Source organism: Pseudomonas sp. LAMO17WK12:I5 (assembly GCF_900215165.1).
Lineage (GTDB): Bacteria > Pseudomonadota > Gammaproteobacteria > Pseudomonadales > Pseudomonadaceae > Aquipseudomonas > Aquipseudomonas putida_A.
This window is the reverse complement of record NZ_OBDS01000005.1, coordinates 115,343-173,013: the sequence shown is the minus strand read 5'-3', so window position 1 is coordinate 173,013 and position 57,671 is coordinate 115,343. Positions and strand designations below refer to the sequence as shown.

The 57,671-nt window shown below is 62.4% G+C and carries 46 protein-coding genes and 1 pseudogene (2 of these 47 running past the window's edge); 18 read left to right on the top strand and 29 right to left on the bottom strand.

All coding sequences use genetic code 11. The annotated features are described in order from the left end of the window. The 3 genes from CRO59_RS10415 to CRO59_RS10405 form a co-directional block, all read right to left on the bottom strand. Positions 1-440, bottom strand: the beginning of a protein-coding gene (locus CRO59_RS10415) for a TonB-dependent receptor (protein WP_097087262.1). It extends 2,482 nt beyond the left edge of the window; the window shows 440 of its 2,922 coding nt (coding positions 1-440); it begins with the start codon at positions 438-440; the stop codon falls past the left edge of the window. Between the two features lie 90 nt (positions 441-530). Then, positions 531-1,478 (bottom strand): FecR domain-containing protein, encoded by a 948-nt coding sequence (locus CRO59_RS10410; RefSeq protein ID WP_097087260.1) that lies wholly within the window; start codon positions 1,476-1,478, stop codon positions 531-533. Further along, complete coding sequence (locus CRO59_RS10405) at positions 1,475-1,984, bottom strand: sigma-70 family RNA polymerase sigma factor (RefSeq protein ID WP_027613691.1); 510 nt, start codon at positions 1,982-1,984, stop codon at positions 1,475-1,477. The genes CRO59_RS10410 and CRO59_RS10405 overlap by 4 nt, the downstream gene beginning before the upstream one ends. A gap of 295 nt (positions 1,985-2,279) precedes the next feature. Between CRO59_RS10405 and CRO59_RS10400 the strand changes: the two genes are divergently transcribed. The 4 genes from CRO59_RS10400 to CRO59_RS10385 all read left to right on the top strand — a co-directional run bounded on the left by CRO59_RS10400 (position 2,280) and on the right by CRO59_RS10385 (position 7,495). Continuing rightward, positions 2,280-3,998: a hydrogenase maturation protein gene (locus CRO59_RS10400; protein ID WP_097087259.1), complete on the top strand. Its 1,719-nt coding sequence runs from the start codon at positions 2,280-2,282 to the stop codon at positions 3,996-3,998. A 308-nt stretch (positions 3,999-4,306) separates the two neighbouring features. Then, positions 4,307-5,170, top strand: a complete 864-nt coding sequence (locus tag CRO59_RS10395; RefSeq protein ID WP_045122483.1) for a LysR family transcriptional regulator — start codon at positions 4,307-4,309, stop codon at positions 5,168-5,170. 112 nt (positions 5,171-5,282) lie between these two features. Next, entirely contained in the window at positions 5,283-6,428 is a 1,146-nt protein-coding gene (locus tag CRO59_RS10390; RefSeq protein ID WP_097087258.1) for an SRPBCC family protein, read from the top strand. Continuing rightward, complete coding sequence (locus tag CRO59_RS10385; protein WP_097087257.1) at positions 6,425-7,495, top strand: SMP-30/gluconolactonase/LRE family protein; 1,071 nt, start codon at positions 6,425-6,427, stop codon at positions 7,493-7,495. The genes CRO59_RS10390 and CRO59_RS10385 overlap by 4 nt, the downstream gene beginning before the upstream one ends. A 107-nt stretch (positions 7,496-7,602) precedes the next feature. Here the strand turns inward: CRO59_RS10385 and CRO59_RS28735 are convergent, their stop codons facing one another. Together CRO59_RS28735 and CRO59_RS10375 are read right to left on the bottom strand one after the other, a co-directional pair. Then, entirely contained in the window at positions 7,603-7,767 is a 165-nt protein-coding gene (locus tag CRO59_RS28735) for a hypothetical protein (RefSeq protein ID WP_166495921.1), read from the bottom strand. A gap of 108 nt (positions 7,768-7,875) precedes the next feature. Beyond that, positions 7,876-8,118 (bottom strand): DUF465 domain-containing protein, encoded by a 243-nt coding sequence (locus tag CRO59_RS10375; protein WP_027613686.1) that lies wholly within the window; start codon positions 8,116-8,118, stop codon positions 7,876-7,878. A 204-nt stretch (positions 8,119-8,322) separates the two neighbouring features. Between CRO59_RS10375 and CRO59_RS10370 the strand changes: the two genes are divergently transcribed. Next, positions 8,323-8,844, top strand: a complete 522-nt coding sequence (locus CRO59_RS10370; protein ID WP_097087254.1) for a DUF4142 domain-containing protein — start codon at positions 8,323-8,325, stop codon at positions 8,842-8,844. 62 nt (positions 8,845-8,906) lie between these two features. Here CRO59_RS10370 and CRO59_RS10365 read toward each other — a convergent pair whose 3' ends face one another. Then, complete coding sequence (locus tag CRO59_RS10365; RefSeq protein ID WP_097087252.1) at positions 8,907-9,176, bottom strand: hypothetical protein; 270 nt, start codon at positions 9,174-9,176, stop codon at positions 8,907-8,909. 304 nt (positions 9,177-9,480) lie between these two features. On the opposite strand from CRO59_RS10365, the gene CRO59_RS10360 reads away from it, so the two are divergent. The 6 genes from CRO59_RS10360 to CRO59_RS10335 are packed head-to-tail and all read left to right on the top strand — an operon-like array spanning position 9,481 to position 14,854. Next, a complete protein-coding gene (locus CRO59_RS10360; RefSeq protein ID WP_256578402.1) occupies positions 9,481-10,278 on the top strand; it encodes an STAS domain-containing protein in 798 nt (265 codons plus the stop codon). 4 nt (positions 10,279-10,282) lie between these two features. Next, positions 10,283-10,645 (top strand): STAS domain-containing protein, encoded by a 363-nt coding sequence (locus CRO59_RS10355; protein ID WP_027613682.1) that lies wholly within the window; start codon positions 10,283-10,285, stop codon positions 10,643-10,645. Continuing rightward, positions 10,642-11,046: an anti-sigma regulatory factor gene (locus CRO59_RS10350; protein ID WP_027613681.1), complete on the top strand. Its 405-nt coding sequence runs from the start codon at positions 10,642-10,644 to the stop codon at positions 11,044-11,046. The genes CRO59_RS10355 and CRO59_RS10350 overlap by 4 nt, the downstream gene beginning before the upstream one ends. Further along, positions 11,043-12,053: an ATP-binding protein gene (locus CRO59_RS10345; RefSeq protein ID WP_097087483.1), complete on the top strand. Its 1,011-nt coding sequence runs from the start codon at positions 11,043-11,045 to the stop codon at positions 12,051-12,053. The genes CRO59_RS10350 and CRO59_RS10345 overlap by 4 nt, the downstream gene beginning before the upstream one ends. Further along, positions 12,046-12,921 carry a sensor histidine kinase KdpD gene (locus CRO59_RS10340; protein ID WP_097087250.1) on the top strand — a complete coding sequence of 292 codons (876 nt, stop codon included), beginning with the start codon at positions 12,046-12,048 and terminating at the stop codon, positions 12,919-12,921. The genes CRO59_RS10345 and CRO59_RS10340 overlap by 8 nt, the downstream gene beginning before the upstream one ends. Then, a complete protein-coding gene (locus CRO59_RS10335) occupies positions 12,911-14,854 on the top strand; it encodes a response regulator (RefSeq protein WP_097087248.1) in 1,944 nt (647 codons plus the stop codon). The genes CRO59_RS10340 and CRO59_RS10335 overlap by 11 nt, the downstream gene beginning before the upstream one ends. A 195-nt stretch (positions 14,855-15,049) precedes the next feature. On the opposite strand, the gene CRO59_RS10330 is transcribed toward CRO59_RS10335, so the two are convergent. From CRO59_RS10330 to CRO59_RS10320, 3 genes are all read right to left on the bottom strand, one after another. Next, on the bottom strand, positions 15,050-17,683 hold the full coding sequence (locus tag CRO59_RS10330; RefSeq protein ID WP_097087246.1) for an excinuclease ABC subunit UvrA: 2,634 nt from the start codon (positions 17,681-17,683) through the stop codon (positions 15,050-15,052). 177 nt (positions 17,684-17,860) lie between these two features. Continuing rightward, positions 17,861-19,972, bottom strand: coding sequence for a hybrid sensor histidine kinase/response regulator (locus CRO59_RS10325; RefSeq protein ID WP_097087245.1), 2,112 nt, complete (start codon positions 19,970-19,972; stop codon positions 17,861-17,863). Between the two features lie 133 nt (positions 19,973-20,105). After that, positions 20,106-20,795: a GntR family transcriptional regulator gene (locus tag CRO59_RS10320; protein ID WP_027613675.1), complete on the bottom strand. Its 690-nt coding sequence runs from the start codon at positions 20,793-20,795 to the stop codon at positions 20,106-20,108. Between the two features lie 91 nt (positions 20,796-20,886). Here CRO59_RS10320 and CRO59_RS28935 point away from each other — a divergent pair. Then, positions 20,887-20,994, top strand: a pseudogene (locus tag CRO59_RS28935) (flavin reductase family protein); the annotation flags it as partial. Between the two features lie 166 nt (positions 20,995-21,160). Here CRO59_RS28935 and CRO59_RS10315 read toward each other — a convergent pair. The 8 genes from CRO59_RS10315 to CRO59_RS10280 form a co-directional block, all read right to left on the bottom strand. After that, positions 21,161-21,820, bottom strand: coding sequence for a DUF799 domain-containing protein (locus tag CRO59_RS10315; RefSeq protein ID WP_027613674.1), 660 nt, complete (start codon positions 21,818-21,820; stop codon positions 21,161-21,163). Next, on the bottom strand, positions 21,817-22,185 hold the full coding sequence (locus tag CRO59_RS10310; RefSeq protein WP_003225593.1) for a DUF4810 domain-containing protein: 369 nt from the start codon (positions 22,183-22,185) through the stop codon (positions 21,817-21,819). Before CRO59_RS10310 ends, CRO59_RS10315 begins: the two co-directional genes overlap by 4 nt. A gap of 28 nt (positions 22,186-22,213) precedes the next feature. After that, complete coding sequence (locus CRO59_RS10305; RefSeq protein ID WP_177325722.1) at positions 22,214-22,900, bottom strand: CsgG/HfaB family protein; 687 nt, start codon at positions 22,898-22,900, stop codon at positions 22,214-22,216. Positions 22,901-23,188: 288 nt separating this feature from the next. After that, positions 23,189-26,287 carry an error-prone DNA polymerase gene (locus tag CRO59_RS10300; protein ID WP_218274155.1) on the bottom strand — a complete coding sequence of 1,033 codons (3,099 nt, stop codon included), beginning with the start codon at positions 26,285-26,287 and terminating at the stop codon, positions 23,189-23,191. Next, a complete protein-coding gene (locus CRO59_RS10295) occupies positions 26,263-27,678 on the bottom strand; it encodes a DNA polymerase Y family protein (RefSeq protein ID WP_097087242.1) in 1,416 nt (471 codons plus the stop codon). Before CRO59_RS10295 ends, CRO59_RS10300 begins: the two co-directional genes overlap by 25 nt. A 7-nt stretch (positions 27,679-27,685) precedes the next feature. Beyond that, a complete protein-coding gene (gene imuA, locus CRO59_RS10290) occupies positions 27,686-28,303 on the bottom strand; it encodes a translesion DNA synthesis-associated protein ImuA (RefSeq protein WP_097087240.1) in 618 nt (205 codons plus the stop codon). Further along, complete coding sequence (lexA, locus tag CRO59_RS10285; RefSeq protein ID WP_027613669.1) at positions 28,303-28,920, bottom strand: transcriptional repressor LexA; 618 nt, start codon at positions 28,918-28,920, stop codon at positions 28,303-28,305. The genes imuA and lexA overlap by 1 nt, the downstream gene beginning before the upstream one ends. Positions 28,921-29,030: 110 nt before the next feature. Continuing rightward, positions 29,031-29,948, bottom strand: coding sequence for a LysR family transcriptional regulator (locus CRO59_RS10280; protein ID WP_097087238.1), 918 nt, complete (start codon positions 29,946-29,948; stop codon positions 29,031-29,033). Positions 29,949-30,051: 103 nt separating this feature from the next. Between CRO59_RS10280 and CRO59_RS10275 the strand changes: the two genes are divergently transcribed. The 3 genes from CRO59_RS10275 to CRO59_RS10265 all read left to right on the top strand — a co-directional run bounded on the left by CRO59_RS10275 (position 30,052) and on the right by CRO59_RS10265 (position 34,600). Then, complete coding sequence (locus CRO59_RS10275; RefSeq protein ID WP_097087236.1) at positions 30,052-31,794, top strand: amidohydrolase; 1,743 nt, start codon at positions 30,052-30,054, stop codon at positions 31,792-31,794. A gap of 187 nt (positions 31,795-31,981) precedes the next feature. Beyond that, entirely contained in the window at positions 31,982-32,719 is a 738-nt protein-coding gene (locus tag CRO59_RS10270; RefSeq protein WP_097087234.1) for a TorF family putative porin, read from the top strand. A gap of 222 nt (positions 32,720-32,941) precedes the next feature. After that, positions 32,942-34,600 carry a phosphoethanolamine transferase gene (locus CRO59_RS10265; RefSeq protein ID WP_097087233.1) on the top strand — a complete coding sequence of 553 codons (1,659 nt, stop codon included), beginning with the start codon at positions 32,942-32,944 and terminating at the stop codon, positions 34,598-34,600. Positions 34,601-34,728: 128 nt separating this feature from the next. Here the strand turns inward: CRO59_RS10265 and CRO59_RS10260 are convergent, their stop codons facing one another. The 11 genes from CRO59_RS10260 to CRO59_RS10210 form a co-directional block, all read right to left on the bottom strand. Further along, a complete protein-coding gene (locus CRO59_RS10260; RefSeq protein ID WP_097087231.1) occupies positions 34,729-35,007 on the bottom strand; it encodes a DUF971 domain-containing protein in 279 nt (92 codons plus the stop codon). Next, positions 35,004-35,966, bottom strand: a complete 963-nt coding sequence (locus CRO59_RS10255; RefSeq protein WP_097087230.1) for a HEAT repeat domain-containing protein — start codon at positions 35,964-35,966, stop codon at positions 35,004-35,006. The genes CRO59_RS10260 and CRO59_RS10255 overlap by 4 nt, the downstream gene beginning before the upstream one ends. Then, the gene (locus tag CRO59_RS10250) at positions 35,963-36,811 is read right to left on the bottom strand and encodes an ABC transporter ATP-binding protein (protein WP_097087228.1); all 849 of its coding nucleotides are present in this window, start codon (positions 36,809-36,811) and stop codon (positions 35,963-35,965) included. The genes CRO59_RS10255 and CRO59_RS10250 overlap by 4 nt, the downstream gene beginning before the upstream one ends. Next, positions 36,811-37,593, bottom strand: coding sequence for an ABC transporter permease (locus CRO59_RS10245; protein ID WP_097087227.1), 783 nt, complete (start codon positions 37,591-37,593; stop codon positions 36,811-36,813). The genes CRO59_RS10250 and CRO59_RS10245 overlap by 1 nt, the downstream gene beginning before the upstream one ends. Before the next feature lie 136 nt (positions 37,594-37,729). Next, positions 37,730-39,133, bottom strand: a complete 1,404-nt coding sequence (locus CRO59_RS10240) for an ABC transporter substrate-binding protein (RefSeq protein ID WP_097087225.1) — start codon at positions 39,131-39,133, stop codon at positions 37,730-37,732. 231 nt (positions 39,134-39,364) lie between these two features. After that, positions 39,365-39,610 carry a ferredoxin family protein gene (locus CRO59_RS10235; protein WP_097087223.1) on the bottom strand — a complete coding sequence of 82 codons (246 nt, stop codon included), beginning with the start codon at positions 39,608-39,610 and terminating at the stop codon, positions 39,365-39,367. A 26-nt stretch (positions 39,611-39,636) separates the two neighbouring features. Then, complete coding sequence (locus tag CRO59_RS10230; protein ID WP_097087222.1) at positions 39,637-41,367, bottom strand: fumarate reductase/succinate dehydrogenase flavoprotein subunit; 1,731 nt, start codon at positions 41,365-41,367, stop codon at positions 39,637-39,639. Beyond that, positions 41,364-42,116: a GntR family transcriptional regulator gene (locus tag CRO59_RS10225; protein WP_097087220.1), complete on the bottom strand. Its 753-nt coding sequence runs from the start codon at positions 42,114-42,116 to the stop codon at positions 41,364-41,366. The genes CRO59_RS10230 and CRO59_RS10225 overlap by 4 nt, the downstream gene beginning before the upstream one ends. 263 nt (positions 42,117-42,379) lie before the next feature. Continuing rightward, positions 42,380-43,348, bottom strand: a complete 969-nt coding sequence (locus CRO59_RS10220) for a Gfo/Idh/MocA family protein (RefSeq protein WP_097087218.1) — start codon at positions 43,346-43,348, stop codon at positions 42,380-42,382. A gap of 25 nt (positions 43,349-43,373) precedes the next feature. Then, positions 43,374-44,261 carry a Dyp-type peroxidase gene (locus CRO59_RS10215; RefSeq protein ID WP_097087217.1) on the bottom strand — a complete coding sequence of 296 codons (888 nt, stop codon included), beginning with the start codon at positions 44,259-44,261 and terminating at the stop codon, positions 43,374-43,376. Between the two features lie 229 nt (positions 44,262-44,490). Next, complete coding sequence (locus CRO59_RS10210) at positions 44,491-45,528, bottom strand: AraC family transcriptional regulator (protein WP_097087215.1); 1,038 nt, start codon at positions 45,526-45,528, stop codon at positions 44,491-44,493. A 210-nt stretch (positions 45,529-45,738) separates the two neighbouring features. Here CRO59_RS10210 and CRO59_RS10205 point away from each other — a divergent pair, with 210 nt between their 5' ends. The 3 genes from CRO59_RS10205 to CRO59_RS10195 all read left to right on the top strand — a co-directional run bounded on the left by CRO59_RS10205 (position 45,739) and on the right by CRO59_RS10195 (position 47,408). After that, positions 45,739-46,686 (top strand): transporter, encoded by a 948-nt coding sequence (locus tag CRO59_RS10205; RefSeq protein ID WP_097087213.1) that lies wholly within the window; start codon positions 45,739-45,741, stop codon positions 46,684-46,686. 253 nt (positions 46,687-46,939) lie between these two features. Continuing rightward, the gene (locus CRO59_RS10200; RefSeq protein WP_095136765.1) at positions 46,940-47,134 is read left to right on the top strand and encodes a stability determinant; all 195 of its coding nucleotides are present in this window, start codon (positions 46,940-46,942) and stop codon (positions 47,132-47,134) included. Continuing rightward, positions 47,040-47,408: a type II toxin-antitoxin system RelE/ParE family toxin gene (locus tag CRO59_RS10195; protein WP_371917815.1), complete on the top strand. Its 369-nt coding sequence runs from the start codon at positions 47,040-47,042 to the stop codon at positions 47,406-47,408. The genes CRO59_RS10200 and CRO59_RS10195 overlap by 95 nt, the downstream gene beginning before the upstream one ends. A 48-nt stretch (positions 47,409-47,456) precedes the next feature. Here CRO59_RS10195 and CRO59_RS10190 read toward each other — a convergent pair whose 3' ends face one another. After that, a protein-coding gene (locus CRO59_RS10190) for a filamentous haemagglutinin family protein (protein WP_097087210.1) crosses the window boundary here: on the bottom strand, positions 47,457-57,671 show its 3' portion. Its footprint extends 2,283 nt past the window's final position; only the last 10,215 of its 12,498 coding nucleotides appear in the window; the start codon falls outside the window, past its right edge; its stop codon occupies positions 47,457-47,459.

The following is a 57,671-nucleotide window of genomic DNA, read 5'->3' as shown; positions in this document are numbered from 1 at the left end:
TCACTCTGCGCACGGGCGATTCGCGAGCCAGTGACGGTGACTTTTTCCATGCGGTAATCGGCGCTGGTGGCTGGGGCCACAGCGCTGACTTTGGCCGCCACCGGCGTACTCGCCTCGCCTTCGCGCACGCTCAGGCCCTGGGCACTTTGCTCGACGTGCAAGCCGCTGCCGCGCAAGGCCTTCTCGACGGCCTGACGCCCGCCCAACGCACCGCGCACCGCACTGCTGCGCTTGCCTTGCACCAGATTCTGACTGAAGGAAATCGGCACGCCGGTCTGGCGTGAGATATCCAGCAAGACCTCATCCAGCGGGCCGCTGGCGATGTCGAAGGTGTAGACCTGGGCCGCAGAATCCTGCGCATACACCGCGATCGGCCCCAGCCCCATCGCCAATGCGGCGGCGAGGGTCAGGCGCGGTAATTGTTGTTTGAATGAAATCATCAAGGGCTTCCCTGTTGAAGGCGTCTGCAGGGAATGAGCAGCGGGCCGGCGCTTTTTATAGGGCGGCGATTAGGCCAAGAAGTTATGACGCTATAACCGCGCGCCGATGCTGACCCAATAGGGGTTGTGCCAAGTGACGCGGATCGGCAGCGAGCGCTCCAGCAGTTGCAGGGTGCGGTCACTGTCATCGAGCGGATAGAGGCCGCTCAGGCGCAGATCGGCCACTTCGGGACTCAGGTGCAGAATGCCCCGGCGGTAGCGGCGCAGGCTGTCGATCACTTCACTCAGCGGCCGGTCGCGCACTTCCAGACGACCTTGCACCCATGCGCTTTCCTGACCGGTGCTGCGCTCCAAAGCGAGAATGTCCTGAGCGTTGAACAGCAGGCTCTCCCCCGCCTCCACCACTTGCCGCGCACCACCAGCGGTGACCACTTCGACCTGCGAATGCAGCATCACCAGCCGCGTAGAATCGTCGCCCTGTTGCACCAGAAATTTCGTCCCTAGCGCCCGCATCCGCCCATGTTCGGTCTCGACCACGAACGGCCGCGCGGGATCCCTGGCCACATCCACCAACAACTCACCCGAGCGCAACGCCAGCAAGCGTTGAGTCGCATCGAATTGCGCCACCACCCGCGTCCGCGCATTCAGGCTCAGCGCACTGCCATCCTCGAGAGTGAAATCGCGCCGCTCGCCGGTGCCGGTCGCCAACTCCCCCGCTTCCGGCAGCCAGCCATAGCGGCGCCCGAGCAACCCGGCCAGCACCGCGATGCCGAGCACGCTCAAGCTGCCACTGACAAAGCGCCGCCGGCTCGACGGCGCATTCAGGCTGTGCAGCAGACTGTTGCGCGGCAGCCCGCGCAAGGTCGGATTACGCAGCAGGTTAAGGCCGCCGCCCATTTGCTCGATGATCCGCTGGTGCCTCGGGTCGGCCGCGCGCCACGCTTCGAACGCCGCACGCTCGCCAGCGCTGGCCTCGCCGGACTGCAACAGCGCCATCCACTGCGCCGCCTCGTCGATCACCGCTTCGTCCGGCCTCATGCCTGCATCGCCTGATAGCAGCGTTTGAATGCCTCGACCATGTATTGCTGCACCCGACTGGTGGAAACCCCGAGCCGTTCGCCGATTTCGCTGTAGGTCAAACCGTCGAGCTGATGGTAGAGAAAAGCGGCTTTGGCCTTGGCCGACAAGCCATTGAGCAAGCGATCGACCGCCAGTAACGCCTCGATCACCAACGCGCGTTCTTCCGGTGATGGATGCACCGGTTCCGGCGCCAGCGCCAGGCTTTCCAGATAAGCGCGCTCCAGATCCTGGCGGCGCCAGCCTTCATAGACCAGCCGCCGGGCGATGGTGGTCAGCAGCGCCCGCGGCTCGCGAATGGCGCTCGGGTCCGGCAGGGCCAGCACCCGTAAAAAAGTTTCCGAGGCGATGTCCTGTGCGCTGTGCGGGCAACCCAGCGTGCGGCCAACGGCAGCGCACAGCCAGCGATAGTCCTTTTGGAACATGTGCCCAATCATCCGGTAATGCGGGTTCTGAACATCACCCATGCCTTGCTCCCTGAAACGGGTCCCACCCGCTGCGAAAAACCATCGTTCTGCCGGGATCGTCCGGCTCTTGATCAGGCGCGACTGTGCAATAGCGTTGCGGACATTTGAAGTAATTAAAAATCAGGATAAGCAAACCTTTGAGAATAAGGCGCTCCGTCGCCGCAGAAATATTGACTGACACAACGTTGACCCTGATCAGTTGCCAGCGCGCAGCCACTCTCTAATCTGCGCGCTTCATCGAACGCCAAGGACGGCTCACCGGGAGCCCGCGGCTATCCCTTCAAGGAAGAAAACCATGCGATCACTGAAGATTATTCTGCTGTCATCGGCCTTCAACGGCCTGACTCAACGCGCCTGGCTGGAACTGCGTCAGGCCGGGCACTCGCCCAGCGTCGTGGTGTTTACCGACGAGGCGTCGGTGTGCGAACAGATCGAACACAGCGGCGCCGATCTGGTGATCTGCCCGTTCCTCAAGGATCGCGTACCGCAGGCGCTGTGGAGCAATGCGCGGCGCCCGGTGGTGATCATTCACCCGGGCATCGTCGGCGATCGTGGCGCCAGCGCACTGGACTGGGCGATCACCAACGAACTGACGCGCTGGGGCGTGACCGCCCTGCAAGCGGTGGAAGAAATGGACGCCGGCCCAGTGTGGGCCACCTGCGAATTCAATCTGCCGTCGGGCTTGCGCAAGTCCGAGCTGTACAACGGGCGGGTCAGCGATGCGGCGATTCGCTGCATTCGCGAAGTGGTCGAGAAGTTCATCGACGGCTTCGTTCCGGTCGCACTGGATTACACCGACCCAAAAGTCCGGGGGCGCTTGCAGCCAAACATGAAGCAGGACGACCGCACCTTCAGCTGGCACGACTGCTCGCGCTTCATCAAACGCTGCATCGACGCCGCTGACGGCCAGCCCGGGGTCTTGGCAAGCCTGGCCGGCGGGCAGTATTACGTGTACGACGCGCACCTCGATCAGCGCACCGGCATTCCCGGCAAGATCCTCGCGGTGCATGACGACGCGGTGCTGGTCGCCACCGGCGATCACAGCCTGTGGATCGGCTCGTTGCGACGCAAACCACTGCCCGGCGAAGAGACCTTCAAGCAACCGGCGCGGCATGTGCTGGCCGGGCAACTGGACGGCGTGCCGACCCTCGACTGGTCGATCGCCAGCGAGCCGTTCAACGACGAGGCCTATCAGCCGATCCGCTACCGCGAATCCGGGCATGTCGGCGAGCTGACTTTCGAGTTCTACAACGGCGCGATGAGCACCGAACAGTGCCAGCGCATGGTTGAAGCGCTGCGCTGGGCCAAGTCTCGGGACACTCGCGTGCTGTTGATCAAGGGCGGGCGCGGCAGCTTCTCCAACGGCGTGCACCTGAACGTGATCCAGGCGGCGCAGGACCCGGGCGCTGAAGCCTGGGCGAATATTCAGGCAATCGACGATGTCTGCGCCGAACTGCTCAGCGCGCGGCAACTGGTGGTCAGCGGCGTGACCGGCAATGCCGGGGCCGGCGGCGTGATGCTCGCACTGGCTGCCGACATCGTATTTGCCCGCGCCGACATCGTGCTCAATCCGCACTACAAGAGCATGGGCCTGTATGGCTCGGAATACTGGACCTACAGCCTGCCGCGCGCCGTCGGCCCGGCGATGGCCGAGCAACTGACCCAGGCCTGCCTGCCGGTCAGTGCCACGCAGGCGCTGCAACTGGGCATGGTCCAGGAAATCGGCCCGCGCTGCCCGGATGAGTTTTCCTTGTGGTTGCTGCAACGGGCCAACGCGGCACTGACCGACCCGACCTACGCTGCCGTGCGCGAGCGCAAGTTGCGCGTGGATCAGGTGCTGATCGAGCAATGTCGGGAAAGCGAACTGCAAGAGATGCAGGAAGACATGCTCTACAACCGCAACCAGTTTGCCGAGAAGTGCAGCCACTTCGTCTACAAGCGCAAGGCCTGCGGCACGCCGGCGCGATTGGTCGAGGAATGGGCGCGGGTGCGCAAGGTTGAGTTGGCGGGTTGAGCTTCACCGCCACTACGGCCTCATCGCTGGCAAGCCAGACTCCCACAGGTTACTGCGGCGCTCACAGAACTTGTGAGCGACATAAAACCTGTGGGAGCTGGCTTGCCAGCGATGGCGGTGGGTCAGGCAATGCTGGTTTGGCAGCCAGACACCATTCGCGAGCAGGCTCGCTCCCACAGGATTTCGGGTCGTTCGCGAAATCGATGGGCCAGCGCAGGACCCTGTGGGAGTGAGCCCGCTCGCGATGAACGATGACGCGGTGGCGAGCCGGCACTTACAATGCCCGCACCTCAGACACCGGCCCGCCCATGGACATCGACCTCGCCCGCACCTTTCTGGAAATCGTCCGTCACGGCAGCCTCGCGGCGGCGGCGCAGAAGCTGTTCGTCACGCAGACGGCGATCACCGCCCGGGTGCAGAAACTCGAAAGTCAGCTGGGCAGTACGCTGTTCGTGCGCAACCGCGCCGGGGCGAAACTGACTGCCAACGGCGAGGCCTTCGTGGTCTACGCCAATCAACTGGTGCAGACCTGGGAAGCCGCACGGCGCGACCTGCCGCTGCTGGACGGCTATCACAACGTGCTGCACATCGGCGGCGAAGTCAGCCTGTGCAACCCGTTGATGCTCAGCTGGGCCGCCGAACTGCGCGAGAAGATTCCCGGCCACGCTCTGCGCATGGAAATCCGCGACGGCGAAAACCTGCTGCGCCAACTTGAACTCGGCGTGCTCGATGCCGCGCTGGTCTATCAGCCGGAGTACTGGCCCGGCCTGCAGGTCGAGCAGGTGCTGGAAGAAAAACTGATTCTGGTGCGTGCGCCGAACCGCCCGGATCCCTACGTCTACATCGACTGGGGGCCGGATTTTCGGCGCCAGCACGACGCTGCCCTGCCGGACAAGGCCAAAGCCGCGCTGAGTTTCAACCTCGGCCCGTTGGCCCTGCAATACATCCTCGAACATGGCGGCAGTGGCTACTTCCGTACCCGTGTGGTGCGCAGCTATCTGGAAACCGGCGCACTGGAAGCGGTCACCAAAGCCCCGGAATTCGGCTATCCAACCTATCTGGTGTATGCCCGCGAGCGCGACTCGGCGACGCTGCAACAGGCGTTCGATCTGCTGCGCCAGGTAATCGCCACCGATGACGACTGGTCGCAACGCTGGAACCCGCTGAGCTGAGTCGGCCGCTTTACACCGGAGCATGGCGCAACTGACCTCAAGGTGCGGCCTGCACAAACGGCCGGATCGGCTAATCTGCCGGGTATAACAACAATACCCACAGGTGAACGCAGTGAGGCAGACCACCGAGGCATTTCGCAGCCGCTATCGTGCGGCCATTCATCCGTTGTACAACCCGTGGCTGCACGGCGCCTTCGTGCTTCTGTTCGGCGTGCTGGCGATCGGCGCTTTCTGGAGCAGCGCGCATCAGGTGCAGCCGCTGGAATGGCTGAGCGTGCCGCTGACCCTGCTGCTGTTCAACTTTGGCGTGTACATGGTTCATCGCCATCTCGGTCACCACAAAAAGACCTTCGCCAAGCTGTTCTATGCGCGGCATGCCGGCGACCATCACAGCTTTTTCACCCCCGGCCACATGACGTATGACGGCGCCCGCGACTGGCGGGTGATTCTGTTTCCAGCCTGGCTGATCGTCGTGCATACACTGGTTTTTACCCTGCCGCTGTGGTGGCTGCTCGCGCAGTTCAACGCCAATGTTGCCGGACTGTTCGGCGGCTGCATGGTCCTGGGTTATCTGGCCTACGAGGTGTTTCACGCCTGCGAGCATCTACCGCCGAATAATCCGCTGACCCGCCTGCCGTGGATCCGCCAGATGCGGCATCTGCACGAACTGCATCACCGCCGCGAGTGCATGCAGGAGCGTAATTTCAATATCGTTTTTCCGCTGATGGATTACCTGTTCGGCACCCTGTACTGGGAACCGCCACCCGCCCCGTTGCGCTATTCGAGATCGCCCATGACCCGCATGCAGCACCAGATCGATATCGCCGGCGAACCGATCGCCGTGCTCCGCTACGCCGCCAGCGTCAACCACTGGCCCGAGTGGCACCCGTCGTCGCTGAAAATCGACGGCCCGCAAGGCCCGCTGCATGCCGGCGCGCGTTTCGAAGAAGACATTCATGCCGGCGGGCGCGCCGGCCATTTGCGCTGGGAGGTCACCGAGTATCTGCCCGGTCGCCGCTGGTGCGCCAAGGCGCGGGGCGATCATGGCTTGTCGCTGTTGCTGACCTACGAGTGCGCGGCGCAAGGCGACGGCACGCGGTTCGTGCGCACTCTGGATTACCGGTTCGATGGCCTTGGCATGCGCCTGGCCAATCTGCTGCTACTCAAGCGCCGCATCGAACGTGAATCGGCGACCTCGATGCAGGCCCTGCGCGACATGGCGCTCAGGCACCTGACGCTGACGGGGCACCTTTCATGAAGCGTCTGCTGTTATTGCTGGTGATCCTCGTCATCGCGTTTCTGCTGCTGATGCCGACCAAGGTGCAGCCGGTGGCGTGGAAACCGCCAGCGGCGCCGTCACTGAACGAAGGGGTCTACGCGGAAAACCAGCGGCTCAAGGCCGTCGAACAGGTTGGCCCGAGCGACATCGACGGCCCCGAAGCACTGCTGCTGGAGGGCGATTACCTGATCACTGGCCTGCATGACGGGCGACTGGTCCGCACCAGCCTCGATGGCAAAACGCGCAAAGTGCTGAGCGACACTGGCGGCCGGCCGCTGGGCTTGGCGCGGCATCCCAATGGTTTGCTGGTGATTGCCGACGGGGTCAAGGGTCTGCTGTCGCTCGACGCCCAGGGTCAGTTGATTCCTCTGACCACCGAGGCCAATGGCCTGCCTTTCGGTTTTACTGACGACGTGGCGATCGACAAGTCCGGGCACTACGCCTATTTCAGCGATGCCAGCAGCCGCTGGGGTTACGGGCATGACGGTGAGGCGATCATTGAACATGGCGGTGACGGGCGCCTGCTGCGCTATGACTTTCAGACCGGCAAGACCAGTGTGCTGCTGGACAAACTGCAGTTCGCCAACGGCGTGACCCTCGGCCCGGATGACGCTTATGTGCTGGTCAACGAAACCGGCGCCTATCGCATCAGCCGTTACTGGCTGACGGGACCCAAGGCCGACACCCATGACCTGTTCATCGACAACCTGCCCGGCCTGCCGGACAACCTCGCGTTCAATGGCAGCAACCGCTTCTGGGTCGCGCTGTACGCACCGCGCAGTGCCTTGCTCGATCGGACCGCCGGGCATCCGCTGCTGCGCAAGATGATAGTGCGCGCGCTGACGGTGCTGCCAAAACCGGTGGAGAAACGCGGGTTCGTCCTGGGGCTGGATCTTGAGGGCAAGGTGATCGCCAATCTGCAGGACGCCAGCAGCGGCAATTACTCTCCGATCACCACAGCGCGCGAGTATGGGGACTGGTTGTATCTGGGGTCGCTGAAGGCTACGCACATGGCGCGATTGCCGTTGGCGGACGCGTTGAAGTGAGCCTGCTGGTTTTGTGTTAGATCAACTGACGTCATCGCGAGCAGGCTCACTCCTACAGTTGACCGCATTCCAACTGTAGGAGTGAGCCTGCTCGCGATAGCGGACTGTCAGTTACCGGATCTGTCGAACTTGTCCGGATCTTCGTCTTCAGGAAGATCTTCGTCCGGCTCTTCGGGAAAAGTGGTGGTGTGTGCCGGGCTGTTGGGCTCAGGGTGAGTAGGAACCGGGTCGAAACCGCCCTGCTCTTCACTGGGGAATCTGGGTGTGTTCATGTGGCACCTCGCAAAGAGTCGCTGAGTGAAGACTCTGTACATTCGAGGTGCCGGTCAGGGGCTGCGTTCAGTCATTTCACCATTTTGAAGCGGTGAAGCGACTGACGGTCAGGATCGAGCCTGTAACTGCGCGACGATCTTGTCTTTGACCTGCAAGCGTTTCTCTTTGAGTTTCTTCAGGGTGTCATCGCTGGGCGCATCCGAGGTCGCCGTCTCGGCCTTGACTACTTCGGCGTCCGCCTGGGAATACTTGTTGATCAGTGCATCCAGAAATGGATCCTCGGTGCGTTTTTGCTGGACCTCTTCCTTCGTTAGCTTCAAGTCCTGATACAGGTCATGAGTCACCGGCATGGAACACCTCCGTCAGTTGATCGGCAACCAACGCGACCGATTGCGCTGGCAGTTATCAGAATGGCCTTGGTCGGGCCGTTCTGTCGACCACCTGTCAGACCAGCGGTTGCCGTTCGTCGCCCTGTCGGAAACGCGATCAAACCTTTTTCCGCTGTGCTCCCTCCATTGCATAACTTCAACAAAAACCTGTGTGGAGATACATCAATGGACGGATTCAACCTGCGTCATCTCGTTCTGGCTGTCGCTCTGAGCAGCGGCATGGGCAGTGCCTTCGCCGCCACTTCCAACGACTTCGTCGACAACGCCGCTGCCGGTGGCATCGCGGAGATCGAGACCAGTCGCCTCGCCCTGGAAAAAAGTCAGTCGGCCGACATCAAGGCGTTCGCCAACATGATGATCACCGACCACAGCAAGGCCAACGACGAACTGGCCAGCATTGCCAAGGCCAATGACATCGAAGTCCCGGACACCACGACTCTGGTCAAGCAGGCCAAGGAAAAGATCCTCGACATGCGCGATGAGTCCTTCGACGCGGCCTACGCCAACAACCAGGTCAAGGCCCACGAAGAAACCATCGAACTGTTCAAGAAAGAAGCCAACACCGTGACCGACGACAAAGTCAAAGGCGCCCCCGAACTGAAGGCCTTCGCACAGAAAATGTTGCCGGCGCTGGAAAAACACCTGACCGCGGCCAAAGAGCTGCAAGCCAAGCACCCGAGCAAGTAACCCGGGCGCTGTACAGCAAAAGGCCGCATTGATTAATGCGGCCTTTTGTCGTTTCAGTGCGATCAACCGCCGTCAGTATCGATGTCGGCATCGGTTTCTTCACCGGGCTTCGGGCGATCGGGCTCAGGTTCGAAACCGGGGCTGAACTCGTTGTCGTTGTCGGTGTGTTTGTTCTTCTGGTCCACCGCAGGGTCAGCGCTCTGGACCTGTTCGCTCTCGCCCTTCGGCGGGATTGGCGGGCTCTGCCCCGGCACTTGCGGATCGATGGCCGGGTCGTTGCGATTGATCGGTTCGGCGTCCGGTTTCTGCTGCTGTTGCGATTGCTCGTTCATAGCCACCTCGTTTTTCAATGCTGGCGCGACTCAGACCCGTCGGCCTTGTATATTCGAAGCCGCTACGGTGCCAACGTTCAAAACATCGCTGGTTTGAAGGGCGCCGACTAGAGTTACCGGGGCATTTCTTGCGCCGGATCAAAAATATCCCTGAGCAACCGAACAACTATTTTGAACGGCAAAGGTCACTGACTTCGCACCGGTCACTTTTTACAGAACCGGCCCCAATACGCTACGGAGCAACAGGCACATGGCAGCACTGCAGAACAGCACATTCGATGCGATGAAAAACAAATAACCACAACTGCTGAGCGAATGGATCAACGGCCTGGAAGCCAGCGGCGCCACCCGCAACCTCAAAGACCATGACCTGCAACAGCAGACCAGCGAATTCCTGCAACTGGTGATCAATGGCCTGCAGGATGACAACGGCACCAACATCAATGCGCCGGGTTGGGAAGCCACCCGCCAGTTCCTCGAAAAGCTCTCCCACAGCCGTGCCCAGCTCGGTCAGGATTCGCAACAGACCGCCAGTTTCATCTTCGCCCTGAAGGGCCCGCTGTTTACCCTGCTGCAAGCGCACTATAAAGAACAGCCAGCGCTGCTCGCCGAACAACTCTGGGAAATCTCCGAACTGTTCGACGCCTTCGGCATGCACACCATCCGCACCTTCCAGAAGTCCCGTGAAGCGGTGATCAAACGCCAACAGGAAGAACTGCTGGAGCTCTCCACGCCGGTGGTCAAACTGTGGGACGGCGTACTCGCGCTGCCGATGATCGGCACCCTCGATTCGCAACGTACCCAAGTGGTGATGGAGTCCTTGCTGCAACGCATCGTCGACACCGGTTCGGAAATCGCCATCATCGACATCACCGGCGTCCCGACCGTCGACACCCTGGTCGCGCAGCATCTGCTGAAAACCGTGACCGCGATTCGCCTGATGGGTGCCGACTGCATCATCAGCGGCGTGCGTCCGCAAATCGCCCAGACCATCGTCCACCTGGGCCTCGACCTGCAGGGCGTGGTGACCAAGGCCAATCTGGCCGACGCACTGAAGCTCGCCCTCTCCCGCCTGGGCATCAGCCTCGGCAAAGCGGTCTGAGCCGATGGAACGTATCCCGATTCTTCAAATGGGCAAGTTCCTGCTGGTGACCATTCAGGTCGACATGCATGACCAACTCGCCCTCACCTTGCAGGACGACTTGTCCGAGCGCATCAGCAAGACCTCGGCGCGTGGCGTGCTGATCGACATCTCGGCGCTGGACATGGTCGACTCGTTCATTGGCCGGATGATCAGCACCATCTCCGGGCTGTCGAAAATCATGGACGCCGAAACCATGCTGGTCGGCATGCAACCCGCCGTGGCGATCACCCTGGTCGAACTCGGTTTGACCCTGCCGGGTGTCAGCACCGCACTGAACGTCGAGCGCGGGATGAAACTGCTGCAGGAACGAGTAAACCGGCAATGACCGTACGCAGCAGCGGTACTCAACCCATCCATATCGAGCAGGATGTCGTGCTCGCACGCCAGACCGCCCGCAAACTGGCCACCGAATGCGGCATGCGCCTGATCGATCTGACCAAAATGGTCACGGCGGTCAGCGAACTGGCCCGCAACACCATGGTGTACGGTGGCGGCGGCGACATGGACTGGCAGATTCTCGATGAAGATCATAAGGTCGGGCTGCGCTTGACGTTCCGCGACGAAGGCCCCGGTATTGCCGATATCAAACTGGCGATGACCGACGGCTGGACCTCCGGCAGCGGCATGGGCCTGGGCCTGACCGGGGCAAAACGCCTGGTCGAGGAGTTCGAACTGGACACCGCGCCGGGCAAGGGCACGCGAATAACGATCACCCGATGGACATGAATATCGCAGGGTCACTGACCCAGGTGCTGCTGATCGAAGACAGCAGCCAGATCGGCCATGCCCGGCGCACCGCGCAACGGCTCGCCGAGCAACACGGTTTTGATGCAACCGATGCCGGGCGGGTAGCGCTGGTCGCCACCGAACTGGCCAGCAACGTGCTCAAGCACGCCAGCCGCGGCGAAGTTCACCTGCGCCTGTTGCCGCGCCCCGGCGGATTCGGCATCGAGATGCTCGCGGTCGATCGCGCACAGGGCTTTGATCTGGACGCCTGCCTGACCGATGGTTTTTCCACCGGTGGCACCCAGGGTATCGGTCTGGGTGCCGTGGCGCGGCAGACCGAGGTCTTCGACGTGCACGCCGACGCCCGTGGCGCGGTGCTGCTGGCGCGTCTTTATCCGCGCAACGACCGCCAACCGGACTTGCGCTACGGCGTCAGCCAGCACTCGTTGCACAACGACCCAGCGTGCGGCGATACCTGGCACCTGGCGTACAACGGCGCGAATGTCAGCGCGCTGATCATCGACGGCCTCGGCCACGGAGAGGATGCCGAACGCGCGGCCAAGGCCGGCGAGCGGGTGTTCGCCGAGACTCCGTTCGCCAGTCCGGTGCTGCTGATGGAGGATATGCACCGCGACATGATCGGCAGCCGTGGCGGCGCCGCCGCGTTCGCCCAGTTCAATGCCGCCCGCGACGGCCTGACCTTTACTGGCGTGGGCAACATCGGCGCCAGCCTGCTCACCGCCGACAAGTCGCGCGGGCTGGCCTCGCACCCTGGCATCGTCGGCGGTCAATACCGAAAAGCCCAGCCCTTTGACTATGCTCACGTGAACGGACATCTATTGATCATGTACAGCGACGGCCTGCAGTCCCGTTGGAATCTTCAAGACTACCCCGGTCTGGTGCACCGCCATCCCGCCGTGATAGCCAGCGTCCTGCACCGCGACTTCTGTCGCGGGCGCGACGACGTCACGGTACTGGTCGTTGCCCTGGAGGCCGCCCATGGCTGAGTCGCCAACCCTGAATGCCGCCGAACAGGCTGCGCTGATCGCCCGATTGCAGAGCGAGACCGCCGCCCTGCGCGCAGAACTCGACGAGACCAACCAGGGCGTGCTGGCGCTCTACGCCGAACTCGACACCCAGGCGGAAGAACTGAGGCAGGCTTCGGACCTGAAAAGCCGCTTTCTGTCGTACATGAGCCATGAGTTCCGCACCCCGCTCGGCTCGATCCTCAGCATCAACAGCCTGCTGGCTGACGAACTCGACGGCCCGCTCAGCCCCGAGCAGCACAAGCAGGTGGCGTTCGTCAGCAGCGCCGCCCGCGAACTCAGCGACATGGTCGATGACTTGCTCGATCTGGCGAAGATCGAAGCCGGACGGATCACTATTTCCCCCGCATGGTTCGACATGTTCGACCTGTTCTCCGCCCTGCGCGGGATGTTCCGGCCGATCGTCGATGCGTCGGCGGTGGACCTGATTTTCGAAGAGCCGGTCGGCCTGCCACGCCTGTACACCGACGACAAAAAACTCGGGCAGATTCTGCGCAACTTCATTTCCAACTCGCTGAAATTCACCACCCGCGGTGAAGTGCGGGTTTCGGCGCGCCTGGAAGGCTCGGACAAAGTACGTTTTGCCGTCAGCGACACCGGTATCGGTATCGCGCCGGAGCTGCACGGTGCATTGTTCGAGGACTTCTCCCAGGTCGACTCGCCGCTGCAGAAACGTCTGCGCGGCACCGGCCTCGGCTTGTCCTTGTGCAAGCGCTTCGCTGCCCTGCTCGGCGGCGAGGTCGGGATGGACAGCAAGCCGGGGGTCGGATCGACCTTTTTCGTGATCATTCCACTGGCGCTCGCCCTGGAGAACGTCGATGAAACGTGACATCCGTCTATTGATCGTCGACGACAACGCCGCCACCCGCTACGCCTTGCGCCGGCGCCTGGAGCGCCATGACTACGAGGTGCTGGAGGCCGGCACCGGCAGCGAAGGCCTGGCGCTGATCGCGAGCGAGGTACTTGATGCACTGATCCTCGACGTCAACCTGCCGGACATGAGCGGCTTCGACATTGTGCGCATCCTGCGCGCCGATGCACACACCGCGCTGCTGCCGGTGATCCACGTGTCTGCGGCGTCGATCCAGACGGGGGACATCATCACCGGCCTCGATGCCGGGGCGGATGCCTACCTGATTCACCCGGTAGACCCGGACGTGCTATTGGCGACCCTGCGCACTCTGCTGCGGGTACGCGATACCGAAAACGCGCTGCGCGAGAGTGAGGCCCGCTTCCGCGAGATTTTCGTCAACGTCTCGGCGCCGATTGCCGTGCTCGATGCCAACCTGAAAGTGCATGAATGCAACCACGCCTTCACGCAGATGATTCAAGACAACCGCAACCCGGAAACGCTCAGCGAGTGCTTTGATCAAGACCAGGGCGCGATCCTCAACGAGTTGCGCCTGCGGCTGGTCGATGGCGAGCGCTGGAAAGGCACGTTGAACATGCGCGTACAGGGCGAGGTTCGCGAAACCGAGTGGCAGATTTCGCCATATCGCACGCCGCAGCTGAGCCTGGTATTCGTCGAAGACGTCACCGAGCATCGCCACCGCGAGCGCTCGCACCTGGCACAGCTGGACGACACCACCACGCAACTGGCCAAGGAAGTCGCCGAGCGGGTGCGCGCCGAATCGCAGTTGCTGCAAGTGCAGAAGATGGACGCCCTGGGCAAGCTCACCGGAGGCATTGCCCACGATTTCAACAATCTGCTGACCGGGATCATCACCAGCCTCGAACTGATCCAGAAACGCATGGCCGATGCGCGTCCGGACAAGGTGCAGTTCTACGCCGAAGCCGCACTGAATTCGGCGATGAGTGCGGCGTCCCTCACTCATCGTCTGCTGGCCTTCGCCCGCCAACAGCCACTGGATACCCGGCCGGTGGACATCAATGAGCAGGTGCGCTCGCTGGAAGAATTGCTGATGCGCACCATCGGCGAACGCATCACCCTCAAGCTTGAACTGACCAACAAACCGGCGATTGCCCTGGTCGACCCGGTACAGCTGGAAAGCGCGGTGCTGAATCTGGTCATCAACGCCCGGGATGCGCTGCCCCGAGGCGGCAATATCTGGGTCAACACCTATGCCGCGTATTCCCACGGCGACCCGAACATGGCCGATGGTGCGTATGTCGCGCTGTCGGTGCGCGATGACGGCACCGGTATCGAGCACAGTGTGATCGACAAGGTGTTCGATCCGTTCTTCACCACCAAACCGCTGGGCCAGGGTACGGGTCTGGGTTTGTCGACGATTTACGGTTTCGCCCGCCAGTCCGGTGGCGATGCGCACATCCGCAGCGTGGCACGGCGTGGCACCGAAGTGACCATCATGCTGCCGGCGACGAACGACCCGACCGGCGCCGACATCCCGGCGCCGAAGGTAGATCCGCAGGGTGCCGGCGAGCATGTCCTGATTGTCGAGGACATGCCGGCAGTGCGCATGTTCGTCACCGAAGTGCTGGAAGACGCAGGTTATCGCTGCACGCAGGCGGCGGATATCGAAACCGCGCTGGAGCGCTTGCAGAATGATCCGACGATCGACCTGCTGCTGAGCGACGTCGGTCTGCCGCGCATGAGCGGCCGGGAACTGGCGGACGTGGCGCGGGGCTGGCGTGAAAGCCTGCCGATTCTGTTCATGACCGGTTATGCCGAGACGGCAATCAATCGCCAGGTGTTCCTCGGTAGCGGCATGGAAATGCTGGTCAAGCCGTTCCAGATCAGCGAACTGCTGGACAAGGTCCGCCGCACGCTTGATGGTGCCTGATACACCGCCATCAGGTTGCTCGGTTGAGAACACAGACCCTGTAGGAGTGAGCCTGCTCGCGATGGCGTCAGGTCAGTCAATTCATTTCTGGCTGACACTCCGCTATCGCGAGCAGGCTCACTCCTACAAGGGATTGCGGTGTGACATCTTCCGAGTACACCGCAGCCCCCTGTGGGGCCAGTAGGAACGGCGTCGCTATCGGCTCAAGGCCCGGGCCAGAAACGGTGCGGTTCGGCTCTTCTTGCTCGCGGCAACTTTCTGCGGCGTGCCGGCGGCGACGATTTTGCCGCCCTTATCCCCGGCCCCCGGGCCGATGTCGATCACCCAGTCACTCTGCGCCACCACGCGCATTTCATGTTCGACCACGATCACCGTGTGCCCGGCCGTGACCAGCGTATCCAGTTGCTCCAACAACCGATCGACGTCCCGCGGATGCAGCCCGGTGGTCGGTTCATCCAGCACATACAGGGTCGCGCCGCGCTGATTGCGCTGCAATTCTGTCGCCAGTTTGATCCGTTGTGCTTCACCACCGGACAACTCCGTGGCCGGTTGCCCAAGCCGCAGATAACCGAGGCCGATGTCACGCAGCACCTCCAATGAACGGCGAATCCCCGGCTGCTCGCTGAACACTTCTACCGCCTCTTCCACGGTCAGTTGCAGCACCTGCGCAATGCTCAAGCCTTGCCACTGAATCGCCAGGGTCTGCGGGTTGTAGCGCGCGCCATGACAGGTCGGGCACGGCGCATACACGCTCGGCATGAACAGCAACTCGACGCTGACAAAACCTTCACCCTCGCAGGTCGGGCAACGCCCCTTGGCGACGTTGAAGGAAAACTGCCCGGCGTCATACCCCGCCGCCCGTGCCTCGGGCGTGGCGGCGAACAGTTTGCGCACGTTGTCGAACAGCCCGGTGTAGGTCGCCAGATTCGAACGTGGCGTGCGGCCGATGGGTTTCTGATCGACCTGCACCAGGCGCTTGATCGACTCCAACCCCGCAGTCACCTGACCAGTGCTGGCCTGCGGCGCATCGTCTTCGAGGCTGAGCTCTTCCGGCTCGTCCTCAACCAGCGGCCGCCCGAGTTGCGCGCCGACCAGTTCGAGCAACGCCTGACTGACCAGACTCGACTTGCCCGAACCGGAAACCCCGGTGACCGAGGTGAAGCAGCCCAAGGGAAATTCAGCGCTGAGGTTGTGCAGGTTATTGCGGCTGATGCCATCGAGTTTCAGCCAACCGCTCGGCTTGCGCGCGGTGCGGGTCTGCCGCTGGCTCTCGGCAAACAGATAGGCGCGGGTCTGCGATTCGTCGATCTCGGCCAGCCCGGCCGGAGGGCCGCTGTACAACACCCGCCCACCCTTCTCTCCCGCTGCCGGGCCGACATCGATCAGCCAGTCGGCACGGCGCATGGTTTCCAGATCGTGCTCGACCACAAACAGCGTATTGCCGTCAGCCTTCAGCCGCTGCAAGGCTTCGAACAGCGCCTCGCCATCGGCCGGATGCAGACCGGCGGATGGCTCGTCGAGCACATAGATCACGCCGAACAGTTGCGAACCCAATTGCGTCGCCAGGCGCAGGCGTTGCAGCTCGCCGGACGACAACGTCGGCGTGCTGCGCTCCAGCGCCAGATAACCGAGGCCCAGATCGGTCAGGGTGCTGACCCGCTCCAGCAAGTCCTCAGCGATCCGCTGCGCTGCCAGGCGTTTTTCCAGCGACAGGTTCGGCGTGTGGCGCACGTCCGGCGCACCGGCGTGGCCGCTGGCACCGTGGGCCACGCGCTGCTGGCGCGCCTCGCGGGTTTGCGCATGGCTGAGGGTTTCGCCGCTTTCTTCGGCCTGCTGCAGATAGGTCGCCGCAGCCACGGGTTTCAATACTTCGGCCACTTGCAGCAGTGGCATCTGCGACAGTTCACCGATGTCGTAACCGGCAAAGGTCACCGACAACGCTTCACGCTTCAGGCGTTTGCCGTCGCACAACGGGCACGGGCTGCCGAGCATGAACTGCGAAACGCGCTTCTTCATCAACGCACTTTGCGAATGGGTAAAGGTGTGCAGGATGTAGCGGCGGGCACCGGTGAAGGTGCCCTGATAACTCGGTTCCATCTTGCGCTTGAGGGCGACCCGGGTTTCCTCCGGGGTCAGCCCGGCGTACACCGGCACGGTCGGGGTTTCTTCGGTGAACAGAATCCAGTCACGCTGCTTTTTCGGCAGTTTCTTCCAGGGGATATCGACGTCGATGCCCATGGTCACGAGGATGTCGCGCAGGTTCTGCCCCTGCCACGCCAGCGGCCAGGACGCCACGGCGCGTTGGCGGATGGTCAGGTTCGGATCGGGCACCATCAGCGCCTCGGTCACCTCGTAGACCCGGCCCAGACCGTGGCACTCCGGGCACGCGCCTTGCGGGGTGTTCGGCGAGAAATCCTCGGCGTAGAGCATCGGTTGCCCCGGCGGGTAACTGCCGGCGCGGGAATAGAGCATGCGGATCAGGCTCGACAAGGTGGTCACGCTGCCCACCGACGAACGCGTGCTCGGCGTACCCCGCTGCTGTTGCAGGGCCACGGCGGGCGGCAGGCCTTCGATGGAATCGACATCCGGCACCCCGACCTGATCGATCAGCCGCCGCGCATACGGCGCCACTGACTCGAAATAACGCCGTTGGGCTTCAGCGTACAACGTTGAAAACGCCAGCGACGACTTGCCCGAACCCGAAACCCCGGTGAACACCACCAGCGCGTCGCGAGGGATATCGACGTCGACATTCTTCAGATTGTGTTCGCGGGCGCCACGCACCCGGACCATGCCGGTAGGTGCTTTGGAATTACGCTTGGAAGTCATTGGCTGTCCCTGCAGAAAAATGGGGGTCGAAGCTGAACCCTGTGGTGAGGGGATTTATCCCCGATCGGCGGCGCAGCCGGCGCAGTTACTGCAAATTCCATATAGCTGGGAAAATGCTGGGGAGTGCTGGGGAGTGCTGCGCACTCCATCGGGGATGAATCCCCTCGCCACAGGGAATCAGGCACTCAGCACCGAGCGAATCATCTGCAACAACGCCTCCGGGCCATACGGTTTGCCGAGCAAGTGCGTGTCCGGGCTCAACTGGTGGTTGCGTGAAATGATGTCGCGGGTGTGGCCGGAGGTGAACAGCACCGCCACCGGTGGTGTCTGCACCTTGGCCCACGCCGCCAGATCGGAGCTTTTGATCAGCCCCGGCATCACCACGTCGGTGAAAATCAGATCCACTTGCGCGCCGTCCAGCAGCAACTGCATTGCCACGTCGCCATTGCTCGCAGTCAGTACGCGGTAGCCTTCCTCGCGCAGCAACTCCACGGCCGAAGCACGCACTGCGTCGTTATCCTCGACCACCAGAATGGTCTCGTGGCCGCCGCCCTGCTGCGGGTCGACGCTTGGCGTCTCATCGAGAACCGGACGCAGGCTGCGCGGAAAGTACAGTTGCACCCGCGTGCCTTCGCCCACGGTGCTGTCGATCTCGACGTGGCCGCCACTCTGTTTGACGAAGCCGAACACCATACTCAGGCCAAGCCCGGTGCCCTGGCCGTCGGCCTTGGTGGTGAAGAATGGCTCGAACACCTGCTCGAGCATTTGTGGCGCAATGCCGACGCCGGTATCGCTGACCACCACCCGCACGAAATCGCCGGCAACGATGCCTTTGCCCGCGCAAAAAGTGCTGTCCAGCCGAGTATTAATGGCACTGAGAACAATCGTGCCCTCGCCTTTCATCGCGTCCCGGGCGTTGATCGCCAGATTGAGAATGGCGTTTTCCAGTTGATTGCGGTCGACGTTGATATGCCACGGCTCTTGCGGCAATTGCACGTCGATCTGAATGGTTTCGCCCAACGCACGCTGCAGCAATTCACCGACTCCGTCGAAGATCTGCCGCGGATCGCACACCGCCGGCGACAACGGTTGGCGCCGGGCAAAAGCGAGCAATTGCGACGACAGTTTCGCACCTCGTTCCACCGCCGCCAGCGAGGCGCTGACCCGGCGTTGCACGTTGGCATTGTCCGGTTCATGCCGCGCCAGCAAATGCAGGTTGCCGGCAATTACCTGCAGCAGGTTGTTGAAGTCGTGGGCCACGCCGCCGGTCAGTCCGCCGATGGCTTCAAGCTTCTGCGACTGGCGCAATTGCTCTTCCGCCGCCAGCCGGGCATCCACTTCGTTGGCCACCCGCTGCTCCAGGTTGCGCGTGAATTTGAGCAGGGATTCTTCGGCAATCTTGCGTTCATGGATGTCGATCAACACCCCGGGAAAACGAAACGGCGCGCCGTGTTCGTCGAACTCGCAGGCGCCACTGGCGAGCACCCACAGGTAGCTGCCGTCCGCGCGCCGCACGCGGTATTCAGCGTTGTACGGCTCACCGGTCTGCAGCGAATGACTGACCCGATCATGCACCCACGCCAGGTCGTCCGGGTGGATCCGCGACTCATTGACGGATTGCGGCAGGTTGCTCAGGTCCTGATCCGGCGGATAGCAAAAGGTTCGGGCGAAACGCTCATCGGCTGACAGCACATTGTTCTTCACGTCCCAGACGAACGAGCCGAGCAAGGCCCCCGCATTCAGCGCCAGACGCACCCGTTCGTTGTCGGCCCGATAAGCGTCTTCTGCCGCCTGACGCAGGCGCTCGGAGCGCACCAACTCGGTGGTCTCAACCACCATCGCCATCACTCCGGAAGGCACCCCATCATCGTTGGCCACCGGGCTGTAATACAGATCCATCCAGACATCTTCGGGCACGCCATCGCGCAGCAGCACCAGTTCCTTGTTGCGGTAGGACAAGGTGCCGCCCGCCAGACAGGTGTCGACCACGTGCCGGTTGAACTCGGCGACTTCCGGCCACCCCAGTTCCACCGGTGCGCCTAGCAGATACGGGTGGCGACCACCGGCAAACTGTGAGTAGGCGTCGTTGTAGATCATGTAGCCGGCGTGGCCCCAGAGCATGACCATCGGCAAGGGCGAGGCCAGCATCAATTGCACGGTGCTGCACAAGCTGGCAGGCCAGGTGTCGAGCGGGCCGAGTTCGGTGAGGCGCCAGTCGAACGCGCAAATGCGTTCGGCCATCTCGCCTTTCCAGCCGTCACAACCGTGGCTATCGGATAAAAACTGCATCGATTGACTCGGTGTCCTGTGGTGTTTGCCCGATACATCGCGACGGCAGAACGCCGCGACGCCCGTCTGTTTCGAGCCTCATCGGCCGTAATGGTTTCATTAGAGGTATAGCCGATTTCAGACCAGGCCCGGATCAGACCCCGATCAGGTGCTTGAGGGGATGGTAGCCAGTTTTCATCTTCGCCGCGACGTCGAGAATCGCCTTCTCGATGCCGTTCAAATGCGTGCAGGTCAGTTCGATGGCGGCGCTCTGATCGCCCGCCTCGATGTATTCGATCAGGCGCAGATGTTCGTTGTCACGGCAGGCTTCATGGCTGTCGTCATCCAGTGCAGCGACATACAGCGAGGCGCGGGAAATCAGCTTCTGGAACCAGTCGAGCAGCACCGGGTTGTTGAGGCTGCGCGCCAGTTTGAGGTGGAACTCGCCGAGCAGGTAAATCAGTTGCTCGTGATCGCCTGCCGCGTGGGCTGCGTCCTCCAGTAGCAGGTGCTCGCGCAAGACCTGCATGGCGGCGGTGTCCTTGCGCCGACAGAGTTCGGTGACCATGCCGATTTCGATCAGACGCCGGGTTTCGAACAGCGAGCGGATCTCTTCGTTGCTGGGCAGCGACACCGATGCACCTTTATTCGGCTCGGTGGTGACCAGCCCCTCGGCTTCCAGTTGCTTGAGCGCGGCGCGTACCGACGTGCGGCTGACATTGAACAGTTCGGCCAGGGACGCTTCGCCCAGCTTCATCCCCGGACGCAGCGAACGCTTGCTGATCGCCTGGTAAACCCCTTGGTAGACGCGGTCGACCGTGGTTTCCAGTTTCTTCTCGGTCATTCGAACACTCCTTTAGCCTCGGGCAAACACGGTGTTGCAGCGTTATTCGCCGTTTGCGCAGATAAGTGTGGCGCAGGATATCGCCTTCGGCGTCGAGATGCAGGGTCTGGATACGATTGGTCGGCGGGATGATTTCGATTTGCCGACCCGCTCATTGCAAGCGTGGACGGAAGCACCGGGCGGTGGCGAGCGGTTTTGGCGGTCGCCAAATAAATCGGCTGCGAAACGCCTTCCCCTTGTGGGAGCGGGCTTGCTCGCGAAAGCGGTGTGTCAGCCACTTATTTGCCAACTGACACACCGTCTTCGTCGGAACGCCGCCCGGAGCAAGCCCGCTCCCACAGGAGATTTCAGGCGTGCCGGTAATTTCAGTCCGTGCCGTATTTCGGCGAGCGCGGGCCGTACAACAGGCCGGCGTGCTGACCGGCCGACAACAGGCGATTGCTCGCCACGCCGGCAATCGGATACCCGGCGTCGGTCGAACTGTTGATCACCTGCTTCACCGCGGCGGTGATCAGCATGCCGACCAGGCCGCCACCACTGTTATTGCCGCCCTCTTCGCTCGACGCCCGTGCCGAACCGGTCCACAGCGTGGTGCCGGATTTCAGGTCGACCAGCTTGGCGGTGGCGGTTACCGCGGTTTCGCTGCTGATCACCATGTAGCGCGTACCGTACTCGGTCACGGTGATGTACAGCGCAGCGTCGGCGCCGAAGATTTCCTTGAGCTTGTTAGCCGGCGCCTGATGGATGTCATCCGGGGTGGTCAGGCCGTTCTGGCGGAAGGTTTCGTCCACCAGGGTGATCGGCAGCACGTAGTAACCGGCTTCGGCCAATGGGAACGTCACCTGCGACAGCAAGCTGTAGGAAGCCTTGACGTCCGGCGAGGTGTTCAGCGGCGGCAGCACCAGAATGGTCTTCGGCCGTGCCTGTTTGTACGCCGAGTAATCCACGGTTTTCGGCGCGACGCAGCCACCGAGCACGGTCAGGGCCAAACCGGCGGCCAGCAGTTTCAGGGTGCGCGAGATCATTTGGCGTCTCCGGTCTTGGCGTTTTTAAGCAGAAAATCCATGTATGGGCCGGACTCGGGGAACAGCGCTTTTTCGGTGCGGAACTGCTGCACCATCTGATCGTCCTTGCCCATGCTCAGGTACAGCAGACCCAGGTGCGCGTGGTAACCCGGCGGCACCGCCTTGCCGGTGGAACGGATCTTCTGCAGGTCGCGCTCCAGCACTTCGGCCTGGGCTTCTTTTGGCTCTTCGCCTTTGAAGTATTCGTAAACCTGCGGTTGGTAATCTTCCCACTGGTACAGGGTTTTCGGGCTGCTGCAACCGGCCAGCAAGGCGCTGGCGGCCAGCGTCAGGGCCAGCAGCGACCGCGACAAAGTCAGATTCATGGGTGTTGCTCCTTGCAATGAATAACGATCAGTTAGCCGGTTTCCAGGCACCGGCGTTCATGCCATCGACCAGACGATTGATCGCCTCGCGCATGGCCAGATCGAGGACTTTGCCGTTGAGGGTGGAGTCGTAGGCAGCGGTGCCGCCGAAGCCGATGATTTCGCGGTTGGACAAGGCGTATTCGCCGGCGCCCTGAGTCGAATACACCACTTCGGAGGTGCTGATGTTGACGATGTTCAGGTTGACCTTGGCGTAGGCGACCTGGGTCTTGCCACGGCCGAGAATGCCGAACAGCTGGTGGTCACCGGTTTCCTTGCGGCCGAACTCGGTGACGTCACCGGTGACCACGTAATCGGCACCCTTGAGGCGCTGGGCCTGGCCCTTGATCGCCGCTTCCTGCTGGATCTCGCCCATGTTGTCGCGATCCAGTACCGAGAAACGGTTGGTCTGCTGCAAGTGAGTGATCAGGATGGTCTTGGCCTGGCCGCCGAGACGGTCAACACCATCGGAGAAGATCCCGCGCATGTAGCTGGAGCGGTTATCGAACTTGCCCACCGCCATCGGCACGCGAGCACCGGTCCAGACTTGCGTGGCGCTCTCGACCTTGGCCACCGGCAGTGCGCGGGAGCTTTCGGTGGCGCACCCGGCAAGGGAGCTGGCGAGGGTGCCGAGCACGGCAATCGCAACGCCTGAGACCAACATCCGGGAGATCATTCTCACTGTGCATTCCTTCTGAAAAAAACGGTGTGTCCCGGCACGGCTACGCGGTGGGGAGCGGAAAAGGGGCGGCATTATGACAAAGTGCCACCATTGGTGACAGAGATTTTTGACGCCAATCAATTGGCTTGCTTGGACACACACAAATCCCCCCTGTGGGAGCGGGCTTGCTCCGGGCGGCGTTCCGACGAAAGCGGTGTGTCAGCCACTTATTTGCCAACTGACACACCGTCTTCGCGAGCAAGCCCGCTCCCACAGGGGGGGGGATTTGTGGTGTTCTGGGGTTTAGTGGAAGTCGCGGCTCTGCACGCGGATGCCATCGAGCAACGGAGTCAGATCGCTCAATCGCCCGGCGATCAAATGCCGCACTTCGCCCTCCCGCTCCCAGCGGCCATCGACCTTGAGCAATTGCGAACCGACCAGCACCTGACGCTGGCGCTCGGCCAGATCGCGCCAGACCACCACGTTGACGTTGCCGAACTCGTCTTCGAGGGTGACGAAAGTCACGCCGCTGGCAGTGCCCGGTCGCTGACGCCCGGTGACCAGCCCGGCGATGCTCACCGGCCGGCCGTGCTCGACGTCCAGCAACTCCTGAGAGCTGCGGCAACGCCGCGCCTTCAGTTCGCCACGCAGCAGCGCCAGCGGATGCGGCCCCAGTGTGGTGCCGATAGTCGCGTAATCGGCCTGCAGGTCCTCGCCGACACTCGGTTTGGGCAGCAGCACATCCGGCTCTTCCTGACTTGGCAAACCGGCAAACAGGCCCAGCTGTTTCTGCACCCCGGCCACTTCCCAGCGTGCGCGATGCCGATGCCCGGCCATGCCGCGCAACGCGCCGGAGTCAGCCAACAGCGCCTGGGCGCGACTGTCGAGCGCGGCCCGCTCGCCCAGATCGGCGACATCGGCGAACGCCCCCCGCGCCCGCGCCGCTTCGATGCGCCGGGCGTCATCCTCGCGAAAGCCCTTGATCATCCGCAGGCCCATGCGGATCGCCGGCTGCGCGCCGCTGATCGGTTCCAGGCTGCAATCCCAGTCGCTGGCGCGCACGTCCACCGGACGGATCTGCAACTGATGCCGACGGGCGTCCTGAAGGATCTGATCCGGGCTGTAAAAACCCATCGGCCAACTGTTGATCAACGCGCAGGCGAACGCCGCCGGTTCGTGACACTTGAGCCAGCAACTGGCGTAAGTCAGCAAGGCGAAACTGGCAGCGTGGGATTCGGGAAAGCCGTAACTGCCAAAGCCTTTGATCTGCTCAAAGATCTGCGCGGCGAATTCCTCGGTGTAGCCGTTTTTCTTCATGCCGGCGGCGAGGCGTTCCTTGTGCGGCTCCAAGCCTCCATGGCGTTTCCACGCGGCCATCGAGCGACGCAACTGATCGGCCTCGCCGGGGCTGTAGTCGGCCGCAACGATAGCGATCTGCATCACCTGTTCCTGAAACAGCGGCACGCCGAGGGTGCGTTTGAGCACCACTTCCAGTTCCGGCGAGGGATAGGTTTCCGGTTCTTCCTTGTTACGCCGGCGCAGGTACGGATGGACCATCCCGCCCTGAATCGGCCCCGGGCGGACGATCGCCACCTCGATCACCAGATCGTAGAACTTCGCCGGTTTCAGGCGCGGCAGCATCGACATCTGCGCCCGTGATTCGATCTGGAACACGCCAATGGTGTCGGCACGGCTGATCATCTCGTAGGTCGCTTTGTCTTTATCAGGGATCGTCGCCAGGCTGAGATCCAGATGGCGATGACGGCGCAGCAAGTCGAAACAACGACGGATCGCACTGAGCATGCCGAGGGCGAGGATATCGACCTTGAGCAGCCCGACCGCGTCGAGGTCGTCCTTGTCCCACTGAATGATCGTGCGCTCGGCCATGGCGGCGTTTTCCACCGGCACCAGCGTATCCAGCGGCTGCTCGGAAATCACGAAGCCGCCGGGGTGCTGCGACAGGTGCCGGGGGAAGCCGATCAGTTGCCCGGTCAGGCTCAGCACTCGACGCAGCACCGGGCTGTCGGGGTCGAAACCGCCTTCTAGCAAGCGCGCCAGCGGCGGTGTTTCGTCGCTCCAGTGGCCGCAGCAATCGGCCAGTGCATTGATCTGATCCGGCGGCAAACCAAGGGCCTTGGCCACATCACGCACCGCCCCGGCGGCGTGATAGGTGCTGACCACCGCCGTCAGCGCCGCACGCCGCCGGCCATAACGGCGAAACACGTATTGCAGGACTTCTTCGCGGCGTTCGTGCTCGAAGTCGACGTCGATGTCCGGCGGCTCGTTGCGCTCTTTCGACATGAAACGCTCGAACAGCAGCGTGGTGCGATCCGGGTCGATCTCGGTGATACCCAAGGCAAAACACACCGCCGAATTGGCCGCCGAACCGCGGCCCTGACAGAGAATCTGCTGATCGCGGGCAAAGCGCACCACGTCGTGCACGGTGAGGAAGTAGCTTTCGTAGCCGAGTTCGGCGATCAGTTTCAGCTCATCGTCGATTTGCTTGAGCACTTTGGCCTGCGGCCCTTTTGGCCAGCGCCAGGCAATGCCTTCTTCGGTCAGTTGGCGCAACCAAGAACTGCCGGTGTGCCCCTGCGGCACCAGCTCCTTCGGATACTGATAGCGCAACTCGCTCAGCTCGAAAGTGCAGCGCCGCGCCAGTTGCACCGAGGCGTCGAGCAACGCCGGCGGATAAAGCTCGCGCAACACCTCGAGGCTGCGTAGATGCCGCTCGCCGTTGGGGTGCAGGCGCAATCCGGCCTCGGCCACCGGGACGTGATGGCGGATCGCGGTCATGGTGTCCTGCAGGGCGCGCCGGCCACGGGCGTGCATGTGCACATCGCCGCTGGCCACGGCGGCAATCTGCAACTGCCCGGCCAGACTCAGCAGTGCCGCCAGCCGCCGCTGATCGTCCTGCCCGCGATGTAGCTGCACCGCCAGATACAGGCGCTCGCCGAAAGTCTGTTTCAGCCAGCGGCCCTCCTCCACGTCATCGATGCTGTCCGGCACCCACACGGTGAACAACCCCGGCAACGGCTCGCTGAAATCCTCGCGCAGCACCTGGTACTGGCCCTTCTGCGTACGCCGCCGGGCCTGAGTGATCAAGCCGCACAAGGCCTGATAGCCCGCCAGGTTCTCCACCAACAGCAGCAGTTTCGGGCCGTTATCGATGCGGATTTCGCTGCCGATGATCAGCGGCAGCTCCACCGATTTCGCCGCTTGCCAGGCCCGGACGATCCCGGCCAGGGTGCACTCGTCGGTGATCGCCAGCGCCTGATAACCGTGTTTTTTCGCCCGCTGAAACAGCTCAAGGGCACTGGAGGCACCGCGCTGGAAACTGAAATTCGACAGGCAGTGCAGCTCGGCATAGTCGTGGTTCATGCAAACCAGCCCTGCAGCCACAACGGACCGCCCTCGCCCACGGCCCGATAGGCCCAGCCCTGCTGACCGGCGCGGTTCTGGATCAGGTAGTAATCGCGGCGCACATCGTCACCGTCCCACCAGCCGGACTCGATGCGCTCCGGACCCATGAGAATCCGCGCCGAACCTTCCGGCACGCTCTGCGGTTCGCCGAGCAGCCAGCCCGGACGCTGCACGCTCGGCAAGCCTGTGCACCGCTGTTTGTCGACGCCGTGCTGCCACGCGCATTCCGGGCGATGGTCGGCCTGAAAGCGCAGGCCCTGCACCGCGTCATCGCCGAGCCGTGCACGCAGGCGTTCGCGCAATTGCTCCCAGGGCAAGGTCTGTTGCGGACGGTCATCGAACAGTTCCTGAAACTGCGGCACAAAACTCGGCAGGTCTTCGGCCCGCAGACGAAAGCCGCGTACCGGGGCCTCGACCTGGACTTGTTCCAGTCGCCCACGGGCCAGTTCAAAGAGCATCGCCGGATCGCGCTCGGCGCTGAGCAGGCCGACCTTGATCAGCGTGTCCGGCAGCCCGGCGTGCTCCAGATGCAGGTCGAAACGCTGCACGCCGCTGTCACGTCCGCAGAGGAATGCCGACAGGTCAGCGGTCAAGCGGCGTAACGGAAACAGCAGCGCCTGATGGGATTGCACGTCGAAATTGAGTTCGATGCGCACATCGAAACGATCCGGCGGCAGATAGAACGCCAAGGCCAGCGGCCGTGCACCGAACAGGGTGTCGAGATGCTTGAGCATCGACGCTTCGAAACGCCGGGCCAGGGCCTGACGCGGCAGGCTCTGCAGCTGGTTCAGGTTTCGCAGGCCCATGCGCGTCAGCGCCGTGGCGACCTGCGGGTCCAGTCCGACACGGTCGACGGGCAACTGCCCAAGGTGATGCTGCAGGGCTTCGCCGTCCGGTACTACGAGACCGTCGTAGGCGTTGGCCAGCACCCGCGCCGCCACCGGATTCGGTGCGGCGACGATGCGATGGCGAAAGCCCAGCTCGGTCAGTTCCTTGCGCAGCCGCGCTTCGAACTGCGCCCAGGAGCCGAACAGGCCCAGGCTCGACTCGATCTCGAACACCACGGTACGCGGATAATGCACGCTGACCTGCGCGCTGAAACGATAGGCCCACGCGGCGAGAAACTGCTGCCAGTGCTCGACCTCGGCGAGGTCGTAATCGGCGGTGGCAAAGCCTTTGCTCAACGCTTGCGCGGCGGTCATCGACTGGCCGGCGCGCAAGCCGAGCTGGCGCGCCGCTGCATTCACCGCTTGCAGCACCCGGCGCTGGGCCGGGCCACTGAGCAGCACCAACGGCTCAGCAGGATCGGCACGCTGACGCAGCACCGCGTCGAGGGCCAATTGCGGGAACAGAATACACACCCAGCGCATGACGACCTCAGTGCCCCACGGCAAACGCAATCGGCGCCGTGCGCGCCAGTCCGCCACGGCACTTGAGCACGCGCAACTGGGCGGGTCTGGCGTCGATGGCAATGCGCAACGCGGCCGGCGACGGGTTGATCGCTTCGCTCAGCGGGCGCCAGGCAAACGCCAGGGTCTGGCCGGTTTCCGCCGCTACCTGCAAACGCCGCAACGCGCGGTCATCGGCCTTGTGCGGCCAGCACAGCACTGCGCCGCAACTGCCGGAACGCAGGCATTGTTCCGCCGCCCACAAGGCATCGCGTTCGCTGGCCTGGATTACCGACAATTGACGCAGATCGACCCCTGCGTTCGCCCACGCCTGCGGGTACGGTACGAACGGTGGCGCTACCAGCACGATGCGCTCGCCCGCCGCCGACATCCGCGCCAGCGTCGGCCACACCAGTTGCAACTCGCCAACCCCGGGGCCGGCCAGGAGGATTTCGCTCAGCGCCGCTTCCGGCCAGCCACCGCTGGGCAGTGCCGCATCCAGCGCGGCATGCCCGGTGGGTTGCGGGCTGGCGGCCGGTGGCGCAGGCCGGCCCTTCCAGACCTGGCCGCCATTGAACAGCGTATCGAGTGCAACGACGGCGCCCATCAGCCTTGCCTCACCAGACCGCAGAACACCCCTTCGATGGCCAGGTCCTGATCATCGCGCACGACAATCGGCTGGTACGCCGGATTGCGCGGCAGCAGGCGCACCGTAGCGCCGACACGCTCGAAGCGTTTGATCGTCACCTCACCATCGAGTCGCGCCACCACGATCTGGCCGTTGAGCGCCTCGGGATTGCGCTTCACTCCCACCAGATCACCGTCGAGAATGCCGTCCTCGATCATCGAGTCGCCCTGCACCCGCAACATGTAGTCGGGCGCACGGGAGAACAGCGCGGGATCAAGCATCAAGCGGTTATGGATGTCGGCATCGGCGCCGATCGGTGCACCGGCAGCGACCCGGCCGAGCACGGGAATATCCAGCAGCTCCGGCCGCGGCGCTTGCCCGAGCAGGCGAATGCCCCGGGCCTGGTGCGGATTGACCTCGATAAACCCGGCTTCGGTGAGCGCCAGCACGTGCTTGCGCGCCACGCTGCGCGAGGCAAAACCAAAAGCCTCGCTGATTTCAGCGAGGCTTGGGGGCTGACCGTGTTCGGCGATGCGTTCGCGGATAAAGGTCAGGATGGCGGTACGGCGGGGAGTCAGGTTTGTCATGGAGTACATTTGTACTCCTGTGGGATTTTACTGACAAGCACCGCCAGTCGGCCTGGGCCGGCGATCCACAAAAATCAAAAGATCGCAGCCTGCGGCAGCTCCTACAGGGGAACGGGGCGTCAGTTGAGGCCGCGTTCGGCGAGGAAGGCGGCGATGTAATCGATGAACGCCACCACTTTAGCCGTGGCCCGTCGATGGCTGGGGTACACCGCGAGAATGTGCGGGCCGAAGCTGTCCGGGTCGATTTCATAATCAGCCATGACCCGCACCAGACGTCCGTCGGCAATGTACGGCGCGGCGCTCCACAGCGGTGTGTGCAGCAAGCCGCGTCCGGCCAAAGCACTGGCCAGCAACAGGTCGTAATTGTCGCTGCGCAAGCGCGGCGCCGTCGGCTGTGCCAGGCTCAGCCGCTGCCCGTCGCGCTCGGCCCACCAGAACTCGCGGCTGAGCAACGGGTGCTGATACAGCAGCCATTCATGCTGCTCAAGAGTTTGCGGATTCACCGGCAAACCCTTGCGCGCCAGATAGTCCGGGCTTCCGCACAACGCCAGCCGATTGCTGCCGACCACCCGGGCGATCAGCCCCGGCAGGTCATCATGGCCCTCGCGCAAGGCCAGGTCATAGCCGCTTTCCAGCAGATTGACGAACGCGTCGCACAGGTCCACTTGCAGGCTGATCTGCGGGTATTGCTGCAAAAAGCCGTCACACACCTGATCGAGAAACGCCCGCCCGTAAGCCAATGGCGCAGTGATTTTCAGGCTGCCGCGCAGACCGTGCTGCAACTGCTCGATTTCCTCGCTGGCCTCCTCCAGTCGCTGCAACACCAGCCGCGCGGTTTCCAGATAAACCCGGCCGATTTCGGTGAGCAGAATCCGCCGCGTGCTGCGTTCGAACAGCCGCGCGCCAAGTTCCGACTCCAGATGATTGACCGCTTTGGTCAGCGCCGATGGGGTCTTGCCCAACTGCTCCGCCGCGCGGCTGAAACTGCCGAGTTGCGCGGTGACCACGAACATTTTCAGTGCACCCAGCTTGTCCATGCTTTTTCCATTCAGGCAAAAACGTTTTTCGTGAGGGAGGCGTTCTGTCGGCCAGTGTCAGCCACTAATCTGGCCATCAGACGCAATAACAAGGAAATCTTCAATGAAAAGATTCATCCCGAGTCTGCTGGTGAGCGCGATAAGTTTTGCCTCGATGGAAGCCATGGCCGCCACCGATCTGGTGCTGGTCAACGGCAAGATTTTCACCGCCGACCGTTCGCAACCGAAGGTGCAGGCGCTGGCCGTGGAAAACGGCAAGGTGCTGAAAGTCGGCAGCGATGCGCAGATCAAGGCGCTGATCGAACCCGGCACGCAGGTGATCGACCTCGGCGGCAAGACGCTGATGCCAGGTTTGATCGACAGCCATTCCCACGCGATTTTCGGTGGCCTGGAAATGGTCTCGGCCAACATGGAAGACGAAGTCGTCGCCCTCGACGAACTGGAAAAACGCCTGCGCGCCTGGCGTGACGACGGCAAGGCCAGACATGGCGATGTGCTGAGCATTGCCGGCATGAGCTCAGCGTACTGGGCGCAGGCCGAAGCGCTGGGCAAGACCTTCAACCACGGCGAGTGGGCTGACGTGCCGGTGGTGTTCACCGGCAGTGACCACCACACCGCGTGGGCCAACAACGTGATGCTCAAGCGCGCCGGCATCGACGCGGCGTTGCTCAAGACCCTGCCCGCTGCGGAAAAAGACACGATCGGCAGACTGGCCAACGGCGAGCCCAACGGCTTCCTGGTCGATGCCGGCTGGGATCGGGTTGCCGCGAAAATGCCGGTGCCGAGCCCGGCCGATATGCTCACCGCAGCCAAATCCGCGGTGCGCTTCAACAACAGCCTCGGCATCACCGCGTGGATGGATCCGGCCGCCAACGCCGCACCGGGCGAGGCCGTGTTCGCGCTCAAACCCACCGAAAAAACCGTCGGCGTGCTGCCGGCCTACAAAGCACTGTCGGAAAGCGGCGACATGAGCGTGCACGTCGCAGCGTTACTGGTCGCCAATCCGAAAAGTCTGCCGGCCGACCTCGACACGCTGGATAAGGTGCGCCAGCAGTTTCAGGGCATCCCCAACCTGACCCTGCCCGGGGTCAAGATCTTCGCCGACGGCGTGATCGAGTACCCGGCGCAGAGCGCGGCGATGATCGACCCGTACAGCAACTCGCACAAACAGGGCGAACTGCTGATCGATCCAAAACATTTCGGCGAGCTGGTCAGCGCCATCGACCAGCGCGGCTGGCTGGTGCACATCCACGCCATCGGCGACCGTGCGGTGCGTGAATCACTCAATGGCATCGAACGTGCGCGCAAGGATCGGCAGAGCGGCATCACTCACTCGATCACGCACCTGCAGATGGTCAACCCGAAAGAGTTCGCCCGCTTCAAGCCGCTGAACGTGATCGCCTCGATGCAACTGCTGTGGGCCAGCGCCGACGACTACACCACCGACATGATCAAGCCCTACGTCAGCGCCCTCGCCTTCCGTTATCAATACCCGGCGCACTCGCTGCTGAAACAGGGCGCGACGATTGCCGGTGCCAGCGACTGGCCGGTGTCGTCGCCCAACCCGTTCAACGCCATGGCCCAGGCCATCACCCGCGTCGGCCCGCTGGGCGTGCTGAATGCCGACGAGCGTCTGGATCGCGAAACCATGTTCTACGCCTACACCGTCAACGCGGCGCGCACGATTGGCCTGGACCAGCAGATCGGCTCACTGACGCCGGGCAAACAGGCTGATTTCATCGTGGTCGACCGCGACGTGTTCAGCGTCGACGAAAAAGCCCTGCATGACACCCAGGTGCTGCAAACCTGGTTTGGTGGGCGTCAGGTCTACACCGCCAAAAAATAACAACACTGTTCCCCCCTGTGGGAGCGAGCCTGCTCGCGAAGGCGGCGTATCAGTCGCCATCGATGCTGAATGAACCACCGCTTTCGCGAGCAGGCTCGCTCCCACAGGGGCTGTGAGGGTGGCCGAGATTGCATTCCCTCCACGGTTTTCGTACTGCCCAGAAACAATCACAACACCGGGACTTCACATGAAAGCCTTGCCCCTGTTCGCCCTCGGTTTTTCCAGTTTGCTGCCCCTCAGCAGCTACGCGATCCCCCTGAACGACGATTTCGCCGTGCTGATCGACCTGACCCTGGCCAGCGACTACCGCACCCGCGGCATCTCGCAAACCCAAAATGACCCGGCCGTGCAGGCCGGTCTGACCCTGGCCCACAGCAGCGGTTTGTACGCGGGTGCCTGGAGTTCCAACGTCGATTTCGGCGGTGGCCTGAAAACCCGGCAGGAAGTCGATTACTACGCCGGCTGGCTGTGGCAGGCCACAGAGGACGTCAGCCTCGATCTGGGTTACCTCAAGTACGCCTATCCCAAGGAAAGCCAGTTCAACCAGAGCGAGGTCTACGGGATTCTCGGTATCTACGGGGTGAAGCTGGCGGCGTATTACTCCAGCGATGCGCCGGGGGGCGACAGCAAGCAGAGCTCGCTCTACACCTACGTCGGTTATGAGACCGGGCTGCCGTTCGATTCCGGGCTGAAACTGCGTTACGGCAACATGGATTTCAAGGACCCGCACCTGTACTCGACGTCCGGGCATGGCGAGGACAGTTATCGGGAATGGGAGGTCAAGCTGACGCACAACCTGGCCGGGGTGGTGTTGGGCCTGAGCTATATCGATACCGATCTGTCGCAGAGCCAGTGCCTGAGTAACTGGGGGGTCAAGGATGTGTGCACCGCAACGGTGGTCGCCAGCCTGAGCAAATCCTTCTGACCCACCAAAGTACCCATTGTAGGAGTGAGCCTGCTCGCGATAGCGGTGTGTCATTCAACAACGATGTCGGCCGACCCACCGCCTTCGCGAGCAAGCCCGCTCCCACAGTTTTAGATTTGCGCCCGAGTTTTGTTACAGGATGTTTACGAAATTTTTACTATTGTTCTTCTACAGTTACGCGCGTTTCCGCGCGTGTTCTATTCGAGTAGAGGAATGTCTGTAATGGCTTTGGGCAAAGGACTGCGTTTACCGTCCATCACTTCCACCCGGCTGGTGCTGTTGTTTTCCCTGGCACTGGTGGCGCTGTACAACCTGGCGACCTGGAAGGCGCTGGGTACGCTGATCACCCTGCAAGGCGTGCACAAACTGGCATTTTTCGCCTCGTTCGGTCTGTTCCTGTGGGCGGCGATCACTCTGCTGCTGACTCTGGTGTCATTTCGCTGGACGTTGAAACCGGCGCTGAGCGTGGTCGCCCTGCTCTCGGCCTGCGCTGCGTATTTCATGAACGAATACGGGATCACCATCGACACAGTGATGATCCAGAACGTATTCGAAACCAATCCCGGCGAAGCCGCTGCGCTGTTCAACGGCAAACTGCTGGCTTACGTGTTGCTGCTCGGCGTGCTGCCGGCGGCGTTGATCTGGCGCTGGCCAGTACGTTATCGGCCGTTCTTTCGCGGCCTGCTCAACAAGATGCTGGTGATTGCCGCTTGCGTGCTGGTGATCGGCGCCTCGGTGGGCGCGTTCTATTCGACCTACGCGCCAATCTTCCGCGAGGAAGACAAGCTCACCCACTTCATCAACCCGACCAATTACATCTACGCCATCAGCAAATACACCAAGCAACGCCTGGGCATCAAAAAGCACTTTGTGGTGCAGGCCATCGGTGAAGACGCGGTGATGAGCGCGAAAGCCGCCAGCCGCGAGAAGAAGTCGTTGATGGTGTTTGTGGTCGGCGAAACCGCTCGCGCCGATCACTTTTCGCTGAACGGTTATGCGCGCGAGACCAATCCCGAGCTGAGCAAACTGGACATCCTCAACTTCACTCAGGTGCACTCCTGCGGCACGTCCACGGCAGTGTCGGTGCCGTGCATGTTCTCGATGTTCCCGCGTGAGGACTACAGCGACAAGAAAGGCAAAACCTACGAAGGCCTGCTGGATATCCTGCAACGCGCCGGCGTGCAGGTGCTGTGGCTGGACAACAACAGCGACTGCAAGGGCACCTGCCTGCGCGTGCCGCACCGCGACATCGCGAAGAACCAGCCGGGGCCGTTCTGCGACGGCAACAACTGCCTCGACGAAGCACTGCTGGCCGACCTGCAAAGCTACATCGACAGCCTCAAGGGCCACGCGATCATCGTGTTGCACGCCGACGGCAGCCATGGCCCGGAATACTACGAGCGTTATCCGCAAGCTTTGGAACGCTTCAAGCCGATCTGCCACACCAACCAGTTGGGCAGTTGCAGCCGCGATGAACTGGTGAACGTGTACGACAACACGATCCTCTACACCGACCACTTCCTCGCCAAGGTCATCGAGTTGCTCAAGCGCAATCAGGACACGCTGGATACCTCGATGCTGTACGTCTCCGACCACGGCGAATCGCTGGGTGAAAACGGCCTGTACCTGCACGCCGCGCCCTATGCATTGGCGCCGGAAGCGCAGACGCATGTGCCGATGGTGATGTGGTTTGGCAGCAACACTCTGGCGCAACTGGGGATTGATCGCGATTGCCTGCAAGGCAAGACCGGGCAGCCGGACCTGAGCCATGACAACCTGTTTCATTCGGTGCTGGGGTTGTTCGAGGTGAAGACCGCGCTGTATCAGCCGGGGCTGGATGTGTTTCATGGTTGCCGGCCATCCATGACGGCCGGGCAATAACAGCCCAGACACTGAACGCCCCTGTGGGAGCGAGCCTGCTCGCGAATGCGGTGTACCAGTCGCCATCAATATTGACTGATCCACCGCTTTCGCGAGCAGGCTCGCTCCCACAGTTGATTGTGGTCAACCTAAGAATCGAGCTGGGCCAAATAGTCCCACGGGTAGATCCCGCGTTGATGGCCGTCACTGAACACCAGTTGCACGCCATAGCCCTGCGGGTTGATCTCGATCAGACGAACTCGCTCATCCACCAGCGGAGTCAGACCTTTCAGGCGAAACGCGCGGCACTGCGAGCACGGGCACTGGCGGCGCAGTTCGGCGTGGTTGAGCTGCGATTCACGGCCGTCCGGCCAGCTGAGGCGTAGTGTCCGTTCGCTTTGCGAGTTACCCACCGACAGCGGATTCATTGCAGCTGACTCAGGGCAATCCGCACCGCTTTGCGCACTTCCGGATCACCGTCATCCTGCGCCGCCTGCAACGCCGCCACCGCGCCGCGATCATGCAACTCACCGAGGGCCAGCGCGGCTTCCTTGCGCAGGTTGCTGATGCGATGGCCGAGGGTCTCGATCAAGGCTTCCAGCGCCGGCGCAAAACGCAAGCGACCGAGGCTGCGGGTAGCACGCAGGCGCACTTGCCAGTAGTCATCGCCGAGGGCTGCGATCAACGCCGGACCAGCGTCGCTGTGGCCGACCTTGCCCAGCGTCGTGGCCGCTTCTTCGCGCACTTGCCAGGCATCGTCCTGCAGCGCCTGACGCAGGGCTGGCAGCACCTCGGCGCCGGACGCCAGACCGAGGGCGCCGGTGGCGGCGCGGCGCACTTCGGTGTCCGGGTCGGCGCTGGCCAGACGCGCCAGAGCCGGCAGAGCGTCGAGCTGCTTGAGCCAGCCGAGCACACCGACGGCTTCGCGACGCACATTGGCATCGGCATCGCTCAATGCGGTGATGGCGGCTGGTGCGGCATCGGCGAAACGCAGTTCGCGCAATGCCCGAAACGCGGCGATTCGCACACTGACCTCAGCATGATCGGTCCACGGCAGAATCACCCGGCCTGCCGCTTCACTCTTGAGCAGGCTCAGACTTTGCGCGGCGGCGGCCTGCACTGCCGCAGACGGATCGGTCAGCGCCTGGCACAGCGCAGCCACTACCGGTTCGTCTTCCCACGCTTCCAGCAGCCGCGCAGCTTCGGCGCGGACTTCTTCGGCGGGATCTTCGCTCAGTCTTTCGACCAGCCACAGCAGGCCGTCCGGTTCTTCCAGATCCGCCAAATCAATCAGGGCAATGCGCCGCACACCGGCATCGTCAGCGGTCAGACGCGGTTGCAGGGCGAGGATGTCGTCGTTGTCGGTCACAGCAAAAAATGAGGTCATAGGGCAAATCGCGGCAAGGGGTTTTCGGGAGGCAGGCCGAGCGGGTTAAGGCGCGGCAGCGGTCGGGGGTTGTCGTGGCGCAGCAGGTCGAGGCAATGGCGCTTGAGGCGGGAGAATTCGGCGCTGGTCACCAGTTCGCTGGTGCGCGGACGCGGGAAGTCCAGGCGCAGGTCTTCGATGATTCGACCCGGACGTGCGCTCATCACCAGCAAACGGTCAGCGAGGAACAGCGCCTCGTCGATGTCGTGGGTGACGAACACCACCGTGGTGCGAATGCGCGTCCAGATGTCCAGCAGCAGTTCCTGCATGTTCAGACGGGTCAAGGCATCCAGCGCGCCGAACGGCTCGTCCATCAGCAGCAGCCGTGGACGGTTGACCAGCACCCGGGCGATTTCCACCCGTTGCTGCATGCCGCCGGAAAGCTGATCGGGCCAGCGCTCGGCAAAACCGTCGAGGCCCACCAGTTTGAGCATTTCATCGGCCTCACGCTGGCGCTCGGTTTTGCCGATGCCGCGCATCTTCAGGCCGAAAGCCACGTTGTCGCGCACCGTGCGCCACGGAAACAGCGTGTGATGCTGGAACACCATGCCGCGTTGTGGCGACGGCCCGGACACCTCGCCGCCATCGACTTTGAGGCTGCCGGTATGGGCGCTCAAGTGTCCGGCGAGTGCGCCGAGCAAGGTCGATTTGCCGCAACCGGACGGGCCGAGAATGCACACGAACTGGCCCGGTTCGATCTGGCAATCCAGCCCCTGCACGGCTTCGAAGGCTTGCTGCCCCTCACCGAGAACGATCGACAACTGGCGAATATCGATTCGCCCTTCCGGGGTTTGCATTGCGCTCATCAGGCTTTTCCTCGTGGTCGATGCCAAGGCGTGAACAGCCCGCCCAGGCGCTTGATCAGCAGACTGCTGCCCATGCCCAGCACACCGATCAGCAGCATGCCAACGACAATGTCGGCGTAGTTCTGAATGGTGTAGGACTCCCAGGTGTAGTAGCCGATGCCGAACTGGCCGGAGATCATCTCGGCGGTCACCAGACAGAACCACGAGGTGCCCATACCGATGGCGAGGCCGGTAATGATGCTCGGCGCAGCACCCGGCAAAATCACTTCCAGCAGGATCGCCCGGCGCCCTGCACCGAGGCTTTTTGCCGAGGCGATCAGCCGTGGATCAACGCCTTCGACGCCGTGCACGGTGTTGAGCAGGATCGGGAACAGCGCACCGGTGAAGGTGATGAACACCATCGACAGCTCCGACGACGGGAACATCAGGATCGCCAGCGGAATCCACGCCACCGCCGGGATCGGGCGCAGCACTTCCAGCGGTGGCAGCAGCAGGTCTTCGGCCCATTTCGAGCGGCCGATGGCCAGGCCCAGAGCGATGCCGATGATCAGTGCCGCGAGGTAACCGGCGAAGACCCGGCTGAGGCTGGCGGTCAGGTGCTGCAGCAGCTTGCCGGAGTCGCCCAGGCCCAACGCGGCTTCGATCACGGCCAGCGGGGTTGGGACGTTGGCGAAGGTGACGAGACCGAGGTTCCAGTGGTGGCTGGCGGCGAGTTGCCAGAACAGCAGGCAGAGCAGCAGGGAGGCGGCCCTTGGAACCCAACGTAAATAAGATCGGTACACAATTTTTCCTCTCAACCCAAATCCCCTGTGGGAGGGGGCTTGCTCCCGAATGCGGTGTACCAGAAAAAAAATATTTGCCTGACACACCGCATTCGGGAGCAAGCCCCCTCCCACAGTGACCGAGGTGTTCTGCGGGTTAGCGGGTGGCTACGGCCTGGGTCGTGGCATCGGTAAAGTCGAAGACCTTGCCACCCTGCGCCGCCGCATATTGCTGGGCCTGGCCCTTGAGCAGAAACGCGCTCAGACGGCCCTTGGCGTCGCTGGCAAACCACGCCTGATCAGCGAGCAACTTGATCCCGCTGTCACTGGCCTGCGCATACACCGCGCGGATGTTTTTGCCTTCCTGCTTCAACGCGGCCAACGCGGTGAAGGCCGATTCGGCGGAGGCGTACTGGCGTACTTTGTCTTCGCCGCGCACCCAGATTTCGGCGACGTGGCGAAAGTCGGTGATGGCTTTGCCGGTCACCGCATCCAGCGCTTTCAACGGCGTTTGCGCGTAGTTGGCGAGTTGCGCGGTGTAATCCAGGTTCGAGGCCTTGAAGGCGGCGCGGATGTACTGATCGTCGATGAAGGTGTTGAGGTCGAGGCCACGATCGGCCTTCTTCAGCAGTTTCAGGGTGTTGATCGCGGTGCCCACCGCCTGACGGTATTCCGGCTTCCAGCTCAGGTCGCGGGTCTGCACGCCAAGCGGGCCGTGGAACAGGTAGTTGACCTCGGCATCGACGCCGGTGACTTTGGCGATCAGCTCGCTGTACTTCTCAGGCTCAGCAGCCAGCAACTGATTGGCCTCGATGCTCGCCCGCAGGTAGGCGACGACGATTTCCGGGTACTGTTTCGCGTAGGCCTGATCCACCAGTGCACCGTGGAAAGTCGGCGCGTTGGCCTGGGCGCCGTCGTAGATCTTGCGGGCGAAACCACGGCTGGGGAACAGCTCGGCGAACGGCACGAAATCGGCGTGGGCGTCGATCTTGCCGGCCTGCAACGCGGAGCCGGCGACTTCTGGCGGCTGGGCGATGATGTTCACGTCCTTGAGCGGATCCCAACCCTGCTCCGCCACCGCGCGCAGCAACATGCCGTGGGCGGTCGAAGCGAATGGCACCGAGATGGTCTTGCCCTTGAGTTCGCTCAGCGCCTGCACCCCGGACGCGCTCGGCACCACGATGCCGTTGCCACTGCCCTTGATGCTGCCCGACAACACGCTGATGAACAGGCTGTGCTTGCCGGCCGTTTCGAACGCCACCCCGTTGAATGCGCCGGGGAAATCGGCCATGGCGCCGAAGTCGAGTTTGCCGGCGACCATCTCGTTGGTCAGCGGCGCACCGCTGGTGAAGTTCTTCCACTGCACATCGTATTTCGCGTCTTTGTAGGCGCCGTCGTGCGGCAGGTATTTGTCGAGCAGACCGAGTTCACGAATCAACAGGCCGCCGGCGGCGCAATTGATGGTGGTATCCTGGGTGCCGATGGCGATGCGGATGGTTTCGGCCGAGGCCGACAGGGTGAATGAAGCCAGTACCAGACCGGCGATTGCTGCACGCAACATGGTGTGTTTCCCCTCGAATCATTTATTGGATGTTCGTCTCCGCCGCGATCAGGGCGCGGTGGGAAACGAGGGGTTTTGGGTGAATCCAGCGTCCGGGTGTTTCCGGGTAGCTTCAGGGTGTCGTAGATCTTTGTAGGAGTGAGCCTGCTCGCGATAGCGGTGCATAAGATGGCGACGTGTTGTCTGACACACCGCTATCGCGAGCAGGCTCACTCCTACAGGGGAAAGCGTTTAACGCAGTAAATAAGGGATGTCGACTTTGACGGCGCCAGTCGGGCAATCCTTCTCACACGGCATGCAGTACCAGCATTCATCGAACACCATGTAGGCCTTCTGTGTGGCCGGGTTGATCGCCAGCAGGTCCATCGGGCAGACGTCGACGCACACGGTGCAGCCCTTCTCGGCGATGCATTTGTCCTCGTCCACGGTGACCGGGGCGTTGGAGCGGAAAAAGATTTCCTGGGCTTGATAGGCCATGGTTCGGACTCTCTTTTTGTGGTGTATCAAGCGGCAAATGCGCCGACCCGCAAGCGGTCATAGGCCTGCATCTCTTCGGCATCGAGCGGGATGATGTACGGCTCGACGGGTTTCTTGAAACTGGTCATCTGACCGTCTTCGCCCTTCTTCAAATGACAGTGGCAGAACCAATCACTGTCGTTACGCTGCGGGTGATCGACGCGATAGTGGTACAGGCCCCAGCGACTTTCAGCGCGGAACAGCGAGGCACGGGCGGCCATTTCCGCGCAGTCGCGAATCACGCTGGTTTCCATCGCGCGCATCAATTCGTGGGCGTTGTTGGCCTTCATCTGATCGAGGTCGCGTTCGATGTCGCTGAAACGCTGCAAGCCGATCTGCATTTTCTTGGTCACTTTCGGCGGTTGCAGGTAGTCGTTGACGAAGCGCCGCAGCTTGTACTCGACCTGCGCCGGCGGCAGACCCTGTTCACGATCCAGCGGTGCGTAGACCCGCGCTTGCTCTTTCTCGATCTGCGCGGCATCCAGCGTCGAGAACTCGCGCCCGGCGACAAAATCCGCGGCGTTGTGCCCGGCAAACCAGCCGTAGGTGAACGCGCCGAGCATGTAGTTGTGCGGCACGGCGGCCATGTCACCCGCCGAGTACAAGCCTTTCACCGAGGTCTCGGCCCGCTCGTTGACCCATACCCCGGACGCCGAATGGCCGCTGCAAAAACCGATCTCCGAGATGTGCATCTCGACCATTTGCGTGCGGTAATCGGTGCCGCGATTGGCGTGGAACTGACCACGACTCGGGCGCTCGTTGCTGTGCAGGATTTCCTCGATGTTCTGAATGGTTTCCTCGGCCAGGTGATCGAGTTTGAGAAATACCGGGCCGTTGCCGCTTTCCAGTTCCTGGTGAAACTCCCACATCATCTGCCCGCTCCAGTAGTCGCACTCGATGAAGCGTTCACCCTTGTTGTTGGCGGTGTAGCCGCCCAGCGGGCCGGTCACATAGGCGCAGGCCGGGCCGTTGTAGTCCTTGATCAACGGGTTGATCTGGAAGCATTCGAGGTTGGCCAGCTCGGCCCCGGCGTGATAGGCCATGGCGTAGCCGTCGCCGGCATTGGTCGGGTTTTCATAGGTGCCCATCAGGTAGCCCGAGGACGGCAGACCGAGGCGACCGGCCGCGCCGCACGCAAGAATCACCGCTTTGGCCTTGATCACATGGAAGTCAGCGCTGCGGCAATCGAAGCCCATCACCCCGTTGACCGCGCCCTCCTCGTCGGTGAGCAAACGGGTGCAGACCAGCCGGTTGGTAATGCTCACCCGCGCCCGTTTCAACTGGCGGTAAAGGACCTTTTTGATGTCGTGCCCTTCCGGCATCGGCAGCACGTAGGCGCCCATGTGGTGGACTTTTTTCACGGCGTAATCGCCGGTTTCGTCCTTCTCGAACTTCACGCCCCAGCGATCCAGTTGCTCAATGGTTTCGAAGCTGTGAGTGGCATAGGCGTACACCGCCGCCTGGTTGACGATGCCGTCGTTGGCGATGGTGATTTCCTTGGTGTACTGCTCCGGCGTCGAGTGGCCGGGGATGATCGCGTTGTTCAGGCCGTCCATGCCCATGCTGATCGCGCCGCTGCGTTTGACGTTGGCCTTGTCCACCAGCAGCACGCGCAGGTCGCGGTTCTTCTCTTTGGCCTTGATCGCCGCCATCGGCCCGGCGGTGCCGCCGCCGATCACGACGATGTCGTATTCCTGTTCCAAGGTGTTGCGCGTCATGCCTGCTCCCCTTTTTGCCGGTCGATCCGCAGGCGGTACTGGAACGCATCGCCACGGTAGTAAAGGTGTTCGAAGTCCAGCGGCTGGCCGTTGGCGTCGTGGGTCAGACGCTCGATGCGCATGATCGGCGAGCCGGCCTCGACGTTCAGCGCCTGGGTCAAATCGCTATCGGCCAGCACCGCGTCGATCGCCAGATCAGCGTGGCCGAGGGCGATGCCGCAGTCGTTTTCCAGAATCAGGAAGATGTCGCGAGTCACCAGATCGGCCTTCTCCAGCCGTTCGCCGACGGCTTTGGGCAGGTAGGTGATTTCCAGCGAAATCGGCTCGCGGTTGATCAGCCGAACGCGTTTGATCTGCGCCACGGTCTCGCCTTCGGCGACTTGCAGGCGCTCGGCGACACGTTTGTCGGCGGGGATGAATTTGAAACTGCGCAGGCGGTTGATCACCTCGTAACCGCGCCCGGTCATGGACTCGGCGAGGCCTTGCAGGCTGCTGACGTTCTGAAAGGTTTTCGGCTTGGCGACGAAGGTGCCCTTGCCGTGGATCTTGAAGATCAGCCCTTCTTTCTGCAGATCACCCAGCGCCTGGCGCACGGTGATGCGGCTGACTTTGAACAGCGTGCCGAGTTCGCTTTCGGAGGGCATCTGGCTGTCTTGCGGGTATTCGCCATCGAGAATGCGCGCACGCAGGACGTCGCGCAGTTGGGTGTGCAGCGGGACGCTGGGTAAGGAGAGAACGTTATCGGTCATCAGGGATCACTTGTTATAACGAGTTATGACGTGATCTTAGAGACGTTATGACAAGCTTGAGAAATATTGTTTGGGCATAACCTTAGACACAGGTTGACCGGGACTTTTGTGGCGAGGGGATTTATCCCCGATGGGTTGCGAAGCAACCCTGAACCCGGCTTATGCAATCTACCTGACGGATCGAGGCGCATGGTTTTACGACTGCTGCGCAGCCGATCGGGGATAAATCCCCTCACCACAAGGGTTTGTTTACAGAGGAAAATTCAGGGACGTTTGAGGATCTGGTCCATCACCCAATCGGTCTTCAGGGCTTGCGCGGCGACTGCCGGATGCTGCGAATCACCACGAATATGCGCATTCATGCCCAGCACGTGATGCCACTGAATGTGCTCGTGATGGGGGATCTCCAGGCTGATCTGCTCATCGGCGAACAACTGAACCGGATGCTCGTCAAACACGGAGAACGCGATCCGACCCTGACTGCCGATAATCTCTACCCGATCCTCGCGCCGATCCGCCACAAAGCTCCAGCAACCCATGCCCAGCGCGCCCGAGGCAAACCGCCAACTGGCGCTGACCGCATCTTCCGCCGCATACAACCCGGCTTGCCGGGCGGTGAAACCGGCGACTTCAGCGATGTCGCCGAGCAGGTACTGGAACAGGTCAAAACCATGGCTGGCCAGATCGGCAAAATAGCCGCCGCCGGCCACGCCCGGGTCGGTTCGCCAGTTGGCGCTGCCGTCCAGATCCGGCGCCGACGGTGCCTTGGTCAGCGTCCAGCTCAGATGCCGCACCTCACCGATGCGGCCCTGCGCCAGCCATTGCCGAACCTGGGCAAAGCGCGGCAACGAACGGCGGTAGTAGGAAACGAACAGGTACAGACCGGCGTCAGCAAATGCCTGCTGCATTTCGCGGCTTTGTCCGGCGTTGAGCGCCATCGGTTTCTCGACACAGCAGTGCTTGCCGGCGGCGGCGACTTTCAGGCTGTAGGCGTGGTGGCTGTCGGGTGGCGTGGCGATGTACACCGCGTCCACCTCGGGGTCGTTGATCAGTGCATCGACATCGGTATAAACCCGAGCGATGCCATGGCGCGAGGCGTATTCGGTCACCGCTTCAAGGCGCCGGCCCATCACCGCCACCAACGCCGAACCGGGCGCCTTGTAAAAGGCCGGCCCGCTCTTGCGTTCAGTGACGCTGCCGCAACCGATCATGCCCCAACGCACCACGTCCATGCTCAACTCCCTGTGTTTGAAACACTCAGCCGATGCGCAACGCGCGCAGATCGAGGTGGCCGTCCTTGATGGGCGGGCACCAGTAGTAGCCGCCGGTGATCGGTCGGCTGATGCGATACAGACCGTCAGTGATGCCGTCTTCCAGACCGCTCATACGCCGCAGTTGGGCCTCGAAGGCGTCCAGCGAAAAACCGAAGGCGAGGAACATCAGGCCGGCGCGATCACCGTCGATCCACGGCATCGAACGGCGCACGACGAACGCTTCGGGGGCGAAGCTTTCCTGGGCGGTGCGTTTGACGTGGGCGGAGACTGGCGCGTCGTCGATCTCTTCGTTGTCGCTCAAGCGACGGCCCATGATGTTGTCCTTGTCTTCGGCGGACAGCTTATGGAAACCCTTGAGGTCGTGCTGCCACTGCTGGATCGCGGCGAAGCTGCCACCGACCAGACCATCAGCGCCCTCGCCCAGCAACGCGGCGGCAATCGCGGCGTCATCGTGCGGGTTTTCGGTGCCGTCTTCGTAGCCCGTCAGGTCATGGCCATCCTTGTGGCGGAAGGCTTCCTGCATGTCTACCAGGCGCAGCGCCGGGGCCAGCGCGGCTTCGAAGGCGTGGCAGCGATTGAGCAATTCGCCACGATCGACACCGTGCAGCCAGACCCACAGCGCGTGCTGGGTCGACGGGTTTTCCACGCCGACGCCGCTCATGGCCGGAAAGCTGCGCAGACCGTCGATTTGCACGTTCAGGGCTTTGGTCAGGGATTCACCGAAACCGATCACCGCCGACTTGCCGTCCACCAGATTCATCAGGTTGTCGATCGCCTGCGGCAGTGCTTCAACCGACTTGAGAGCGAAGAACAGATGACGTGCTTGCGCAGGAACAGGGGTGGCGAGAATGCCCGGCTGGTAGTAACTCATGTGAACTCCTTGGGAAAGTGCGCGGGAGTTTACCTGTGGCCGGAGGGTTTGTGGGGTTGAGACGCCAATATCGGAGTTCACAGAGTCCTGTGGTGAGGGGATTCATCCCCGATGGGCAGCGAAGCGGCCCCAACCCTGCAATATCGGACTAATGAAATACCGAGCTTTCAGAATTCGCGACGGCTGCGCCGCCGATCGGGGATAAATCCCCTCGCCACAGTGTTCGTGTTCAGGCAGGAGATGTGTCATGCCGCCACGCACTCGGGCTCATCCCCGTCCAGCGCTTGAACGCCCGGCGAAAACTGCGCACGTCGCTGTAGCCAACTTCTTCAGTGATGCGCTCGATCGGCATGTCCGGATTAGCCAGCAGACTCATGGTCCGCGCCTGGCGCACCTGTTCCAGCAACGCTTCGAAGGTCAGCGCGTGCTCGGTCAAACGGCGGCGCAGGGTGCGGCTGCTCATGTTCAGGTCGCCGGCGATTTTTTCGATATGGCTGCCTCTGCTCAAGTCCCGGGCAATCGCCCGCTCCACTGCTTGAATCAGATCGAGTTTCTGATGTACCTGCGCCGCTTCCAGCTCCAGCAACGCAACCGCCTGACGCAGCGCCAGCGAATGGTGATTGGGCAGGTTGACGTCCAGCCACCGGGCATCGATCAGCATGCGATTGTGCAGACAGCCAAAGCGTACGTCCGGCCCGAGCAAGCGGTGGTATTCGCTCAGATAATCCGGTGCAGCGTGCACAAACTCCACGGCGATCGCCTTGAAATCATGGCCCGCCAAGGCCCGGCCATACACCAGCAGGCTGGTGAAAAACTCTTCGACCGCGAACACCTGCACATCGGCAAACGGCAAGCGACATTCGGCATCGAGGTGCACCTGATCACCCACCACATCGACGCTGGATACCACGATTCCGCCGGAGGTGTGCTGATGGCGAATGCCGAGGGCAAAGGCATCGCGCAAGGTCTTGCACAGCGAAAGCACATGCCCGAGCAGCCCCAGCGTACCCAACACATTCTGCGCGCCGACCCACAGCCCCAGGCCCTGATTGGGCAGCACTTTGAGCGCCCGTTGAATCATCGCCACGGCCTGGCGGTAGGAAATCCGCTGCGCCGGATCCTGCAGATCTTCGAGGGTGAAACCCAGGCCACGGCACAGGCTTTCGGGGTCGACGCCTTTGTTGTGCACGACTTCGGCGAGGGTTTGCAGGAGGAACGGCGAGACCAGCGCCAATTCAAAAGTGGGGTCTTGGACTTTTACGTTCATGGGGGCTGACATTCCGGATCACGCTTGATTGTTATTTTTGTAACCGGTTATGTCGAAAGAAGTTAGCACAGGGTTGGCCGACTGTCCGCAGAAGTCCCCCTAACTGTCCGCCAATACCCTGCCCCGGCGGGCGCCAAGCGCTTATTTCTATGGTGCCGGACGTTCTGCGTACCGGCGCCACGTCCCACCACAATAATAATGAGGACAGCCATGAGCCCGAACCGCGCCCCTTTCCCCTTGCGTCTGGCACTGACCTTGCTCGGTTGCACCGCGTCCCTGCCGGCCCTGGCCACCGAAGCCGGCGTCGACAACATCGGCCCCGGCACCGACGGATTCTTCATGCTGCCGCTGGAAGTCGACAGCCTTCCGCAGAACATGGTCGCGTTCAACCTCTACTACAACCATTACAAGTCGACCAAGCTCAACATCAGCTCGTTGGGCGGCAAGGTGCCGAATGTCGAAATCAAATCCACGGCGGTGATACCGCGTATTGATTACCTGAGCCCGGTGCGCGTGTTCGGCGGACGTCTGGCCGGCTACATCGCCCAGCCCTGGCTCAAGCAGGAAGTCTCGGTATTCGGCCTCAGCGATACCCGCGAAGGCATGGGCGACACCACCATCGCGCCGATCATCCTGTGGGACATGGGCAAGAACCTGACCCTCGGCGCCGCCGTGGAAATCACGGTGCCCACCGGTGAATACAGCGTCGATCGGCTGGCCAATACCAGCAACAATTTCTACACCTACAAGCCGCTGTTCTCGTTCACCTGGCTGCCGACCGACAAGACCGAGGTGTCACTCAAGACCACCTACAGCTTCAACGAAAAGAACAAGGACACCGACTACAAGTCCGGGCAGATCTTCCACTTCGATTACTCGGCCAGCTACAAGATCACCGACGATGTGATGCTCGGCCTTAACGGCTATTACCTCAAGCAGACCACCGACGACAAACAGTACGGCCACACCGTGCAATTCGCCGGGCAGGATGTGGATGACGGCGTGCGCGGCCAGGTATTCGCGATCGGCCCGGCGTTGCATTTCACCTTTCTCAAATACGCCAGCGCGGAGATTCGCTGGGCCAAGGAGTTTGACGTGGAGAACCGGCCAGAGGGGGAAATGTTGTGGGCGAAGGTGAGTATTCCGTATGCGTTCTGAGTGCATTTGTAGGAAGGTGCGCGCGGATTTGTAGGCTGGAAACCTGAAAAATAGAGTGGAGGAATAGGCCTACAACGGCGGTCGAGATTGCCGGACAACGGAGGGAAACGTCCGGCAGACTCCAAAGGGGCGCTTGCAGATACTGGGCTTCGTTATCCCATGGTTCGTCGAGAGCTCATGGGGTACATCGTCTGCCAGTGACGACGATGGGCCATTCCCCCTTAAACTGCTGAGATTGATCACGGAGATCACTATGAGCTTATTACTTTCCCCGTTTTACTCTGACTTCGAATCCGAAGAAGAGGCAGAGAGCTACGATCGCTGGTTTCGTGCCAAGGTACAGGAGGCACTCGATGACCCCAGCCCTGGCATTCCCCATGATGAAGCTATGGCAATGCTTGACCAGATGCTGGAAGAGATGCGCAGGAAGCGCCGCGCTGCTGCTTGAATGGAGCGCTCAAGCTCTGAACGATCTGGCTGACATTATCGATTACGTTGAACAATACAACTCCAACGCTTCCGTGGCTCTACAGCACAAGGTTGGTGCAGCAACGCAAAGGCTTTCATCAATCCCCTATGGTTACCGGGCCGGTCGAGTGCCAGGCACTCGGGAAATGGCGGTCAATCCGAACTATCTGCTGGTCTATCGAGTGAACGGGCGTATCAAAATACTGACGTTAGTCCACACCCGACGACAATACCCACGAACCTCATCAACATAAAAAAAGGGCGGCCAAAAGGCCGCCCGAAGCGTACTACACGAGAGTCTTTTACAATGTCAGCTGCCCGCGTTCCTCCTCAGTCAACTGCTGCTTGGCCTGTTCATCCAGCGCCCCCGCACCCAGCACCTGCACCGGGCTGTTCGGGTTATACCCCGGCGTAGGCGCACGACTGGCACCATCACGGCTCGGCGCCAGTTGTTCGTTGCCGAAACTCAGCACCTGCACGGTGAACACCGACGCCTGGTTCTGCCGCGCCGCTGCCTGCTGCTGACGCGCCACGTCCTCAGCGGCCTGGGTTGCCGAAGACGCCGCCGAACTGGCCGAGGTGATCGCCCCGGTGTTCACCGCCGCCACTACCGGTACGCCACTGGTTTTGCCTTGCACGGCGATGTTGGCCGCGTTGACCACGGTCAGCGCGGCGATGTTGACGTTGCCCGAGACGCGAATGCCCGCCTCGCCCGCATCGATGGTGCCCAGCGGCGCGATCAGGTCGATGTCGCCGGGTGCGACTTCGGCAATCGGGTTGAGTGTGGCGATACCCGCACCGGTGCTCGGCACCGAAGGCGACAGGGTTACATTGCCCCAAGTGTCGTAAACCCGTTTCGGCGGGGTGTAGACCACAGTGGTTTTCGAGCCGCGACCGGCGTTGATGTCGCCCTCGGCCGACCAGCCGAGGATCGAGCCGCCGAAGGTGGTCATTATCCGGCTCTGCCCCAGCAGAATGCTGCCCTGCGAGTAGAGCTGAATGTTGCCCGAACCCTGAGTGATGATCCCGGCGGTGGAAGGTGGTGCTGCGCCTTCGATGCCGAACACCTGACCGCCGCCCGGCGTGAGCATCTGGATATCGCCGCCGAACAGGGTCTTGACCCCGGCACCACCGTAGAGCGTGATGTCGCCGTCGTAGCGGAGTGGATTGCCCGCCACATCGGTGCTCGGGAACAGTGCGGCGATGGCGTTGCGACCGCGCAGATAACTGCCTTTGCGCGGACCGTCAGCGTCGTTGTATTCCAGGCCGCCGGCGCGCAGTTCGGCGAAGTACACCTGCCGCGCAAAGATCGCCTGCTCGGCACTTGGCAGCGCGGCATAGAACGCCTGTGCCTGCTCTGCGTTGCCGCTGAAGCCGTAGCCGAGCGTCAGCCAGCTCTGCAACTCGTCGAGGTAGGTCTTGACCACTTTGCCCGGCTGGCCGTTGAGAGAGGCATTCGGATCAGCAAGGTTTTGCGGGTTCAGGTAACGGGCGATGAACCTTGTGTAATCCGGCCCCTGCGCGCCCACGCCCGCCTGCAATACCACGCTGGCACCAGGCCGCAGATCCCCGGCCACTATCGAGCCGAGACTGGTGATGCTGGCGCGGTTTTCCATCAGGATGTTGCGCCCGGCATTGATATCCAGCGTTCCAGGTCCGGCGATATCGAAGCTGCTGTAGAGAATGTCGCGGCCCGCCGAGACGCGCGATACATCTCGCAGGTCATTGTGGACGAACAGGTTGCCGGTGGAAAAAATGTCCTCCTTGCCGCTACTCATTTCCACTGTCGGCACGGCCGCAGGCTGCCCCAGGGCAGTGCCAGAGGCAACGATGTCGCGTCCGGCGATCATCCACACAGGCCCCGCCGCTTCGTACCAGGTGCGTCTGGAAGTGGAAAAGCTCAACGTTTCGCCACTGCGAATGCCCACCAGGTCCCCCGTCAGCGCATAGAATCGCGCCGGCCCCTGTACGTCGTTCGATCCCGAGTAGGTGTTGGGACCAAAGGCAAACAGCGGATATCGCACGTTGCCCTCTGCCGCCACGCCATCGTCGCTGTAGTTGGTGCGCAGCGGTTTTCCGGCGTTGCTGTTGGTGTAAGCATTGAATGCCGGGTTGAACGGGGTAGCCACGGCCATCGGGCTGGCCCCCGACTGGTTGATCGCATAGCCACCGGCGTAGATAGAGTCACCTGCCAGCAGTTCAAGCTGCCCCGACTTCGACGGCGCCAGAAGCAGTGAGTAACCTTGCAGCGGGTAGTTGTTTACGCCAATGAATGTCGCGGACGGCCCTGCATAGATGGACCCCTGCCCCGCCACCGCGCGCAGAATCGACGGGTAGACAAACCGGCCATCGGTAGGCGAGGTATTGCGTCCCGTGATCAGGCCGTTGCTGGTACTGAACTCGGATATCTGTGTGCCCGGCGTCAAGTTCCCGCCAGCCGAGAACAGATCGATTGCGGTGTGATCCGTCCACAATGAGAAGCCACTGAGGATACCGCCCTGCTCAACGCTTGCGTCGGCCGCCATGATCGGGCTGGCGTTCATCAGACTCACTCGCCCAGGATCCGCGGCACCGCCCAACACCAGATCACCGCGGCTGCTCAGGCTCATGCCCGAGTCACCCGGAATCAGCACCACGCCTCCGGAAGCACTACCGGTGGTCGAGGTAAACGGATCAAGTGCGCGGGTTTCCCGAAGATCATTGAACACGGCGCCGGCGCCGTACTGCAGGTTGATGCCGCCGAGTGCTCCACCCGTCATGTGTGCCGCGCCGCGCAGGTTGATCAGCGCGCCCTGCAGATCATGATTCGGTTGGCCGAAGCCGGTTTCTCCGGCCCGCGCTTGCAGCGAAGGGTTGAGCGTGCCGCCGATACGAATGTCCATGTCACCACCACCGGTCATCTGCACGCTGCCATCGCTGGCGACTCGACCGGTGCTGCCTACCGCGACGATCAGCCCCTGACCTCGCGGGTAGTTAACGGCATCGCCTACCGGTTTGAGCATGCCGGCATCACCACCAGCCCGCAGGCTGATATTGCCACCGCCCAAGGTACCGAAACCGGTGAAACCCACCAGGTAGGGTTCAGTGTTGATCACCCGATCTGAGTTCATTTGGGTGGAATAACTGCCGAAGTTGATCCACCAGGCCGTGGGCACATCCGGGTTTCCCGTGCCTTGACGCCACAGCCAGTTGCCCACTGCCACACTGGCCATCTGCTCGCGGAACCCGCTCGCTGTCGATTGGGCTTTCGTCCCGACCGAATCACCGGAAACCGAGCCACCGGCATTGATTGTCAGGTCGCCCCCCATCTGCGGATACCAGGCCTGATAGAGACTGTCGCTGCCGCCGTCGACCCATTTTTCATAAGCGGCACCGGCCGTACCCAACACCGAATCGTTATCCGAAAGATGCCCGCGCGGCTGGTTATAGAGCGGGTCGATATTCGCTGATTGGGTGCCGGCGGTGTACACGCCGAACGGTGAATCCATGCTCAGATTGCCGGCGGCGATCAGGTCGAGATCACCCGTGCCGGTGCGCAGAACACTGAACATCTGCATATGGGCCTTGGCCGTTTTCCCGGGATTGTTGCCGATGCACAGTTCCGGCTGCAGATCACAAATGAATTGAGCCTCCTCGGGAACCGGTTCGTAGTCCGGCCCCATTCCGCTGCCTGGCGCCCAGACCCAACGGGCCATGGGTACACACAAGTCGGCAATCTGCTGGCAGTACTCGAGCATGTCATCAGGGACCGGCTCGTAGGGCGTAAAGAAGGGATTATCCGGAGCCCAGACCAGCTTGCCCGCCGCCGTGGTGATGTTGACGCCGTAATGACTGTCCGCCAGCCGCAGATTGCCTTCCGGGGTCAGCGGTTTGACCGCACGACTATCGGCCGCAGCCAGATCTGCACCGGCGACCACGCGCATCGACCACGACGCACTGCCCGACGGCAGCATGCTGGCCAGCGCCCAGTTCTTGCCCTGTTGTGTGCCGTTGAACGGGCGCAACTCGATCAGCGAAGTGCCTTCGGCGAGCTTCACATCGGTCATCGACGGAATCAGCGAACCGCGCAACAAGGCCAGCTCGCCCTTTAATTTCACCCCGGAGGAGGTCGTCAGATCGGCATCGTAAACGCTGGGCAACGGCACCCCCTTGGGCCAGTTCATCGCGTGCAGGGCGGTGGCCTTGTTCAAGCGAATGCCGGCCCCCAGGCGTGTGTCGGCAGGCAACGTCACGCTGTCGCTGAGCAGCGTACCGGCGGCATACAGCAGATGACCGTTGCTGTCGTGGATCGCCCCCGCCAGCACGGTGCCGGCGCTGAAGGTATATGCCTCAGCCAACACTGCCTGAGTCGGCAGCAACGTGCCACTGGCCAGTCTCGCGCCCTGAATCGTCACGTCGTAATTGAGCGTCGCGCCCACCGGAAACTGCGTGCCCTCGGCCAGCGTCACTCCGCTGCCCGGCACGATCAGATCGCCGCCGAACGGCTGCACACCGGCAATCAGTTTCCAGCCGGCATCGTCCTGGGTTTCCGGTGGCGGCGCGAAGCCGTCGTTGATGCTGCCGTAAATATCGAGGTTGCCACCGGCGCGAATGACCAGACTACCGGCCTCACCGGAACCGTACACCGACGGATTCAATTGCGTGTGCGGATTGAGGCTGGCATAGCGATAACCTGAAAGGTCCAGATCGCCCTCCACCACCAGATCACCGTCAGCCGTCTTGCTGGCGATCTCCACACCGGGCCGCAAATGGAACGCGTCGGCATACGTGGCGTTATTCAACCCGGCGAGCCTGCGTTGCAGCAGATCGTTGTTGCCCAGTGCGGCGTTGATAAAGTTGTTGCTGTCGCCGTGAATGCGTTCGAGCATGGCTTGATCGATGATTTGATACGGCCGGCCACTGACTGCCTGATCGACACCCTCGCGGGCATCGGTGTAGCGGCGCAAACCGTTGAGGCCGATGGAGCGTGCACCCTGAATGGTCAACGCACCGCTGGCGTCGATGGCGATGTCATTGCTGCCCAGGCGTGGCGCGTTCAGCTCCAGCGTGCCGCGCAGCATTCCATCGTGTTGCCCGGCGAGGAAACCGGGCACGGCATCGGTGCCGTGGCGCAGGTCGATGCGCGCGCCGGTGCCCAGCGTGAGCAAGCCATCACCGGAACTGAGTTCGACCGTGGCGCGGTTCGGCGCATCGATGATCTCGCCGTAGCTGTCGACCCGCAGTACGCGACCATGGGCATCGAGCACGCTGCTGCCAGTCAGCGTCAGGCCATTTTTCGCCGACAGACGAATACTGCCGACACGTTCGCCACTGGCGTCGATCAGACCAGCCACCGTCAGGCTGCCATTGTCCACCGACACATTGACCTCACCGGCCTTGAGACCGTCGCCGATCACCAGGTTGCCTTGCTTGAGTTGCAGGCTGCGACTGCCGAACACCTGCCCGGCGTTCAGGCGCTGGTTGAGCGCGGCAAACTGCTCAGTGGCGTCACCGCCCAGGCGTTGCGCGCGAATGTCCACGCCGCCGGCCTTGTACGGCACCAGCGTGCCGCCAGCGTCGTAATAACCGCTGCTGCCGCCAAGGATCTCGCCTCGCAGATCGACCATCCCGCCCGCATCGGCCAGAGCGACGACGCTGAGGTTACCGGCCTGATTGTTGTTCGCCGACAGATCGATTCGCGAGCCCGCTGCCTGACGGATATTACCGTTGGCGCTGTACAGCGATACGTCGCCGCCCCAGCTGTATTTGCTGACATCGTTGAACGGCAAAGTCCGCCCGGCCAGATCCAGCACGGAATTGCCGCCGAGGGCCAAATCGCCTTCGGATTTCACCGTCAGCTTGCCGCTGGCCAAGGCGATACGGCTGTCGAGCACGACATCGCGGGCTTCAAGATTCAACTCCGCACCCAAAGCATTCGCCACCCCGGTAGCCGCGGCGCCGCTGAGCGTCAGGCTGTTGCCAGCCTTGAGCAGGCTGACCGATGCCGCCTCACCGGTGAGCAACGGCGTACGCAGATTCAGATTGCCGCCGCTGTAGCGGTAACCCGTGAGCGGATCGTAGGCGCCCTGCTCCTGATACACCGCCAGGCTGCCCTTGTGATTGGCGGTGATGCGCTCGCTGGCGCTGAGGTTGACGTTGGCAAAACCCAGCGCCAGACGATTGTTCTGATCCAGACCGCTGGCCTGAGGCATCGGGCCGTAACCCAGCTCGATCCGCTGGGCCTGAATGTCCAGCGTGCCGCTGCCCGTACCGGCGCCACCGGTAATGACGCTGCCGGCGCTTTGCGTCGCGCCGTTCCAGGTCAGGTTGGCCGTGCGGATACTCGCCACATCGTTGGCATTGCCAAGACCGTAGATCGCCGGGGTGACCAGCACCAGGTTCTGCAGTTTGCTCTGACCGGTCTGTGGATCGATCGTGTCGAGGCTGACGCTGCCGTAGAAATTGAAGGCGTCGCGAGTGGTCAGGCTCAGGGTTTCCAGGGCCGGCGCGGCAAACTGCGTATCACCGCGCAGCAAGCGGTCGAGTACGTTCTGGTTGAGCGTGAGGCCGGCGGGCACGCGGCTGCCCGCCCCTGCAAGTGCTTGGGCGCTGCCGGCATTGACCGAGCCGACCGACAGTGCGAGATGACGGGTGCCGAAACGCACCGCTTCACCGAGTTCGAACTGGTTATCCGTAGCGGCCGTGATACTGCCGTTCGAATACAGCAGGGCCGGATTGTTGCACGCACTCGCTGCGCAAGTGCCGATCCGGATGCTGCCCGCGCCGCTGATGCCGCTGGCCGCTTCCGGCGCCAGCACATTGGTCCAGCCGTTGGAAACGACCAACAGGCTGGAACCTTTCGGCTCATAAACGTAACCGGCCAGCGAGTCGTAGGCCACGTTGCCACGCCCCAGCGTATTGATCCCGCCTCCCGCCTCGACCGTGATGCCGCCAAGCGTTGACGTGGTACGCAGCAAAACCTGCGGCGCAGACAGAATCGCCCCTTCACGCAAGACAATACTTTCACTCGCGCCCAGGAAGCCGATGATGTTAGCGGTCGTGTTGTACAAGACATTCGGCATCGCACCGATGGTCAGCCGCCCCGCGTTGAGGCTGTTGAGCGTGTCGGCGTACAGCGACACACCGTTGAAACCCGGTGTCGATGCACGGCCCGCACCCAGTATCTCGAAGCTGCTCCCGGCGTTGCCGCCACGTACCACCGCTGTGCCGGCCATGCCGCCCTCGGCAGCCTCGAACAGCGTGCGCCCGTTGAACTGCAAAGCGATGTCTTGCTTGCCGCCGGCGGCCAAGCGCAGATCCAGTGTCTTGCCGTCCATGGGTGCCAGCGCACGCGGCACACCGCGCCGGGCGGCGTCGCTCTGGATGAATTGAGAGAAACCGGTTTCGTTGTACTGCGAGTAACGACGCAACACATCGGCTGACGTGAGAATCAACTGACTGGCCAGGCTGTCACGCAGGCCGGTATTGGCAATCGACATCTGCCCGCTGCTGGTCCATGAACCATTGCGCAGTGGCAACGCCCCCGTTGTCACGCCGGGTGCTGCCTGACCGTTTACCTCAACCCGGAACGCACCAGGCATCAGGGCAAACGTTGACGGCAACAGTGTGTAAGTACCCGCCGCCAACCCCGGCACACCGGCGCCAATAGTGACCTGCTGGCCGATGCGCGGATCGACTGCACCGGCCTCGGCCAGCATCGGCGCATAGCTGCTCTGGTTGCCGGGCACGATGGCGTAGACCGGATTGGTCGCCAGCCCCGGCAGGCTGAAGGTGCCGTCAGTCGCATTGCGCACCAGCGGGTTGAAACGTGCATCGGTGGAACCCCCGCGACCGGACACGAAACCGGCGCCACGCAGATCGCCACCGCCGGACAGGTCGATGACCGCACCGCTTTGCACATCGGCGAACTGCGTGCCGATCGACACGCCTGATGTTTCGCCGGAGATGCCGTTGAGCACCACGGATTTGCCGTTATAGCGATAGTCGATACCGTCCGTGGTGCCACCGTACGGCATGACCAGACCGGCACCGCTGACCGAAGTCAGACTGCCCGGCAGAAGACGAACCTCGTGAGTGGTGCTGAGCAAATCGTCACCCAATACGATCTTGCCCAGCGGTGCACGCAAGACACCGCCCTGTTCGATGTACGCGGCGGAAAAAATCAGCTTTCCGAATGCCGAGTACGGCACCGCAGTCGGTGCCGCGCCGTGGCCGCTGATCCGCAAGGTGTGTTCGGAAACCGGGACCGCGCCCTGATAACCGGCACGCACCTCAGCTTGAACGCCGGTGGCGGGATAGATCTGCGCCGCACCGAGGTTCAAGTCGCCCGGCGTCCACAGCCTGGTTTTCTCCGCGCCATCATTCGGCGCGAGGAAGCGCAGGTCGCCGCTGCTGTCGAGGCTCACCAGACCGAAAGCCCGACGGCTGTATTCAACGGCCGGCGCCGGCCATTGCAGGATCGAACCCTGCACCCCGAACGACAGGCCATTGCTCACATCCAACAGGTTCGCGCTGGCATTGAACGTCGCGTCGGACAACCGGGTCGTCGGGCCAGGGAGCAGTCGTGGGCGCATCATGCTGAAGCCGGCAAAGTAGGTGCCCACACCCGACAGGCGCAGGTACGGAGCACTCAAGTCGATCCGTGCCGTGCCTTTGGAATTCTCGGCGAGAGACAGAGCTGCGGCGAAGAGACTGAGGCTCTGATTCATGCGCAGATTGACGTCACCGTCAAACGACAACAGACCGTTGCTCAGCAGGCTGAGATTGTCGAAACCGCCCGTCATCAAGCCATCGGCACTCAGACGGGCTTGACCGTAACGCAAGCCATCGGCGCCTTCGCCGGGTTGCAGGTTCGCGGGCAGCAGCTCGTTTTCTGCCGCTTGACCAATGATCATTTCCCTCGGCGAGCGCACCGCGTTGCTCGCCGAATCGGAATACAACGGCGTCTCCAGCGCCAGTTCCAGACGACCACCGGCCGCCCCGACGCCACCCGCCGCCGCACGCAAGTTGCCTTCAACGAAAAGACCGTTATAGGAACTCAAACTGATGCGCCCGCCGTCCGTTGCGATACGAGTCGGGCCTTGACCGGCGATATCCAGAACGGCCTCGGTGCCCGAGGCATCCAGCCGCGCGCCCGGACGTACAATCACGTAGGCATCGGCAGCCGTGGCGGTTGCCAGCTTCGCATCGATCTCGCCGCCGATGATGAGGCTGCCGCCCTTGCCGACCTGCCCGTAAGTGCGGCCCAGGGTGTCGGTCGCCGTATTCGCACGCCCGGAGACATCCAGCACGGCCTGCTCGCCGATCCAGATCGAGCGGTCATGTGCGCTCGGATCAGCCGTTTGAATCGAAGTGGCCGGCTGGATCGAGCCGAATTGTTGCTGACGAATATCGATCGTGCCGCCCCAGGCATTCAGTTCACCGTCGACAGTGATCTGCCCGGCACCGCGCAGCTTGATGCTCTGCCCCGGGTCGACACTGATGCGCGAGCCACGGCCCAGGGTCAGCGAGCTGTTGGCTGCGTCTATCAGCCCGACCAGCGTCGCGCCACCTTGCAAGGTCAGGCTGGCGCCGGCGCGTTGGGTCAGCACGCCCTTGGTCGGGTTTTCCTGGAACAGCGTCGGTGACCACAGTTCCAGCGCCGTTCGCGGATCGGCGCCACTGACCTGGTTGGGTGCCGCATCACCGAAACGGTACACCGGCAGGGTCACATCAATCGCGGCGCCTTCGGCAACGTCGAGCCCGTTGAGACCGATCAGGTTGTAGGCGGAGAACCCCTTGCCGAACAGGTCAGTGGACAGTTGCAGGGTATTGTCTGCCAGGGCTTTATCCGTCTGGCCGACGAGAATCCTGTTGGCCTGCACCGTCAAGGTGCCGCCGCCCGTGACGCCGTAACCGCGCAGTTCGCCATTGAGGTTCAGATGCGATGTGCCCGGCGCGGAAATGGCACTGGACTCCAGCGTCAGATCACCGCCCTTGCCGCCCCGGGTCTTGCCATTGGCGAGTATGGCGCCACCGGAAGAAACGTCGAGCAGGCTGCCGGCAGCGACGTCGATATCACCGCTGCTGCGGATCGATATCAGGCCACCGTTCAGATACGCGAGGCTGGCGTTATCGTCCGGGTTGGTGCGCAGGTTGCTCCACAGCCCTCGGGTGTCGAGATGCACGCCCTCGACGATGCGGGTTTGCGTGGTTTTGTCGGCTTGGGCCGCCAGGCGAGTGTCGGTGTTTGCGCCACCATTGAACTGATTGAGTACGTTGCCCAGACGCAGACTGCCACCGCGAGCGGTCAGGTCGGCGCCGATCTGAACATCCGGGGAATACAGGGTGATGTCGCCACCGTTATCGACCGTCAGCGCACCGTCAACGGCGATCTGATCCTTGGCCGAAACCTTGAGTGCACCGAGGCGGAATCCGTTGAGCTGATCGTTATCGAGATACAGCTTGCCTTTGCGGGCATCGGACACCACGCCGGTCAAGTCCGGATCGTTGCTAGCGACCGGACGCGCGCCACCGAT

Bases quoted from the DNA above. Each gene is read 5' to 3' on its own strand.
- CRO59_RS10410 (WP_097087260.1), bottom strand. From the start codon at position 1,478: ATGAGGCCGGACGAAGCGGTGATCGACGAGGCGGCGCAGTGGATGGCG.
- CRO59_RS10405 (WP_027613691.1), bottom strand. From the start codon at position 1,984: ATGGGTGATGTTCAGAACCCGCATTACCGGATGATTGGGCACATGTTC.
- CRO59_RS10400 (WP_097087259.1), top strand. From the start codon at position 2,280: ATGCGATCACTGAAGATTATTCTGCTGTCATCGGCCTTCAACGGCCTG.
- CRO59_RS10395 (WP_045122483.1), top strand. From the start codon at position 4,307: ATGGACATCGACCTCGCCCGCACCTTTCTGGAAATCGTCCGTCACGGC.
- CRO59_RS10385 (WP_097087257.1), top strand. From the start codon at position 6,425: ATGAAGCGTCTGCTGTTATTGCTGGTGATCCTCGTCATCGCGTTTCTG.
- CRO59_RS28735 (WP_166495921.1), bottom strand. From the start codon at position 7,767: ATGAACACACCCAGATTCCCCAGTGAAGAGCAGGGCGGTTTCGACCCG.
- CRO59_RS10375 (WP_027613686.1), bottom strand. From the start codon at position 8,118: ATGCCGGTGACTCATGACCTGTATCAGGACTTGAAGCTAACGAAGGAA.
- CRO59_RS10370 (WP_097087254.1), top strand. From the start codon at position 8,323: ATGGACGGATTCAACCTGCGTCATCTCGTTCTGGCTGTCGCTCTGAGC.
- CRO59_RS10365 (WP_097087252.1), bottom strand. From the start codon at position 9,176: ATGAACGAGCAATCGCAACAGCAGCAGAAACCGGACGCCGAACCGATC.
- CRO59_RS10355 (WP_027613682.1), top strand. From the start codon at position 10,283: ATGGAACGTATCCCGATTCTTCAAATGGGCAAGTTCCTGCTGGTGACC.
- CRO59_RS10350 (WP_027613681.1), top strand. From the start codon at position 10,642: ATGACCGTACGCAGCAGCGGTACTCAACCCATCCATATCGAGCAGGAT.
- CRO59_RS10345 (WP_097087483.1), top strand. From the start codon at position 11,043: ATGAATATCGCAGGGTCACTGACCCAGGTGCTGCTGATCGAAGACAGC.
- CRO59_RS10340 (WP_097087250.1), top strand. From the start codon at position 12,046: ATGGCTGAGTCGCCAACCCTGAATGCCGCCGAACAGGCTGCGCTGATC.
- CRO59_RS10335 (WP_097087248.1), top strand. From the start codon at position 12,911: ATGAAACGTGACATCCGTCTATTGATCGTCGACGACAACGCCGCCACC.
- CRO59_RS10330 (WP_097087246.1), bottom strand. From the start codon at position 17,683: ATGACTTCCAAGCGTAATTCCAAAGCACCTACCGGCATGGTCCGGGTG.
- CRO59_RS10325 (WP_097087245.1), bottom strand. From the start codon at position 19,972: ATGCAGTTTTTATCCGATAGCCACGGTTGTGACGGCTGGAAAGGCGAG.
- CRO59_RS10320 (WP_027613675.1), bottom strand. From the start codon at position 20,795: ATGACCGAGAAGAAACTGGAAACCACGGTCGACCGCGTCTACCAAGGG.
- CRO59_RS10315 (WP_027613674.1), bottom strand. From the start codon at position 21,820: ATGATCTCGCGCACCCTGAAACTGCTGGCCGCCGGTTTGGCCCTGACC.
- CRO59_RS10310 (WP_003225593.1), bottom strand. From the start codon at position 22,185: ATGAATCTGACTTTGTCGCGGTCGCTGCTGGCCCTGACGCTGGCCGCC.
- CRO59_RS10305 (WP_177325722.1), bottom strand. From the start codon at position 22,900: ATGATCTCCCGGATGTTGGTCTCAGGCGTTGCGATTGCCGTGCTCGGC.
- CRO59_RS10295 (WP_097087242.1), bottom strand. From the start codon at position 27,678: ATGCGCTGGGTGTGTATTCTGTTCCCGCAATTGGCCCTCGACGCGGTG.
- imuA (WP_097087240.1), bottom strand. From the start codon at position 28,303: ATGGGCGCCGTCGTTGCACTCGATACGCTGTTCAATGGCGGCCAGGTC.
- lexA (WP_027613669.1), bottom strand. From the start codon at position 28,920: ATGTACTCCATGACAAACCTGACTCCCCGCCGTACCGCCATCCTGACC.
- CRO59_RS10280 (WP_097087238.1), bottom strand. From the start codon at position 29,948: ATGGACAAGCTGGGTGCACTGAAAATGTTCGTGGTCACCGCGCAACTC.
- CRO59_RS10275 (WP_097087236.1), top strand. From the start codon at position 30,052: ATGAAAAGATTCATCCCGAGTCTGCTGGTGAGCGCGATAAGTTTTGCC.
- CRO59_RS10270 (WP_097087234.1), top strand. From the start codon at position 31,982: ATGAAAGCCTTGCCCCTGTTCGCCCTCGGTTTTTCCAGTTTGCTGCCC.
- CRO59_RS10265 (WP_097087233.1), top strand. From the start codon at position 32,942: ATGGCTTTGGGCAAAGGACTGCGTTTACCGTCCATCACTTCCACCCGG.
- CRO59_RS10260 (WP_097087231.1), bottom strand. From the start codon at position 35,007: ATGAATCCGCTGTCGGTGGGTAACTCGCAAAGCGAACGGACACTACGC.
- CRO59_RS10255 (WP_097087230.1), bottom strand. From the start codon at position 35,966: ATGACCTCATTTTTTGCTGTGACCGACAACGACGACATCCTCGCCCTG.
- CRO59_RS10250 (WP_097087228.1), bottom strand. From the start codon at position 36,811: ATGAGCGCAATGCAAACCCCGGAAGGGCGAATCGATATTCGCCAGTTG.
- CRO59_RS10240 (WP_097087225.1), bottom strand. From the start codon at position 39,133: ATGTTGCGTGCAGCAATCGCCGGTCTGGTACTGGCTTCATTCACCCTG.
- CRO59_RS10235 (WP_097087223.1), bottom strand. From the start codon at position 39,610: ATGGCCTATCAAGCCCAGGAAATCTTTTTCCGCTCCAACGCCCCGGTC.
- CRO59_RS10230 (WP_097087222.1), bottom strand. From the start codon at position 41,367: ATGACGCGCAACACCTTGGAACAGGAATACGACATCGTCGTGATCGGC.
- CRO59_RS10225 (WP_097087220.1), bottom strand. From the start codon at position 42,116: ATGACCGATAACGTTCTCTCCTTACCCAGCGTCCCGCTGCACACCCAA.
- CRO59_RS10220 (WP_097087218.1), bottom strand. From the start codon at position 43,348: ATGGACGTGGTGCGTTGGGGCATGATCGGTTGCGGCAGCGTCACTGAA.
- CRO59_RS10215 (WP_097087217.1), bottom strand. From the start codon at position 44,261: ATGAGTTACTACCAGCCGGGCATTCTCGCCACCCCTGTTCCTGCGCAA.
- CRO59_RS10210 (WP_097087215.1), bottom strand. From the start codon at position 45,528: ATGAACGTAAAAGTCCAAGACCCCACTTTTGAATTGGCGCTGGTCTCG.
- CRO59_RS10205 (WP_097087213.1), top strand. From the start codon at position 45,739: ATGAGCCCGAACCGCGCCCCTTTCCCCTTGCGTCTGGCACTGACCTTG.
- CRO59_RS10200 (WP_095136765.1), top strand. From the start codon at position 46,940: ATGAGCTTATTACTTTCCCCGTTTTACTCTGACTTCGAATCCGAAGAA.
- CRO59_RS10195 (WP_371917815.1), top strand. From the start codon at position 47,040: ATGACCCCAGCCCTGGCATTCCCCATGATGAAGCTATGGCAATGCTTG.